The organism is Halomonas sp. SpR1 (assembly GCF_031010175.1).
Taxonomy (GTDB): domain Bacteria; phylum Pseudomonadota; class Gammaproteobacteria; order Pseudomonadales; family Halomonadaceae; genus Vreelandella.
In genome coordinates this window covers 1-57,671 of sequence record NZ_JAUAMB010000033.1, presented here as the reverse complement: position 1 = coordinate 57,671, position 57,671 = coordinate 1, and the positions used below count along the sequence as shown (strand labels likewise).

The 57,671-nt window shown below is 54.4% G+C and carries 57 protein-coding genes and 1 riboswitch (1 of these 58 running past the window's edge); of the genes, 13 read left to right on the top strand and 44 right to left on the bottom strand.

Features of this window, described 5'->3' with window-relative positions; all coding sequences use genetic code 11:
* From QT231_RS19100 to fabV, 4 genes are all read right to left on the bottom strand, one after another.
* Nucleotides 1-47 carry the 5' end (the start) of a PRC-barrel domain-containing protein gene (locus tag QT231_RS19100; protein WP_308338416.1) on the bottom strand. Its footprint begins 748 nt before the window's first position, so only the first 47 of its 795 coding nucleotides appear in the window; it begins with the start codon at nt 45-47; its stop codon lies off the left edge, out of view.
* Nucleotides 48-231: 184 nt separating this feature from the next.
* The gene (locus QT231_RS19095) at nt 232-486 is read right to left on the bottom strand and encodes a hypothetical protein (RefSeq protein ID WP_308338415.1); all 255 of its coding nucleotides are present in this window, start codon (nt 484-486) and stop codon (nt 232-234) included.
* A 194-nt stretch (nt 487-680) separates the two neighbouring features.
* Nucleotides 681-896 carry a hypothetical protein gene (locus tag QT231_RS19090; protein ID WP_308338414.1) on the bottom strand — a complete coding sequence of 72 codons (216 nt, stop codon included), beginning with the start codon at nt 894-896 and terminating at the stop codon, nt 681-683.
* 55 nt (nt 897-951) lie between these two features.
* A complete protein-coding gene (gene fabV, locus QT231_RS19085; RefSeq protein WP_308338413.1) occupies nt 952-2,163 on the bottom strand; it encodes an enoyl-ACP reductase FabV in 1,212 nt (403 codons plus the stop codon).
* Nucleotides 2,164-2,455: 292 nt separating this feature from the next.
* Between fabV and QT231_RS19080 the strand changes: the two genes are divergently transcribed.
* Nucleotides 2,456-2,842 (top strand): hypothetical protein, encoded by a 387-nt coding sequence (locus QT231_RS19080; protein ID WP_308338412.1) that lies wholly within the window; start codon nt 2,456-2,458, stop codon nt 2,840-2,842.
* An 18-nt stretch (nt 2,843-2,860) separates the two neighbouring features.
* Here QT231_RS19080 and QT231_RS19075 read toward each other — a convergent pair whose 3' ends face one another.
* Nucleotides 2,861-3,352, bottom strand: a complete 492-nt coding sequence (locus QT231_RS19075) for a glutathione peroxidase (protein ID WP_308338411.1) — start codon at nt 3,350-3,352, stop codon at nt 2,861-2,863.
* Nucleotides 3,353-3,410: 58 nt separating this feature from the next.
* On the bottom strand, nt 3,411-4,028 hold the full coding sequence (locus QT231_RS19070) for a LysE family translocator (protein WP_308338410.1): 618 nt from the start codon (nt 4,026-4,028) through the stop codon (nt 3,411-3,413).
* 210 nt (nt 4,029-4,238) lie between these two features.
* Between QT231_RS19070 and QT231_RS19065 the strand changes: the two genes are divergently transcribed.
* On the top strand, nt 4,239-4,973 hold the full coding sequence (locus tag QT231_RS19065; RefSeq protein WP_308338409.1) for a YebC/PmpR family DNA-binding transcriptional regulator: 735 nt from the start codon (nt 4,239-4,241) through the stop codon (nt 4,971-4,973).
* 6 nt (nt 4,974-4,979) lie between these two features.
* On the opposite strand, the gene QT231_RS19060 is transcribed toward QT231_RS19065, so the two are convergent.
* A complete protein-coding gene (locus QT231_RS19060; protein WP_308338408.1) occupies nt 4,980-5,816 on the bottom strand; it encodes a mechanosensitive ion channel domain-containing protein in 837 nt (278 codons plus the stop codon).
* A gap of 41 nt (nt 5,817-5,857) precedes the next feature.
* The gene (locus QT231_RS19055) at nt 5,858-7,021 is read right to left on the bottom strand and encodes a hypothetical protein (RefSeq protein ID WP_308338407.1); all 1,164 of its coding nucleotides are present in this window, start codon (nt 7,019-7,021) and stop codon (nt 5,858-5,860) included.
* A gap of 172 nt (nt 7,022-7,193) precedes the next feature.
* Here QT231_RS19055 and QT231_RS19050 point away from each other — a divergent pair, with 172 nt between their 5' ends.
* Entirely contained in the window at nt 7,194-7,460 is a 267-nt protein-coding gene (locus QT231_RS19050; RefSeq protein ID WP_022522484.1) for a hypothetical protein, read from the top strand.
* Between the two features lie 52 nt (nt 7,461-7,512).
* Here QT231_RS19050 and QT231_RS19045 read toward each other — a convergent pair whose 3' ends face one another.
* From QT231_RS19045 to QT231_RS19030, 4 genes are all read right to left on the bottom strand, one after another.
* Nucleotides 7,513-8,064 carry an NUDIX domain-containing protein gene (locus tag QT231_RS19045; protein WP_308338406.1) on the bottom strand — a complete coding sequence of 184 codons (552 nt, stop codon included), beginning with the start codon at nt 8,062-8,064 and terminating at the stop codon, nt 7,513-7,515.
* A 95-nt stretch (nt 8,065-8,159) separates the two neighbouring features.
* Nucleotides 8,160-9,167, bottom strand: coding sequence for an NAD(P)-dependent alcohol dehydrogenase (locus QT231_RS19040; RefSeq protein WP_308338405.1), 1,008 nt, complete (start codon nt 9,165-9,167; stop codon nt 8,160-8,162).
* Nucleotides 9,168-9,211: 44 nt separating this feature from the next.
* Entirely contained in the window at nt 9,212-11,107 is a 1,896-nt protein-coding gene (locus tag QT231_RS19035; protein ID WP_308338404.1) for an ABC transporter ATP-binding protein, read from the bottom strand.
* Nucleotides 11,108-11,193: 86 nt separating this feature from the next.
* Complete coding sequence (locus QT231_RS19030) at nt 11,194-12,237, bottom strand: AbrB family transcriptional regulator (RefSeq protein WP_308338403.1); 1,044 nt, start codon at nt 12,235-12,237, stop codon at nt 11,194-11,196.
* A 231-nt stretch (nt 12,238-12,468) separates the two neighbouring features.
* Nucleotides 12,469-12,638, top strand: a riboswitch (FMN riboswitch).
* 97 nt (nt 12,639-12,735) lie between these two features.
* Here QT231_RS19030 and QT231_RS19025 point away from each other — a divergent pair.
* Nucleotides 12,736-13,212 carry a 6,7-dimethyl-8-ribityllumazine synthase gene (locus QT231_RS19025; protein WP_308338402.1) on the top strand — a complete coding sequence of 159 codons (477 nt, stop codon included), beginning with the start codon at nt 12,736-12,738 and terminating at the stop codon, nt 13,210-13,212.
* 114 nt (nt 13,213-13,326) lie between these two features.
* Here the strand turns inward: QT231_RS19025 and QT231_RS19020 are convergent, their stop codons facing one another.
* From QT231_RS19020 to QT231_RS18975, 10 genes are all read right to left on the bottom strand, one after another.
* Nucleotides 13,327-14,046, bottom strand: a complete 720-nt coding sequence (locus QT231_RS19020; RefSeq protein WP_308338401.1) for an FCD domain-containing protein — start codon at nt 14,044-14,046, stop codon at nt 13,327-13,329.
* Between the two features lie 59 nt (nt 14,047-14,105).
* The gene (locus tag QT231_RS19015; protein WP_308338400.1) at nt 14,106-14,858 is read right to left on the bottom strand and encodes a glucose 1-dehydrogenase; all 753 of its coding nucleotides are present in this window, start codon (nt 14,856-14,858) and stop codon (nt 14,106-14,108) included.
* Nucleotides 14,859-14,870: 12 nt separating this feature from the next.
* Nucleotides 14,871-15,722, bottom strand: a complete 852-nt coding sequence (locus QT231_RS19010) for a TIM barrel protein (protein ID WP_308338399.1) — start codon at nt 15,720-15,722, stop codon at nt 14,871-14,873.
* 9 nt (nt 15,723-15,731) lie between these two features.
* Nucleotides 15,732-16,613 carry an NAD(P)-dependent oxidoreductase gene (locus tag QT231_RS19005; RefSeq protein WP_308338398.1) on the bottom strand — a complete coding sequence of 294 codons (882 nt, stop codon included), beginning with the start codon at nt 16,611-16,613 and terminating at the stop codon, nt 15,732-15,734.
* 7 nt (nt 16,614-16,620) lie between these two features.
* Complete coding sequence (locus tag QT231_RS19000) at nt 16,621-17,880, bottom strand: TRAP transporter large permease (protein WP_215091739.1); 1,260 nt, start codon at nt 17,878-17,880, stop codon at nt 16,621-16,623.
* Nucleotides 17,877-18,446 (bottom strand): TRAP transporter small permease, encoded by a 570-nt coding sequence (locus tag QT231_RS18995; protein WP_308338397.1) that lies wholly within the window; start codon nt 18,444-18,446, stop codon nt 17,877-17,879. Before QT231_RS18995 ends, QT231_RS19000 begins: the two co-directional genes overlap by 4 nt.
* Nucleotides 18,447-18,461: 15 nt before the next feature.
* Nucleotides 18,462-19,442, bottom strand: a complete 981-nt coding sequence (locus tag QT231_RS18990; protein WP_308338396.1) for a TRAP transporter substrate-binding protein — start codon at nt 19,440-19,442, stop codon at nt 18,462-18,464.
* 89 nt (nt 19,443-19,531) lie between these two features.
* The gene (locus QT231_RS18985; protein ID WP_308338395.1) at nt 19,532-20,527 is read right to left on the bottom strand and encodes a transketolase family protein; all 996 of its coding nucleotides are present in this window, start codon (nt 20,525-20,527) and stop codon (nt 19,532-19,534) included.
* A 12-nt stretch (nt 20,528-20,539) separates the two neighbouring features.
* Entirely contained in the window at nt 20,540-21,400 is an 861-nt protein-coding gene (locus QT231_RS18980) for a transketolase (protein ID WP_308338394.1), read from the bottom strand.
* A gap of 559 nt (nt 21,401-21,959) precedes the next feature.
* The gene (locus QT231_RS18975; protein WP_308338393.1) at nt 21,960-22,982 is read right to left on the bottom strand and encodes a LacI family DNA-binding transcriptional regulator; all 1,023 of its coding nucleotides are present in this window, start codon (nt 22,980-22,982) and stop codon (nt 21,960-21,962) included.
* 265 nt (nt 22,983-23,247) lie between these two features.
* Here QT231_RS18975 and QT231_RS18970 point away from each other — a divergent pair, with 265 nt between their 5' ends.
* The 4 genes from QT231_RS18970 to QT231_RS18955 are packed head-to-tail and all read left to right on the top strand — an operon-like array spanning nt 23,248 to nt 27,072.
* Entirely contained in the window at nt 23,248-24,246 is a 999-nt protein-coding gene (locus QT231_RS18970; RefSeq protein ID WP_308338392.1) for a tripartite tricarboxylate transporter substrate binding protein, read from the top strand.
* Between the two features lie 30 nt (nt 24,247-24,276).
* Entirely contained in the window at nt 24,277-24,750 is a 474-nt protein-coding gene (locus QT231_RS18965; RefSeq protein WP_308338391.1) for a tripartite tricarboxylate transporter TctB family protein, read from the top strand.
* A 4-nt stretch (nt 24,751-24,754) separates the two neighbouring features.
* A complete protein-coding gene (locus QT231_RS18960) occupies nt 24,755-26,287 on the top strand; it encodes a tripartite tricarboxylate transporter permease (RefSeq protein WP_308338390.1) in 1,533 nt (510 codons plus the stop codon).
* Entirely contained in the window at nt 26,284-27,072 is a 789-nt protein-coding gene (locus QT231_RS18955) for an aldolase/citrate lyase family protein (RefSeq protein ID WP_308338389.1), read from the top strand. Before QT231_RS18960 ends, QT231_RS18955 begins: the two co-directional genes overlap by 4 nt.
* Before the next feature lie 102 nt (nt 27,073-27,174).
* Here the strand turns inward: QT231_RS18955 and QT231_RS18950 are convergent, their stop codons facing one another.
* The 9 genes from QT231_RS18950 to QT231_RS18910 all read right to left on the bottom strand — a co-directional run bounded on the left by QT231_RS18950 (nt 27,175) and on the right by QT231_RS18910 (nt 37,475).
* The gene (locus QT231_RS18950; RefSeq protein ID WP_308338388.1) at nt 27,175-28,080 is read right to left on the bottom strand and encodes a ribokinase; all 906 of its coding nucleotides are present in this window, start codon (nt 28,078-28,080) and stop codon (nt 27,175-27,177) included.
* A gap of 140 nt (nt 28,081-28,220) precedes the next feature.
* A complete protein-coding gene (locus QT231_RS18945; protein WP_308338387.1) occupies nt 28,221-29,177 on the bottom strand; it encodes a D-ribose ABC transporter substrate-binding protein in 957 nt (318 codons plus the stop codon).
* A 78-nt stretch (nt 29,178-29,255) separates the two neighbouring features.
* Nucleotides 29,256-30,371, bottom strand: coding sequence for an ABC transporter permease (locus tag QT231_RS18940; RefSeq protein ID WP_308338386.1), 1,116 nt, complete (start codon nt 30,369-30,371; stop codon nt 29,256-29,258).
* Between the two features lie 25 nt (nt 30,372-30,396).
* Entirely contained in the window at nt 30,397-31,938 is a 1,542-nt protein-coding gene (locus QT231_RS18935; RefSeq protein WP_308338385.1) for a sugar ABC transporter ATP-binding protein, read from the bottom strand.
* 9 nt (nt 31,939-31,947) lie between these two features.
* Nucleotides 31,948-32,592: a DUF2291 family protein gene (locus tag QT231_RS18930; protein WP_308338384.1), complete on the bottom strand. Its 645-nt coding sequence runs from the start codon at nt 32,590-32,592 to the stop codon at nt 31,948-31,950.
* Between the two features lie 50 nt (nt 32,593-32,642).
* Nucleotides 32,643-33,746, bottom strand: coding sequence for an alcohol dehydrogenase catalytic domain-containing protein (locus QT231_RS18925; RefSeq protein ID WP_308338383.1), 1,104 nt, complete (start codon nt 33,744-33,746; stop codon nt 32,643-32,645).
* Nucleotides 33,747-34,158: 412 nt separating this feature from the next.
* A complete protein-coding gene (locus QT231_RS18920) occupies nt 34,159-35,139 on the bottom strand; it encodes a sugar-binding transcriptional regulator (protein ID WP_240488127.1) in 981 nt (326 codons plus the stop codon).
* 38 nt (nt 35,140-35,177) lie between these two features.
* Nucleotides 35,178-36,908 (bottom strand): dihydroxyacetone kinase family protein, encoded by a 1,731-nt coding sequence (locus QT231_RS18915; protein WP_308338382.1) that lies wholly within the window; start codon nt 36,906-36,908, stop codon nt 35,178-35,180.
* Nucleotides 36,909-37,001: 93 nt separating this feature from the next.
* Entirely contained in the window at nt 37,002-37,475 is a 474-nt protein-coding gene (locus QT231_RS18910; protein WP_308338381.1) for an RpiB/LacA/LacB family sugar-phosphate isomerase, read from the bottom strand.
* A 356-nt stretch (nt 37,476-37,831) separates the two neighbouring features.
* Between QT231_RS18910 and tal the strand changes: the two genes are divergently transcribed.
* Complete coding sequence (gene tal / locus QT231_RS18905) at nt 37,832-38,779, top strand: transaldolase (RefSeq protein ID WP_308338380.1); 948 nt, start codon at nt 37,832-37,834, stop codon at nt 38,777-38,779.
* Between the two features lie 39 nt (nt 38,780-38,818).
* The gene (gene tkt / locus QT231_RS18900; protein ID WP_308338379.1) at nt 38,819-40,810 is read left to right on the top strand and encodes a transketolase; all 1,992 of its coding nucleotides are present in this window, start codon (nt 38,819-38,821) and stop codon (nt 40,808-40,810) included.
* Here tkt and QT231_RS18895 read toward each other — a convergent pair.
* The 3 genes from QT231_RS18895 to ybaK form a co-directional block, all read right to left on the bottom strand.
* Nucleotides 40,807-41,682, bottom strand: a complete 876-nt coding sequence (locus tag QT231_RS18895; RefSeq protein WP_308338378.1) for a PA4780 family RIO1-like protein kinase — start codon at nt 41,680-41,682, stop codon at nt 40,807-40,809. The genes tkt and QT231_RS18895 overlap by 4 nt on opposite strands.
* A gap of 33 nt (nt 41,683-41,715) precedes the next feature.
* Nucleotides 41,716-43,113, bottom strand: coding sequence for an ATP-dependent RNA helicase DbpA (dbpA, locus tag QT231_RS18890; RefSeq protein ID WP_308338377.1), 1,398 nt, complete (start codon nt 43,111-43,113; stop codon nt 41,716-41,718).
* Between the two features lie 95 nt (nt 43,114-43,208).
* Nucleotides 43,209-43,676: a Cys-tRNA(Pro) deacylase gene (gene ybaK, locus QT231_RS18885; RefSeq protein ID WP_064232476.1), complete on the bottom strand. Its 468-nt coding sequence runs from the start codon at nt 43,674-43,676 to the stop codon at nt 43,209-43,211.
* A gap of 235 nt (nt 43,677-43,911) precedes the next feature.
* On the opposite strand from ybaK, the gene QT231_RS18880 reads away from it, so the two are divergent.
* A complete protein-coding gene (locus QT231_RS18880; RefSeq protein WP_308338376.1) occupies nt 43,912-44,097 on the top strand; it encodes a DUF3008 family protein in 186 nt (61 codons plus the stop codon).
* Between the two features lie 92 nt (nt 44,098-44,189).
* Here the strand turns inward: QT231_RS18880 and QT231_RS18875 are convergent, their stop codons facing one another.
* Together QT231_RS18875 and QT231_RS18870 are read right to left on the bottom strand one after the other, a co-directional pair.
* Complete coding sequence (locus tag QT231_RS18875) at nt 44,190-44,462, bottom strand: hypothetical protein (RefSeq protein ID WP_064232474.1); 273 nt, start codon at nt 44,460-44,462, stop codon at nt 44,190-44,192.
* A gap of 102 nt (nt 44,463-44,564) precedes the next feature.
* Nucleotides 44,565-45,431 carry a cation diffusion facilitator family transporter gene (locus tag QT231_RS18870; RefSeq protein WP_308338375.1) on the bottom strand — a complete coding sequence of 289 codons (867 nt, stop codon included), beginning with the start codon at nt 45,429-45,431 and terminating at the stop codon, nt 44,565-44,567.
* 109 nt (nt 45,432-45,540) lie between these two features.
* Here QT231_RS18870 and QT231_RS18865 point away from each other — a divergent pair, with 109 nt between their 5' ends.
* Together QT231_RS18865 and QT231_RS18860 are read left to right on the top strand one after the other, a co-directional pair.
* Nucleotides 45,541-46,410: a LysR family transcriptional regulator gene (locus QT231_RS18865; RefSeq protein ID WP_308338417.1), complete on the top strand. Its 870-nt coding sequence runs from the start codon at nt 45,541-45,543 to the stop codon at nt 46,408-46,410.
* Between the two features lie 195 nt (nt 46,411-46,605).
* Nucleotides 46,606-48,015, top strand: a complete 1,410-nt coding sequence (locus QT231_RS18860; RefSeq protein WP_308338374.1) for a PhoH family protein — start codon at nt 46,606-46,608, stop codon at nt 48,013-48,015.
* A gap of 38 nt (nt 48,016-48,053) precedes the next feature.
* Here QT231_RS18860 and QT231_RS18855 read toward each other — a convergent pair whose 3' ends face one another.
* The 8 genes from QT231_RS18855 to QT231_RS18820 all read right to left on the bottom strand — a co-directional run.
* Nucleotides 48,054-49,040, bottom strand: a complete 987-nt coding sequence (locus QT231_RS18855; protein WP_308338373.1) for a YihY/virulence factor BrkB family protein — start codon at nt 49,038-49,040, stop codon at nt 48,054-48,056.
* 36 nt (nt 49,041-49,076) lie between these two features.
* Nucleotides 49,077-50,849 carry a complex I subunit 5 family protein gene (locus tag QT231_RS18850; RefSeq protein ID WP_308338372.1) on the bottom strand — a complete coding sequence of 591 codons (1,773 nt, stop codon included), beginning with the start codon at nt 50,847-50,849 and terminating at the stop codon, nt 49,077-49,079.
* Complete coding sequence (locus tag QT231_RS18845; RefSeq protein WP_308338371.1) at nt 50,846-52,351, bottom strand: proton-conducting transporter membrane subunit; 1,506 nt, start codon at nt 52,349-52,351, stop codon at nt 50,846-50,848. Before QT231_RS18845 ends, QT231_RS18850 begins: the two co-directional genes overlap by 4 nt.
* Nucleotides 52,348-53,838: a proton-conducting transporter membrane subunit gene (locus tag QT231_RS18840; RefSeq protein ID WP_308338370.1), complete on the bottom strand. Its 1,491-nt coding sequence runs from the start codon at nt 53,836-53,838 to the stop codon at nt 52,348-52,350. The genes QT231_RS18845 and QT231_RS18840 overlap by 4 nt, the downstream gene beginning before the upstream one ends.
* Nucleotides 53,835-54,533 (bottom strand): hydrogenase subunit MbhD domain-containing protein, encoded by a 699-nt coding sequence (locus QT231_RS18835; protein WP_308338368.1) that lies wholly within the window; start codon nt 54,531-54,533, stop codon nt 53,835-53,837. The genes QT231_RS18840 and QT231_RS18835 overlap by 4 nt, the downstream gene beginning before the upstream one ends.
* Before the next feature lie 46 nt (nt 54,534-54,579).
* On the bottom strand, nt 54,580-55,245 hold the full coding sequence (locus QT231_RS18830; RefSeq protein ID WP_308338367.1) for an alpha/beta fold hydrolase: 666 nt from the start codon (nt 55,243-55,245) through the stop codon (nt 54,580-54,582).
* 91 nt (nt 55,246-55,336) lie between these two features.
* Entirely contained in the window at nt 55,337-57,106 is a 1,770-nt protein-coding gene (locus QT231_RS18825; protein WP_308338366.1) for an SLC13 family permease, read from the bottom strand.
* Nucleotides 57,107-57,367: 261 nt separating this feature from the next.
* Nucleotides 57,368-57,671 (bottom strand): group II intron maturase-specific domain-containing protein (locus QT231_RS18820; RefSeq protein WP_308338365.1); only part of this gene is annotated, 304 nt, incomplete at its 5' end.

Sequence of the window (57,671 nt, the reverse complement as noted above, 5' to 3'; positions counted from 1 at the left end):
CCTGCGCTGACCATACCAATGGCAACCGCTAATGCTGTCCGTTTCATACAATCTCTCCTTGTGTTGGTTTACACATAAAAAGCTAGCACACCGAAACGCGCCCTATCAAAGTTAAAACAAACATCACCCAAAACATTAATAAATATTAATCATTTAATTAAAAACCACTTATTTAAGGAAAGACTCTATTAACTTATTTCAATAACTACCACTGCCAAAATAGCCATTACATCAATTTGGAAAGCGTTTCCCAGCCTGCTCATCCGACGCATCATAATCCTGAGTGGAATCAGGATCAGAATTAAGCTCTTGGGCTGTTTTGGCTTCAAAGCGACGTGCGGCTTCAATGGCTTGAGGCTCACTGTCATGTTGGGAGATTTCCTCAGGCGCACCAATATCAGTGACATCCACCACTTTCCATCCTGAAGCAATAAGCTTATTCCCTTGCTTTTTAAGCATTGGCTCCACGCGCGCTACTCTTGTCATACCCCCTCCTGCCTGATAGACGTGAATTTTTATAATGCCTTACTTTCTTAGCAGAACTTTCACCCTTTAACGATCTTATACGTAAACTTTAACAATGGTTGATATTAACAAGACCTCTTTCTGCTTCTATGCATAGACGCCAAAACAAAATTGCCGGGCGCAAGGCCCGGCAAAAAAGGGAGCATGGTTAAGCACTAGTTACCCCGATTAATAATGCCTAACACGACAATACTGACCACAATCACGCCGAGAATAATTACCACCAGCGGGAGCAGCTTGTATAACCCTTCTGGTCGCTTCTTGGCTTCCGGCTGTAGATGCGGTTTTGAGGTTTCATAATCCTCTGGTATCCGCTCATTGATAATATGCTGCTTCTCTTCTTCCGGAGTTTTGCTTTCCCTAGTATCCATAAACACCTCCAGCGTTCCGGTCGAATTGGGCGGCGAAGCCGCCCCAGTGAATGGCTTACAGATTTACGACATCAAACGTAACCTCTGGATTGACGTCGGCATCGTAATCAACATCGTCACGTTCGAAACCAAACAGTTTCAAGAATTCGTGCTTATAACCAGCATAGTCGGTAATTTCGAATAAGTTTTCAGTGGTCACTTCCGGCCAAAGATCCTGACACGCTTTCTGAACGTCATCGCGCAACTCCCAGTCATCCAAGCGCAGGCGTCCAACTTCATCGGTGGTGAACTCGCCGCGTAGCCCCTCGGCCGAGTAGAGCTGCTCACCGAATAGACGGTTCAACTGATCGATCGTGCCTTCGTGCAGGCCCTGCTCTTTCATGATGCGGTAAACCATAGCGATATATAGCGGCATCACCGGTATAGCGGCACTCGCCTGGGTGACCACCGACTTGAGCACTGCCACATTGGCACCGCCACCGCTTTGTTTCAATTTGGCATCGATAGCCGCTGCGGCGCGGTCAAGGTCTTCCTTGGCTTTACCCAGCGCACCGTGCCAGTAAATCGGCCAGGTGATTTCGGTACCGATATAGCTGAACGCCACGCTGCGCGCACCTTTGGCCAGCACACCGGCCTGGTCAAGCGCGTCCATCCATAGTTCCCAATCTTCGCCGCCCATCACGGTGATGGTGTCGTCGATTTCCTGCTGGGTAGCCGGCTCCACTTCCGCTTCGATGATTGCGTCTTTATTGGTATCAATGGCGGTGGCGCGGTAGGTTTCGCCAATTGGCTTTAGGCTAGAGCGCTTCAGTTCACCGCTATCCGGCAGCTTGCGCACAGGAGACGCCAGGGAGTAGACCACTAGATCAATCTCGCCCATATCTTGCTTAATCAGCTCTATGGCTTTTTCCCGCGCTTCATGGGAGAAGGCATCGCCATTGATCGACTTGCTATATAGCCCTTCCTGCTTAGCAAACTTGTCAAAGGCGGCGCTGTTGTACCAACCCGCGGTGCCCGGCTTCTTATCGGTGGCGGGCTTTTCAAAGAACACACCCAGGGTGTCGGCTCCGTAGCCAAACGCCGCAGTAATCCGGGCGGCCAAGCCGTAGCCACTTGAAGCCCCAATGACGAGCACTTTTTTTGGGCCAGCCTGCTTATCCAAACCGCGAGCACGGGTCGCTTCAATCTGTTCGCGAACGTTCTGCTCGCAGCCAATAGGATGAGTAGTGGTACAAATAAAGCCGCGCACTTTGGGTTTAATAATCACATCGAACCTCGTTATCGGATTGATTTCGCTTTTGACATCATAACCAGCGACATCGTTTTGCCATAGTCTGTGCCAAAGTTTTTGACATGGCAGTGCCATGACTCATGTGGGGGTATTCTAGCGGTCTAGCTGCGCCCTGTCCGCTATTGAGCTATTGTCTGCTGAGCTATTAATCTCCCTTGAGCTAATGACGCTTTCGCGTCACGATAGCCGCCTAGATACGTATGTAGACACTTAATTGTAGATACTGATGTCGGTGCTTATGTCAGCAACGACTTACCAAGAGGCGATCATGAATGCACAGCAGCTGGTAGATGAACGCGGCGATCTTTGGTTAGCGCTAGCCCCGCTGTGGTTGGATCGTGAGCCCAGCGAGCGCGATTACGCTCGGATGGTCGAGGTCATAGAGCGCTATGATATGACCCTTAACGAGCTAGAGTGGATGTTTCGCCTTGAAATGGCGCCGGTGATGTCCCGCTATCAGCTCTCAATTGCCAGCGAGTGGCGCCAGTTCAGCGACCGTAAACTGATGCAGCAGTTGGTTAACCACAACATGCGTTTGAAAGGATGGCGACGCAAAAGCTGGGCACTGTTTTCCGGCTTAACAACCATGATGGTGCGTCATCGCTGGAATGCACTTATGAGCCGAGTGGCCGTTACCCGGGGCGAAAAAGTCTAGAGGAGAAAAGCCTCAACGCTATGGATAGCTTTGATCCAGGGCCTCTTCCAATGCCAGGCGTAGCGGGCGCCCGTGGTCGCGCGGCCCAAAGCGGGCAACCACCTTGCCATCACGGCCCACCAGAAATTTGGTAAAATTCCACTTGATCAGTTGTGTACCCAGCACGCCAGGCGCCTCACGCTTGAGGTGGACAAACAGTGGATGGGCGTCACTGCCATTGACCTTAACTTTCTCCAGTAACGGGAAGCTGACCCCAAACTGCTTTTCGCCAAATTGACAAAACGCTTGGGCGCTTTCCGGCGACTGACGGCCAAACTGGTTACACGGGAAACCAAGCACGGTGAAGCCCCGATCTCGGTAGCGCTGAAAAAGGGTTTCGAGTTCTCTTAACTGCGGGGTAAAACCACACTGGCTGGCAACGTTAACCACCAGCAGCACTTGGCCACGCAGCGCACGTAAGTTAAACGGCAGCCCTTGGTGGGTATAGCAGTCATTGTCATAAATTTGCATCACTCAGCCCCACATAACCCCAAACGGCATAGGTATCACCATGCCACGGCTAGCCTTTTTACACCAGCGGTCCGGCGACCACACGTAGTGCCAGCGCGATTAATAGTACCCCGGTAATGCGGTTAATCCAGTGGGCACGCTGTTGCAGCCAAGGCAGAATCCGTGAGTGGGAAAGCACCATCGCGACCAGCACGTACCAGCCCCCATCAATTATCATCGCCGTTAATACAATGATCGCTTTGGCCACCCCGCTCATATCCGGGGTCACAAATTGGCTCAGCAGCGCGACAAAAAACAGGATCAACTTCGGGTTGCCTAATGCCACCAGTACGCCCTCTTTGGCGGCCTGGCTCCGATTAGTGACAACAGCACTGGGCTCTAAAGCACCAGCTCTGCCGGCGCGCAGCGCCTTAATCCCTAACCATGCCAGGTAAGCCGCGCCAAACCAGGTAATCAATTGAAACAGCAGTGGAAAACCAGCAATCAAGGCGCCTAGGCCCCAAACAGTGAGTAGCGCATAAAAGCCCACACCAAAAGCGTGGAAGATCGCGGCCGTCACCCCGGTAAAGCGACCGCCGCCTAACGTATGGCGCAACACCAGTGCCAAACTTGGGCCCGGCGACATAGCGCCCATGGCACAAATCGCAGCGAGTGATAGCCAGAGTGTCAATGGCATGCCTGTTTCTCCTTGAAGAGTTGATATCACCGTGTGGGGACTGGCGGCCAGTATACGCTAAGCCAAGCAGCGCTTCGGAGAGCGTCTTAAATAACGCTGTTAGCATGGTACGCTGTTGGGTAAAATTTACTCTTTTCACTCTTTGACTCTTTTGAAAACACCCGCCCTGGCGCTCACTGCTGGGGCGTATAGCAAACATAGGACGGCAACATGGGTAGGGCTTTTCAGAACCGTAAGGAATCCATGGCCAAAACGGCCGATGCAAAGACTAAGGTCTACAGCAAATATGGACGTGAGATTTACGTTTGCGCTAAAGCGGGCGGCACCGACCCCAATGGTAACCTGGCGCTGCGCGGTTTAATGGAGCGAGCCAAGAAAGATCAGGTACCTTCTCACGTTATTGATAAAGCGCTCGATAAGGCCAGCGGCGCCGGTGGCGAAGATTTCTCCCCCGCGCGTTACGAAGGCTTCGGGCCCAGTAATGTGATGGTGATTGTCGACTGCCTTACCGACAACCCCAACCGCACCTTTGGCGATGTGCGCGGCTGCTTCACCAAAACCAAGAGCAAAATCGGCACCCCCGGTAGCGTCAGCCACATGTTTGACCACTGCGCCATCTTCTCCTTCACCGGAAGCGATGAAGACGCTGTGCTTGAGGCATTAATGGAAGCCGATGTGGATGTCACCGACATTGAGCAGGAAGGTGAGCGGATCACCGTTTTTGCCCCGCATACCGACTACGCCAAAGCCAAACAGGCGCTGCTGGATGCATTCGGTGAGATTGACTTTGAAGCTGACGAAATCCAGTTTCTACCGCAAACCACCACCCCGGTTGAAGGCGACGACGTGGCGATGTTCGAAAAATTCCTAGCCATGCTCAACGAGCTGGACGACGTACAAAACGTCTACCACAGCGGTGAGCTACCTGAGTCGACTGACGCTTAAGATCCGTTAGTAAGAAGCGTCTGCTGCGTTGCGCGCATCCAGGGCGGCATCCGGTGGCAACATCGCTGATTGTACGCCTGCGGCATTCAGCACTGTTTTACCGCGTACGGTTAGGTCGGTAATAAACAGAAACTGCTGGCGCGGATCCACCGGATAAGCGCGTATGCGGTAGTGGGTGCCCCAGGGTTTCTCTTCGGCCACCACAATGATCGGCTTATCGAACTTCAGATAGGCGCTGGTCAGCGCCACATCGCGCAGCGCTTTACGTACCCAGCCTGCTTCGTGCTCGGGGTGAAGATAAAAACTCGCCACGCACTGCAGGCTGGTGCCGCCGTTATTGGCGTTATAAATGGCGTGATCCCACAACTTTAAGTGCGGTACGGCGACCAAATCATCATCGGGTGTCTGAATGTCTACCGTGCGCAAACCGACGTGCTTAACCTCGCCGTAGGTGCCTTCAATATTGACCCAGTCCCCAGGGCGATAGGGCAACTCAATCGCCGAAACAACGCCTGCAATCAGGCTGCTTACATAGTCCTTCATGGCAAAACCGATGGCTAAGCCCAGCGCTCCCAGCAGCGTGACCATATTGCGTAGCGATGGCTCGATAATTATCGGTACGATGATGGCAAGCGCGGTAATCAAAATCAGTAACCGCGTCAACGGCACCAGGGCAAAAATGCGAAAACGTACTTGCCCATGCAGTCGATTGCCGAGCCAGCTCAGCCCACGCTGGCTGACAATAATCAGCACGACGGTTGATAGCAGCACAACCCCTAAGGTAATCAGCGCTTGGCTATCGATATCGTTAAACAGTCGTGCGTACTTCTGTTGCTCTTCCATGGGTGCCCTCCGCGGGCCTGTCGCTTTTTTAGCAGGGAGTCTTAGAGGGGATCGACCAAATAATTACGCGACTCCAATAACTGGCGAACGCTCGCGTAGCTTAACGGTGCTATCTGCCAACGCCCTTCGCAGCTTGTAACAATCCCTTTGCGCTGCAAAGCTAACCGTGCATTAAGCGCTTCATGGTGGGAGAAAGGCAACAACTGCCCGAGTGAGTGGTCATCCAGCCCGCCATGAATCAAAAGTGCATGCAGTACCAGCGTGGCGACATCCCCCGTGTCGGGGGGGAGCTCCGCCTCGGCGAGAGCATCTGCCAGCCATAATGCCTTCTCATCGTCTGACAATGGTTCGCGTAGACGCTCCCGCCAGTAGTGCCAAGCAATGCCTATATGACCACGGCAGTGAGCGGCTAAACGCTGAAGTTCTTTATTTTCGCCTTTAGGTGGGGCTTTCTTATTTGCTGCACTGCCTTCCGTTTTCGCGAGCACCTGATTGCCGGTTCGTGTGCTGTAGACTTGCGGAGGCGCTCCTGTGTGGGTCGCAATGTCTGCAAAATAGCGGGACAGCTGCTCGCCCTCCATCGATTGAAGGGTAAACACCGGCGCCCCATCGATACCGATCACCTCTTGTAGGTAGGCATACGCCCAGCTGTCGCAGCCAATCACACCCTGCCCCAAGCGACCACTTAACGCGCGTTCAAGAAACTCACGAACACCCTGAATACCCTGGGTGTGGCGTAAAAAGTAACGCTCTAATGCGGGAACGGCCCATTCTCGTTGACTTGCACATCGCTCGATCCACTGGGTGTCCCCTTCGGCGAGTTCGCTAAGCGTGGGTGATGGCAGACAGGCAAAGCGGTGCGCTTCCGCCCACTGGCTAACCACAGCGACATGGCCGCTGTGCGGCGGGGTAATAAAAAACGCAACCGGCGCTTTCTGGTCGTTTAGCTGCTGCGCCAAAGCCTTTGCTGCGGGCGCCCAATCGATGGGCGGCACTAAATGCGCGAGTTTAACCTCGGGAAGCGCACGCAGTTCATTTTCTTCCTTTACCTGTTGTTCAGCGCTGTTTTTGCCCATCAGCCACGTCGAAGCCGAACGCAACGAGCGTCGCCACTGGCTCGCCTGAGTCTGCTCAGGGGTAGTAAATTGCTCAAGCTCAACGACCGCCCATAATGGCGTATCGGCCGATGATGGTTGCTCCCCCATGACTCTGTCCCTATGGCTAACGTTAAGCACTCACTTTAGCACGGCGCACCCAGCTGCTAACCTCAAAGACGAACTTATGGTCTAAGATAAAGTCTTTACAGACAGTAGTTAGCGCACTTAACGGACTATTTTTTATTGCGAAAGCAATAGCAGAAGCTAAAAGGAGAAAGCGATGAGTGTTGTCCACGTTAGCGAAGCAGAGCTACACGCCAAGCTTGAGAAGTGTATTGCCGGTGAACGGCTGCTGATTGAGCATGAAGGCAATCGCTTTAGCGCCAGAATCCAGCACGTTGGGCTGATGGGCGTGAAGGTGATACCTGAAACCGAGATTAAGAACAGCCATCGCACACCGGGTGACGTTGAAGGCGTCATGGTGCCCTACGATGAGATACTGGAGCTTGAAGTGAAAGGCGTGGTCTACAGCCGCTTGCCAGATTAGTCGACACGACTGACCTTCCAACCCTTTTTCTGTACTTCAACTGACTTCTCACCTACGCAGGCACTTGCGGGCTTTTCAGCAGTGCCTTCGCCACATGCTCAAGCACCAGGGTTTCCCGATGAATAGAGATTCCCATTTTGCTAGGGCGACGGCGAATCACGCCACGGTTGTGCGCCAGCGCCTCTTCAAGACTGACCCAACCGGCAGACATGCCGTTGGCGACTTCGTAATCCTCAAAGCGCGTATCACCTAGTGTCTGGCCGATCTGGCAACGAAACCAATGGGACGTTTGATACATCACATCCCAGTCTTTTTTGAAGGTGGGCGCATATTCGGTCACATAGCCGAAGTGGGAAACAATTTCGATTTGATTAGCGCCCGTCTCTTCATGCAGTTCACGATGCAGCCCCGCCTCAGGACTTTCGCCCGGATCAATACCGCCACCAGGAAAGCTAAAATCATCGTAGCGCTCGGTGTAGAGCAGCAAGATTTTATCGTCACGGGTGACGATAGCTCTGGCCGCCTCACGCTTTAAGACCCTCATCTGCTCGACTTCCAGCGGCTGGGCTAATGATTCATGCACTAAGTGGGCTAAACGCTGCATAGGGTACCTTGCGTTAATTAATGGCTAGACGGAAAAGCGGCCATTCTACGCGAATGGCCGCTTAGCGTCAGGCTACTTACTGCATGAATAGCTTACTACATGGTCAGGCAGATCTTGCCGAAGTGCTGGCCGGATTCCTGATGGCGGAAAGCGTCAGCAATTTCTGCGAGCGGGAATTCGCGATCAATAATCGGATGCATGTCGAAGGTTTCCAGCGCGCGGATCATCTCGATCTGCTGGCGACGACTACCCACAATCAAGCCCTTCAAGTTCGCCTGTTTGGCCATTAGCTTGGCCGTCGGCAATTCGCCTTCGCGGCCCGTGAGGATACCAATCAAGGCGATATGGCCACCGATTTTTATTGCATCAAAGGATTGTGGCAACGTACCAGGGCCACCCACTTCGACGATATGATCAACGCCTTCGCCGTTGGTCAGCTCTTTTACCCGCTTACCCCAATCAGGCGTCTCTTTGTAGTTGATGGTGTGCTCAGCGCCCATCTCGCGCAGCCGCGCCAGTTTTTCATTCGACGATGAGGTAGCGATTACCCGCGCGCCCATCAGGCGGGCAAACTGCAGGGCAAAAATCGATACCCCACCGGTGCCCAACACCAGCACGCTATCCCCTGCTTTGATACCGCCATCGACGACGAGTGCGCGCCAAGCGGTTAAACCAGCGGTGGTTAACGTAGCGGACTCTGCGTGGCTATAACCCTTAGGCTGATGAGTAAACCACTCGACTGGGCGCACAACCTGCTCACGAGCGTAGCCATCCACGCCGTCGCCCGGCGTAGTGCGAAAATCGCCCACGCGGGCCGGGCCTTCCAGCCAGTGCGGGAAGAAGGTTGAGACCACATGGTCGCCAACGGCGAACTCGCTAACACCTTCCCCGACCGCTTCAACCACCCCCGCGCCGTCAGACATGGGAATGCGGTTTTGCTCTGTCGGAATCATTCCGGCAACCACGGCGTAGTCGTGGAAATTCAAAGAACTGGCATGCAGGCGTACTTTAATTTCGCCAGGGCCGGGCTCGCCTGGGGCCGCTAGCTCTACGACCTCTAGCTTGTCTAAACCGCCGGGCTCTCGCAGCTGAATGGCTTGCATCACTACCTCCTATTAAACGTGTGTCGTTAAAAACGACTGGTCTATTATGAGATGAGGGCGTTATCTTCGAGATCAAGGTCGTGACCTAAAAATCCTCCCGACTGTCGCTGCCATAGGCTGGCATAAATGCCGTTATGTGCAAGCAGCTCCTGATGCGTGCCGCTTTCCACCATGCGCCCCTCATCCACTACTATCAGCCGGTCGAGCATAGCAATGGTCGAAAGACGATGGGCAATGGCGATGACCGTTTTGCCTTCCATCAGTGTATCCAGCTGCTCTTGAATAGCCGCTTCGACCTCAGAGTCAAGCGCCGAGGTCGCCTCATCCAAAACCAGAATCGGCGCATTTTTGAGCAGCACACGAGCAATGGCGATCCGCTGGCGCTGGCCGCCTGACAGCTTAACGCCACGCTCGCCTACATGAGCATCCAACCCACGACGCCCCTTCGGGTCGACCAAATCATTGATAAAGGTATCCGCATGGGCGCGGCACACTGCGTTCCAAACGTCCTCGTCACTGGCGTGGGGGCTACCGTAACGGATATTGTCGCGTAGCGAGCGGTGCAGCAGCGAAGTGTCCTGGGTGACCATCCCTATTTGATGGCGCAAGGACGTTTGAGTCACTTCGGCAATATTCTGCCCATCAATCAAAATCCGCCCGCCCTGCAAGTCATAAAAACGCAGCAGCAGATTGGCGAGGGTGGATTTACCCGCGCCTGAACGGCCGATCAAACCGATCTTTTCGCCGGGCTTAATGGTCAGACTTAGCCCATCAAAAACGTTTTTACTCTCGCCTTTCGCCTGTTCGTATTGAAAGCGCAGCGCGTCAAACACAATTTCGCCCTTGGGTACCTGAAGCGCTTTAGCATTGGGGGCATCGTTGATGGTTGGCTTCTGGGCGATGGTATTCATGCCATCCTGGACGGTGCCGATATTCTCAAACAGCCCGGCGACTTCCCATAAGATCCAGTCAGACATAAAGCGAATACGCATTACCAGCGCGATGGCGATCGCCAGCACGCCCAAGGAGATCGCTTCGGTGTACCAGGCGCTGATCGCCATGGCTGCAGTACCCACCAATAGCGCCGTGTTCAGCAGCGTTAACCCCACACTCATGATCGTCACCAAGCGCATCTGGCGGTGAACGGTGACCATAAAGCCTTCCATAGCGTCTTTAGCGTAGCGCTGTTCCCGCTCGGTATCGGCAAACAGCTTGATGGTTTGGATATTGCTATAGCTGTCCACCACCCGGCCGGTCATCTGGGCGCGGGCATCCGCCTGGGCCATGGAGACATCGCGCAGGCGCGGTACGAAGTAGCGCATAATCGCCAGATAACCCACTAACCACAGCCCTAGCGGGATCAGCAGCAACAGATCCGCCCGGCCCAGCAGGTAGGCCGCGCCGGTGAAGTAGACGATGGCGTAAACCAGCAGATCCATCACCTTGGTAACGGTCTCGCGGATCGCCAGCGCTGTTTGCATCACCTTTTGCGACACCCGCCCGGCAAATTCGTCCTGATAGAATGCCAGGCTCTGGCTAAGCATATGACGGTGGGATAGCCAGCGGCCAATCATCGGGTAGTTACCGAAAATGCTTTGGTGGGTGACCAGGGACTGCAACAGCACCAAGAGCGGCAAGCCGATTAGCAGGAGTAGCCCAAGACCTGCTAGCCATAGGCCGTTTTCAGCCCAAAAACTTGCCCGCTCAACGTTGCCTAGCCAATCGACCAGCTGGCCCATGTAGCTAAAAAACACCACCTCAGCCGCCGACACCAGCGCTGTGAACAGCGTCATAAGCAGCAACAGCGGCAGCATTGGTCGGGAAAAGTGGACGATAAACGGCATCAAGCCCTTGGGCGGCGTTTTAACATCGCCTTCCGGGTAGGGGTTAACCCGCGTTTCGAAGTAACGAAATAACGGCTGTAAAACACGCGATAGCATGAGAGTTCCTTACGTTACTGGCGTTGGTATTGACGGTCTTTGCTTTGTTATACGTGAGTGTGGAGAGTGTAGATGTCGCTAAAATGTCATGAAGAATGCGAGTGACGCAGCAGCCAACGCGCCCAGAACGGTGCAATAATCATCAGAGTCACCATACGCAGTAGGTGATGAAAAGCGACAAATACCGGGTCGATGTTTAACGCCACAGCCAAAATTGCCATCTCGCCAATGCCGCCCGGTGCCAGCGCCAGCAGTGCTACATCGCGCCCTACCCCTAGCAGTTGGTGAATCAGCTCAGCAAATAGCGCCAGTACCAGCAACGCTAATAGTGTCGCCACGCCCGACTGCCATAAATAGCGCCCAAAAAGCTGTCGCGTCATGCCCTGAAAGCGCGAACCGATAGCACTGCCCAGCACCCATAACATCAAATTCATGCCCCACTCCGGCAGAGCGAGACTGGCAATATCAACACCGGATAATAGAGCAGCGACTAGCAGCGGTGCCAGCAGGGCGGGGCTGGGAATACGCAGCCAGCGACCGAGCGGCAATAGCAGCGGGATCAACAGCAGCATCCAGCCATGCTCCAAGCCACTGTGCACAGGGCCAATGCCTTCGCCACCCCCCTCATAGGCCCAGAATAGCGGCGGTAAAAAAAGAATCACTAAAATGATGCGTAGCGACTGCGCCACCGCAATGCGCTGCGGGTCGCCGCCACACTTTTCTCCCAGCAGGATCATCGCCGTCATCGCGCCAGGCGAGGCGCCGAACCAGGCGCTAACCGGGTCAAACCCGCAGCGCCGATACCAGGCAGCAGCTACGGTGGTGGAAGCGGCCACTCCTAGTAGCAACAGCGCCGCCGATATCGGCCAATCCAGTACCCGGTGCGCCAACTGCGGCGTCACTTGGCTACCCAGCACCAGGCCCATGACCGCTAAGAAGGTATTGCGAAGCGGCTCGGGTACCGAGACCTTAACGCCTTGTGAAGAGACTAGCAGGTTAGCTATTAAGGGGCCCAGCATCCAAGCGAGAGGTAGTCCAGTCAGCTGAAACAGTGTACCGCCCACGGCGCCAACGATTAGCGACACTGTCAGCGCTTTAGCGCTCCCTGCACTCAATATGATGCCCTTCACACCGACTCCCTATATCTCACCACTCAGCCCCATTGAGATAATAATTAACCTGCTAAGAGCATCGTAGTCTACCACTGAACCAACGCCTTGGGCTTAATGGTGGCTGAAGCGGGTCGCTTCTATTGTTGGGATCGGCTTTCAGCCGTTATCCTGAAACTTAGCTTTTCCTGTTACGCTAACGGTATCCGTCAGTCCATCAGCCAGCGTATAATAGCCACCGCCATTAATGGCGAACTTTCTCAGGGCGGGGTGCAAGTCCCCACCGGTGGTGATGCCATATCTTTATGGATACGGACAAGCCCACGAGCGCTCAGCCAAAGGGTGTAACCTAACGGTTGAGGACAGCAGATTCGGTGAGATTCCGAAGCCGACGGTAATAGTCCGGATAAAAGAGAAGGTTTCCTAGTGATATTACCCGTAGTGTTCTAACGCATACGGGTACTGTGCTATTGGATGCCTCATGCCCTGGTTCTGGTAAACAATCCCCATAGGATGACCATGAATCAGACCCAACACTCTTCATCAGTGCGCGTTGCCTTTATCGAAGCATCTTGGCATCACGATATTGTCACCCAAGCCAGAGAAGCATTTATTGCTCAACTTACCAGCGAGCATGGCTTTTCTGCTGATCAAGTAGAGATATTCCAAGTCGCAGGGGCTTACGAAATCCCGCTTCAGGCTAAACTACTCGCCAAAACGGGCCGTTACAGCGCCATTGTGGGAGCAGGCTTCGTCATTGATGGCGGCATCTATCGGCACGAATTCGTTGCCCAAGCGGTCATTGAAGGCATGATGCAGGCGCAACTGGACACTGAAATCCCCATTCTTTCGGTTGTGCTGACGCCTCATCATTTTCATGAACACAGCACGCACCATGCGTTTTTCCATGACCATTTCCGCGCCAAAGGCAAGGAAGCCGCCGAAGCCCTGGTCATGACCCTGGAAAACCATAAAAGGATTCAAGGGCTAAGGTAGGTCACTGCCCCCTCCTCTGGATGCGCTTAGGTAGCGGTCAGTCTAAATATCTGCTCGCTACCCTAGTCAATCAAGAGGTTTTGCGGCCTAGGATTCTTTGCCATACAGCAGCATCTACTCGGCAAACATGCCTAAACTCTCTGCTTTCGGGAAGCTACGCATCGTCTGCTGATTCCACGTCTCAAAGTGATCGTGCATTGCCTGACGCGCAAGCTCCCGGTCACGGGTTTTAACGGCAGCGACAATTGCTATATGCGTCTCGTTAGTTTTCTTTTGTGCTTCTTTAGATTGCCGTGCCAAAATCCTGCGCTGGTGAAGCACTTTTTTCAGTACCGATGATAACCCTTGGAAAATAATCAGTACTGCAGGGTTTTTGGCCATAATGGCCAACAATTCATGGAATTCATAATCCGCCTGAATGCCTTCAAGAACATCGGATGACGTTACGATTTTTTCGCAGAGTAACTCTAGCCTTTTGAGCTCATGAGCCTGATGATTAACCGCTGCCGCCTGCACGATCTCCTTTTCAAACATCTCTCTCGCCGTCTCAAGATGATCGACGGAGACGTAGTTGAGCTTAAGCGCCAGCTCAAAATAGAGCTGGATAAAAACAGGTTCGGGCATTTTAAGAAAGGTACCACTACCCTGCTTGCGTTCGATGAAGCCAAGACTTTGCAATAAAGAAAGGACGTTCCTAACCGACGAACGATGCATATCAAAATGCTCACACAACGCTCTTTCTGCCGGCAGCTTTAACCGGCCATCCTTAGTCAGTTCGGAGACCGACACAAACTCCTTAAGCCTATCCAAAAGATTCGGATCGATCTGACTCATAACATCATCCAAGCGCCACCCCTATAACGTATCGTAAGCATAGGGGCAGCTTAGCATAATCAATGAATGTGCATACCGCCGTTAACATCCAAGGTGGCCCCTGTAATGTAGCTGGAAAGGTCACTCGCCAAGAACAGGAAGGCCTTGGCTACATCTTCCGGAGTGCCCATTCGTGCCATCGGGATGCCTTCTAAAATCTTGGCTTTCATCTGGTCGTCCAACTTGCCAGCGGTAATATCGGTAGCAATCAATCCCGGCGTTACGGAGTTAATGCGAATACCATAAGCACCAAGCTCGCGCGCCATGGCTTTGCCGAGCCCCAACATTCCAGCCTTGGCAGCACTGTAGTGCGGCCCACCGAAGATACCACCGCCCCGCTGTGCAGAAACCGAAGAGGTGTTAATAATTGAGCCCGACTTCGCCGCTTTCATATGTGGCACGACAGCTTGCGACATATAGAGCATACCGCGGAGGTTAACGTCCAAAATGCGGTCATAGTCTTCGGGTAAGATCTCTTCGAACTTTACCGGTTGGGTAATGCCTGCGTTATTAATGAGAGCATCAATGCGGCCAAATTTATCCATGACTGACTTCGCTAAATTGAAGCAATCATCACGATTCGCTACGTTTCCAACCACTACTAGCGAGCGCTCTGGGTCAAACTCGCTGCGCACCTTATCGCAAGCCTGCTCATTAATATCAGAGATAACGACCGAAGCCCCATGCTCGTAGAAGAGCTTAGCGGTTCTCAAGCCAATACCTTTCTCACCTGCAGCGCCTGTAACGATACATATCTTGTCTTTAAGTAGCATAACGTTTTCCTTTTATTGATTTGTAGTCGATTGTTTTTGAAGTAACTCCAGCTCCATAAGCGAGCGGGAAATGTGCGACTCGATTACATCGAGTGGCAATGGTTGTTCATCGCGCCAAGGTTGAGCACTGGCATCACGATGGAGGCGGAATGGGAGCTCGAGCGAAAACGGCTTATTTTGGCGAAGAAGCTCCGACGCCAGCGCAGTGTCATTCACATCCCCTGCCCCCAATGGAACGAAATCAATGCCGCCTTCACGGCGCACACAGGGTTTAAGGTGGAAATGGTCGGCAAGATTCATTGCCGCACGAGCATCTTCAAGCGGATCTCGAGCTGGACAGTGGGCTAACAGGTTGCCGATATCGTAATTAATACCAAAGGCCTGGGCGTCCAGCTGTTTAAGCAAGCCCGATGCGTCACCGGCGTGGTCGAGTAAGTTAGGAACGCCATTGCCGGGATTCTCAAGCAGAATGCGCACACCGTAGTGGTGAGCAATCGCAGCCAGGGCATCAGCCTGTGCAAAGAAAGTACCTGCGCGATCACGCGTAGCGGCGTTAGTAATCACACAGGTGGCCCCTAAAGACGCAGCAAAACGACAGCGTGCTTCAAGCCTGGCAGCTGCGTTTTCAATGCCCAAATCAATATGGCCGGAAAAATAGCGGCACTGCTGGCCATGGCGCTGCATTTCACTTTTCAGCTCTCCGGCGAAAGCTTCAGTAAAGTCGCTATCGGTAAAGGCTTCTACATAGCCATCGATAAAGGCAAACTCCACATTCCTTACGCCGCACTTCGCCATCGATGGCAGAATCACATCAAACCCGTAGCCGTCGTAAGCCGCAGTACTGACAGATATAAAACTGGGCATTATGTCTCCTTAGGCTGTTCCGTTAAGCAGTCGGTAAGTGCGAATCAGTTGGCTATCATCTAACTTGCCCTCTCCTCGCTCAGCGCTGGATATAAATAGCTGACGCGCGGTTTCTGCCAGTGGCGTAAACGCCTTGGAGGCCTTGGCTGAATCACAGACGATGCCCATATCTTTGCAGAAAATATCGATCACACTGGTAATCTCGTTTGGCTCAGCAATCATCCTGGGGCCACGATCTTTCAGCATCCAGCTTGACGCTGCCGAACCCTGTAACAGCGACAGCATTGTTGAGGCATCAATACCGCTCTTCTCTGCAAGCGCTAGCGCTTCAGCAGCGGCGGCAATGTGCACGCCGCATAGCAGTTGATTAACCGCTTTCATCGCCGCGCCCTGCCCCGGCTGTTCCCCGGCTTCAAAGACAACTTTGCTCAATATTTCAAACGCTTGACGGCATTTCGACAAAGCATCTTGGGTGCCGGCTGCCATAATCGTGAGTTCACCCGCCTCGGCACCCACCACTCCGCCTGACACCGGGGCATCTATGAAGTGCAGGTCAGGCCTAATCACCGCAACGTCTTTTGCGATAGCCGCCGTATCGTCTGGGGCGATGGTCGACATCTGGACAACACAAGCGCCATGACTAAGCGACTCGATACCGTTGGTACCAAACAGCACAGAACGCACCTGATCAGCATTCACCACCATGATAAAAAGTGCTTCGCAACCGGTCAGCCCGCGCTGTTTTTGCTCTGATGACATCACCTGGTCGTTGAAAGCCGTTTCCGTTGACTCAACAGCATCTATACCCAGCACCTGGAAACCACCTTCTTTCAGCCGGGTTGCCATAGGCCACCCCATGGCGCCCAGCCCTGCAAATGCGATAGTTTGCATAACCACCTCAGTAAATAATCAGAGCTGGCACGTAGGACACCAGCAGCAACACGACAATGGCCACCAAATAGAAAGGCCCCAACTCCTTTACCACGGCGCCAATACGTTCACGGGCAATGGCAGAAGAGACAAACAGAGTGGTGCCGATGGGGGGCGTGAACAGGCCAATGCTGAGGTTCACGCACATGATGATGCCAAGTTGCACCAGATCTAGCCCAATCGCGTTGGCGATGGAAACCAGCGTTGGCCCCAACAGCAAGATTGCAGCGGGCAAATCGAGGAACATACCGATAAATAGCATCAGCAAGTTGATCGCCAAAATGATCAAGATAGGGTGTTTTAGATACTCCACCGCCCATTGGGCGACGGCCTGCGGCACACCACCCGACGTCAGAATGTAAGCAATGATGTTGGCCGCCGCGATAATCAGCATCACAATGCCCGTGGTGATCACTGTGTTTACTAGTGCACTCATGACACGATCAGCCGTCAGGTCACGGTAGATAACACTACTGACTACCAGGGCATAGGCAACGGCGATGACACTTACCTCTGTGGGTGTGGCAATCCCCGCGCGCAGCAGCACGACGATAAATACCGGCATAAGCAACGCGGGTAGCGCGGTGAACAGCGTGTTTCTTATTTCGGCGCCCGTATACTTGAGCGTAAGACGAGGGAAACCACGACGTCTTCCAATGATATTGCAAGCCAGCATCATGCCACCCGCGAGCATCAATGCCGGTATCACTGCGGCAATGAACAGTGAGGCTATGGAAGTGTTCGAGACAGTAGCAAACAGGATAAGTGGGATAGAGGGCGGCATCAGGCCAGCAATCACAGAGGAGGCTGAGGTAACAGCAGCGCCGAAAGCGCCAGGATAACCCTCCCTCTTTTGCCAAGGGATAAGCATGGAACCGAGTGCGGACGCCTCTGCTACCGAAGACCCTGAGACCCCACCGAAGACCGTTGAGCCCACCACGGTGACCTGACCTAGCCCGCCGTGATATTTACCCACCAACATGGAGGCTAAAGCCACTAACTTCTGTCCTAGCTTGCCGGACATCATCAGCCCACCGGAAAGAATGAAGAAGGGTATCGCCAGCAAAGGAAAACTTTGTGTCGGCTGAAAGATCTTCATAACCGCCATACTGGATGGCATAGGGCCAAAAACGGATAGCGCCGCCCAACCGCTTATAACCAGCGAGTAACCAACCGGCATCGCCATTAATAGCAACAAGACAAAGCCAATGAGCATCTGGGCCGTCATATCCCTTCCTCCCCGTGCGAGACTTGAGGTTCAGAGGATTGATTCAGATCTCCTCCGCTGAGCACCATTGCGATGTTGATGAACGAAATAACGGCTAATCCCATAAAGCCAACAATGACTGACCAGTAAGCCCAGGACATACCGATACGGGTGATTGGCAATCGCTGGGAGCCTGCAATTTCGACGACATCCAACCCGTGGGCTGCCATAAAGCTAAAAGCGATCATTGCGATTAGGTTGACGGCCAACACAACTACCTTCTTGGGTAGTCTTGGCAGCTTTTCGACTACCAGCTCGACACCAATGTGCTCGTTCCTTGCCGCCGCAGCGACGATGGCACACATCGTTAACCAGGGAAAAACCAGGTTAGGCACTTCCGCTACCCAGCCCAAATTGGTAGAGAACAGGTACCGAACCACCACACCCAGTAATAGCGACACAAAGATAGCCACAACGGCGACGATGGATACCCATTTGAAGGTGTGATAAATCAAACGTTTTGAGCTCGCTAACAGTGAAGTGGGCCCGCCCACTTCACCGCCGCGGCTCTCTATTGAGAGCGACATGAAAAGCCCCTTCCGTTATTGCGACTCGCGCTGAGCCGCATTGACGACCATTTCGACCAGTTCGGGGTACTCTTCTGCCCATTGGTCATAAACGGATGAAGTGGCTTTAATGAAAGGCTCAGGATTCACTTCGTTAAAAGCGACACCTGCCTCTTCCATTTTGCTTCTCAGCTCATCGTCGGCTTCAAGTGATGCTTGGCGATTAAACTCGCCCGCCTCAATGGCCGCTTGCTGAATTACTTCTTGATATTCGGGAGAGAGCGTATCCCAGACCATCTTGCTCATAAGCAGAGGGGTTGACTCATACTTGTGGCCTGTCAACGAGATATAGTCTTGCACCTCGTGAAGCTTGGATGAGTAGATATTCATCAACGGATTTTCCTGACCGTCAACGACTCCCTGCTCAAGGGCGATATAAAGCTCAGAGAAGTTCATTGGGGTCGGGTTTGCGCCTAACGCCTCAAAAATATCAACCGTCATCTCATCGGGTGGGGTTCGAATTTTAAGACCTTCCAGGTCGGCAGGGGTCTCGATAGGGCGAACATTGTTGCTAACGTGACGAATGCCGTTATCCCACAGCGCCAAAAGAACAAGGCCCTTTTCTTCCGAAAGCCTTTTCAGCTCATCACCGACTTCGCCGTCCATGACCTTCCATGCACTGGGGAGAGAGTTAAACAGAAACGGTAGCCCCAGAACCGAGAACTGCGGCACAACGCTGGATGTCGAGCCCTGGCTATTGGTACTAAAAGCCAAGGTTCCCATTCTCATCTGGGTGATGGCTTCCATATCGTCGCCATACTGCGCATTACCACCAACATCTACTATTAATTCCCCATTGGTTCCTTCTTCGACGAGCTCTGCGAAGAGCTCGGAAGCATCCCACTTGGGGTTACCTTCCGCCGCATTGTGGGCGAGTTGCAGGGTTTGCTGAGCAGCGGCATTACCACTAATGAAAAAGGCGCTGGCGATGACAGAAGCAAGGACTGTTTTTTTCATGACGTTTCTCTCTATTAAAATATTTGTTGTTAGAAATAGCAGCTACTTTACGTGGCTGGAGTCTTAGCGTGATGATCTACTTAGTACTTTCAGGCAACGTGCTGCTTTAGCGTTTTGATCACCTCCTTGGTTGAAATACCGTAACGGTCATGCAGGGTAGGTAAAGCACCGGCATCCAGAAATTCATCGGGAAGACCGATCTGATTAAATTTGACGTGCACACCCTCTTTCATCAGCAGCGATGCGATGCTTTCGCCCAGGCCGCCAATAACTGAGTGGTTTTCGGCCACGAAGACTGGACGTTCGGGGTAGCGACGGACTTCTTCCAGAATGGCGCCGGTATCTAGCGGCTTGATCGTGGCACAGTGTAAAACGCCGACATTCGTGCCTTTTTCTTTCAGTTCGTCGGCAGCCTCAATCGCGCGCATGGTCATAAGTCCAGAGGAGATGATCAGAGCATCCTCTCCATCCAGCAAACGCTTGGCTTTGCCGATCTCGAACTTATAACCTTCGAAACGATCCAGAACGCGAGGCACCTTGCCACGCAGTAGGCGTAAGTAGACCGGACCATCAAAATCGATCATCGCCTGAACTGACTGCTCAATATCAACCGCATCACAAGGGTCAATGATGGTCAGGTTCGGCATGCCACGGAAGATGGCGATATCTTCAGTAGCCTGATGGCTGGGGCCATAGCCCGTGGTCAGCCCGGGAAGTGCGCTAACAATCTTGACGTTGAGCTTCTCTTCGGCAATAGCTAGGCAAATAAAGTCGTAAGCTCGGCGTGAAGCGAAAACGCTATAGGTCGTCACGAAAGGGATAAAGCCTTCTCGCGCCATACCCGCACCTGCCATCATTAGTAGTTGCTCAGCCATGCCCATCTGGTAATAGCGATCCGGGCAGGCCTGGGCGAAGATATGCAGATCGGTATATTTGCCCAGGTCGGCCGTCATACCGACAATCTTGGGGTTTTTCGCAGCAGCCTCTACCAACGCATGGCCGAAAGGCGCGGCGGTTGTGGGCTGGTCTTCGCCCGCGATGGACGCAATCATTGCCGAGGTCTTTAGCTTCTTCTTGGCGCTCATTTCATTTCCTCCTTACTGGACACCGTAAACTTCATCGAGCTGTTTGAGCGCCACACTCCACTCATTCTCGTCGACACGAATAAAGTGGTTTTTGTCACGTTCTTCGAGGAAGGGCACGCCGCGTCCCATCAAGGTGTCGCAGATAATCACCCGGGGCTTGTTTGAGTCACTGGCTAGCGCACTGTCGAAGGCCTCTACCAATGCTTCAAGATCATTGCCATCAACACGGTAGGTTTCCCACCCAAACGCAATCCACTTATCAGCGATCGGCTCGTAGTTGAGTACGGTGGAGGATTTATCGTCGGCCTGCTGATCGTTGACATCGACAATGGCAATCAGGTTATCCAGCTTCCAATGGGCTGCTGACGCGACAGCTTCCCAGGTCGAGCCTTCATTTAGCTCGCCATCTGAAAGCAGGTTAAAAATACGTGAAGCACTCTCTTTGCGCTTTAGGCCCAGCGCCATACCTACGCCGATACCCAAACCATGGCCTAGCGAGCCGCCGGTGATTTCCATGCCCGGCGTGTAATTGGCCATACCCGACATGGGCAGGATACTGTCGTCGCTGCCGTAGTCTTCGATCTCTTCCTCGCTAATAACGCCAGCCTCGATCAGCGCGGCATACAGCGCGATAGCGTAATGCCCGATAGAAAGTAGAAAACGATCACGCCCTTCCCAGTCAGGGTTCTTGGGATCCAGCTTTAGCGCATGAAAGTAAGACACTGCCAAAACATCGGCAATCCCAAGCGCTTGACCAACGTACCCCTGCCCTTGCACCTCACCCATCCGCAGGGCGTGGCGGCGAATTTTGTAAGCCCGCTGGCGAAGCGCCTCGATAACACCAGCCCTCGACACGGTAGCTGTTTGACTCATTCCAGTCACCTCCAAATGGTTGACCATTTGAAGATAGAGACAATTGCGATAGCTTGAAACGAAACTTTAGTCTAAGAGGCGGCTGGAGAGTGAATGTAAAAACTATTAGAACCACTCAAAAGCTACGCTTTCAAATTGCAAACATAGACAAAAAAACCATTAAAACAAGTAATTAATTAAAAGCAAGACAAGCTATGGCTGCCCAGAAAAAGGAAGGCCAATCGATGACATTGGACAATGAAGGGAAACCAAAAATTTCCTAAAACCAAAAATGGTTGACCAATTAAAAGGATTTTGAAAATAGTTGGATGGAGTTTTTATAACGTCCCAGCACTGTGTGGTTGCTGTTACCAGATGCAATACCGAGTAAACCGAACAGTGATGCCCAAATGCCAATAGCACCTATGTTCTTGCTCAACCAAAGTGACACCCAACATTGGCATCATGGATGTAGGTAGGGTGGGTAGCTCAGGATCGGGACAAGAGGCGCCCATTTAAGGGCGGCCAGTTCTCATCACCACAATGCTCACCGTAATGGTGGTCAGATAAGTGCCATAGCTCATGCTGCCGGCCCGGTACTCGCCCGCACCACCAGCTCGGGCGGTACCACCTTCCGAACCGGCGGATATCGCTCCCCCGCCATACGAGAAAGCAACAACTCGCTGGCACATTGACCAATTAAATCAGTGCGAACCCGCACACTGGTCAATGCGGGTGCAGAGTAGGCAGCCGCAGCCATATCATCGAAACCAGTGACAGAAATATCTACACCTGGGCGCACCCCATGCCGATAGCACGCCGCCAACACGCCAAAGGCGATGATGTCCGAAAAGCAGATAATAGCGGTCGGTGGCTCCGGCATCGCAAGCAGTTGCTTTAGCATGGAATCCCCGAAGTCCAGCGTCGTCGGCCCATGGTGGATCGAATCACTGGTGACCGGCAAACCCACAGCATCCATCTGCTGGCGAAAGGAGCTCTCTCGATCTCGGGCAGTGGACGTATCCCCCCCACCACCCAACCAAGCGAAGCGACGATGCCCTGCTTCATACAAATGTTCGAATAACAGACGAATGCCTAGCACATCGTCGTTGATGACCCGATCAAATCCTGTATCAGCGACATCCCGGGAAATCAGCACCAGCGGGAAATCCTGCAGATGCTTTACCTGAGGCCCATCAAGATCTTCTCGGGTGGTACCGGCGACAGGCACCAGAATCAGCCCAGCGGCCCCATGCTCGGCCATCTGACGAATAAAGCGCGCCTGAATCGATGGTGTTTCATGAGCATGGCAGAACAGCATCATGCGATCCGCCTCACGGAAGCGCGCTTCCATGTGCCCGAGGAATTCGGTGAAAAAGGGGTTGCTCAAATCATTGAGACATACCGCCACTGTGCCACTATCACCTCGCCGCAGACCCGCTGCATGCCGGTTATAGACATAACCCAGTACCTGCGCTGCCTGCTGGATACGCTCCCGGGTCGCTTGGGAAATTCGCGGATCATCACGCAGGGCTAATGATACGGCAGAAACAGTGACGCCTACCTGATCGGCGATTGTTTTAAGTGTCGGACGGCTTGCCATATAAAAAATCTCTACTCCCATGATTTACAGGCGACAGAACGCACTCTAGTACGCCAGTCTTCTTTTAGCATTGTTTGCAACATACTCTCATAGCGCCTTTTTTAGTGATATCGCTATCCCCATAAGAGCGGAGTAGCAATTTCGATACGCGACCAAAGTTGCATTTATTCAATCGATTGAACTATGTAAAAACTAATCATGAAAGCATCCCAAAAACTACTCCAAACAGCCTCATGATCCCTCGCCATTGCTAGGAGCACACAGCATGATGAGCACAAACTCGACAACAATAATGACCGCCTCACTGGCCCTATGGGCCTCGTTAGCAGCGACCCACGCCTCAGCCGACAACCCTGAAACCTGCAGTTGGCAGCCCGAGCGAGCCGTCACCTTTATCGTTCCCTGGGGTACTGGTGGCGGCACCGACGCCAATGCACGTCGGCTGGCCAGCCTACTCGAGGAAGAAATGGGCGTGCCCTTCAACGTCATCAACCGCACCGGTGGAAACGGCGTTGTAGGCCATACCTCAATCGCCCGTGGCAATCCTGACGGCTATACCATTGGCGCCGCCACGGTCGAGATCGACACCATGCACTGGCTCGGCCTAACGCCGCTGACTTATCAGGACATAACGCCCATCGCATTGATCAACCGCAGTTCGCCTGGGGTAGTGGTACAAAAGAGTTCGCCCTACGACACGCTTGAGGCTCTGCTCGACGAGGCACGCCAAAACCCAGGGAAATTGACCGCTTCGGGAACCGCCCAGGGCGGCATCTGGCATCTCGCCCTGGCCGGCATGCTCAAGGCCGAAGGGTTGGCTCCTGATGCCATTCGCTGGATCCCTAGCCAAGGCGCAGGGCCTGCACTCAAGGAGCTGATGGCAGGGGGCATTGATGTCGCCACACCTTCGCTCGCCGAAGCCCGCAATCTGATCGAGCAGGGGGAGCTCAAGGCGTTGGGCTACATGAGCGATACGCCGATGGAACAGATGCCAGAAGTCCCATTGACTGCAGACACACTGGAAAGTGGTTGGACACTGAGTGCCTTTGTCACAGTCAGTGGCCCAGATGGATTGCCGGACGAAATCGCCTGCGCTTACGAGCAGGCGATCGAGACAGCTATCAACAGTGAAGCCTGGGCCGAGTTCAAACGCAGCAGTGGCACCCAGGTAGTGTTCGAGAATCGTCACGAGACCGCTCAACTCCTTGCCGAAGCCGACCGTCAGCTGGGCGAAGTGGTTGAGGCAATAGGCCTCGCCAGGTGATCGAGATCTATCGCTAAGCAGGAGGTGTTCATGTACTGCAATGATCGCTTGTCGGGGAGCCTACTGGTTCTCTTCGGCGCACTGGTGCTCTGGCGCGCCTCAACCTTCCCGACCCTAGCCGGGCTGGAGTACGGCCCCGGTCTGTTTCCCTCTATCGCGGCAATCGGTCTGATAATTTGCGGCGCACTGATCGGCTTAGGATCGCAGGGGCGGCGAAAAGCGCAGAACACCTCGACAATGCCGCCTCGACAATCAGGCTGGCGGATGGCGGCACGCCCCCTGGCCCTACTGATCGTGATACTCGGCTATGGCCTATTGCTCGACCTCTTGGGATTTCATATTGCTTCCTTCATGGCAGTCTCCGCTACAGCCCTGATCTTCGGGATGCGGGCAGGAAACGTAGTACTGCTAGCACTCCCCTTGGTGATCGGCGTGCATCTGCTGTTCTATTCACTGCTGCGCGTCCCGCTCCCCTGGGGCCTGCTGACACCACTGGCATGGTAACGCTATGAGCGCCTCGACCCTCACTGCCCTATTCAGTCCAGCATCCTTAGCAGTCATTGTCGCCTGCACACTCTATGGCACCTTCATCGGCGCCATGCCAGGCCTAACCGCTACAATGGCGGTGGCCCTGCTGGTGCCTTTTACCTATTTCATGGATCCGCTAATCGCGATCAGCGCCATCGTCGCCACGACTACCACAGCGATTTTCGCTGGCGACGTACCCGGCACCTTGATGCGCATCCCCGGCACGCCCGCCTCTGCGGCCTACGTCGAAGACGCTTACCGCCTGTCCTGCGCCGGGCGTTCCCGCTCGACGCTGATGGTATCGTTGTTCGCCGCCTGCATCGGCGGCCTGGTGGGCGTCGCCATGCTGGCGCTCATCGCCCCACAGTTAGCGCGTGTGGCGGTGCAGTTTTCCAGCTTCGAAACCTTCTGGCTGGCAAGCCTGGGACTGAGCTGCGCGGTGCTGACCAGTAACGGTAGCGTCGCCAAGAGCTTCGCTAGCCTGTTCATTGGCTTATTCATCGCCACGATAGGCATCGATGTCGCCGTCGGTCATCCTCGCTTCACCTTCGGTCATTACGAACTGTTCGATGGCATCAGCTTCATACCTGCCATCATCGGCCTGTTTGCCCTCAGCGAGATTCTGCGCAGTGTCCAGGCAAAACGCGGCGAGCAACCCAAAAACGCTACCCAAGAACCATTTGCCCAGGCGTTACAGGAGGCAGGCCGCACGCTGCGTCGCTTCAAGCGTAACATCGCCCGTTCCAGCGTGCTGGGCACCTTAATTGGCGCGTTGCCCGGCGCAGGGGCAGATATCGCCGCGTGGATTTGTTATGCGATTTCACGGCGCTTCTCACGCCATCCCAAACGTTACGGCACGGGATATATCGAGGGAGTGGCCGATGGCGGTTCCGCCAACAACGCTGCCATCGGCGGGGCATGGACGCCAGCCTTGGTGTTCGGCATACCGGGCGACAGTGTCACCGCCATCGCGATTGGCATCCTGCTACTCAACGGAATGTCACCTGGGCCGCAGATATTTACCGAATCGCCGGAACTGGTACATACCCTTTACGGCGCCTTCGCACTAAGCAATCTCGCTATGGTTCCGGCCGGCCTGCTGGTGATCATGATTTCCAGCCAGGTGGTGCGAATACCGCGGCGGGTACTGATGCCCATCGTGTTGTTGTTCTCATTGGTGGGAGCTTACGCCATCACCAACTCGGTCATTGCCATCTGGACCGTGCTGGCGCTGGGTGCCCTAGGTTACGCCATGGAGGCCAACGGCTTTCCGCTGGCACCCGCTATCCTCGGCATCGTCCTCGGCAAAATCGTAGAGGAAAACTTCATGACCTCAATGATGAAAGCTCAGGGCGACTTACTAGCCTTCTTTGATCGGCCCTGGGCGGCGGCGCTGGGCATCCTAACCCTGTTGCTCTGGGCGCTGCTGCTGGCCCGGGGCATTTACGAGAACGTGCAGCGCCATTACTACCCTAGTTCCTCTACCCGCTCGGAAACGGAGACCTCTTTATGAACCCACGCAATCGCACCAAACTCGCCCTGCAGCAGGGCCGAACTGTTAGCGCTCTGTGGCTGGAAAGCGCCAGCCCTGAACTGGCTGAAGTCGCCGTCTGGGCAGGTTGGAAGACCATTCTTATCGACAATGAACACGGCGTCTCCAGCCTCGAACACACTGCGCACCTAGTTCGCGCCATCGAAGCCGCAGGTGGTGAAGCGGTTTTACGCATCCCCGCCAACGACCCGACCTACCTGAAAAAGGTGCTCGATATGGGGATACGCTCAATCATGGTACCAATGGTCAATAGCGCCGAGCAGGCTCAAGCTATCGTCGACGCCTGTCGCTATCCTCCCCAGGGGCAGCGCGGTTATGCGGCGCCGATCGTGCGCGCTTCAGGCTACGGCGCTTTCAGTGACTATGCCCGCCAGGCCAACGACGACCTGCTGTTGATCACCCAGATCGAGCATGTCGAAGCGGCAGATAACGTTGAGGCGATCGCAGAGGTCGACGGCATCGACATGCTGTTCATCGGCCCCAACGACCTTGCCGGCTCCATGGGCCAGCTCGAACGGCTAGAAGCGCCTGAAGTACGCGATTTGATCGGGGGTCTGGAGCGTCGCATCGCCGGTAGCGGGCGCTGGATGGGCACTATTACTGGCCCAGGACGCGACGTCGCCAATCTGGCCCAAAGTGGCTATCGCTTCGTCGCAGGCCCCAACGACATCGCGCTATTCGCCAACAATCTGCGTAAGGAAGCAGCCCTATGGCGTGAACAATCGGCTGATTTTGACGCTTGCTAGTCTCTAGCTATCAGAGAACCGATCCAGCCGGGGGCCACCGCCACCGGCTATTGCTGCCACGCAAAATTAAGTTAATTTAATAATATTGATCGCTTCCGCACTTTATAGCCCTTCTTGTTGATGCATTACCTTATCAACCTCTTCTGCCATCGGGATACTACTGGCAGCACCGTACCGTTGAACCGCAAGAGCCGCCGCCGCTGTTGCCCGTTGTAGACACTGAAGTGGCTCGAGGCCCGCCTGCCGAGCCGCTAGGAAGTAGCCGACAAAGGTATCACCAGCTGCCGTTGTATCGATGGCTGTTACCTTTAAGGCCGCTTGAAAAAAAGTCTCACTGTTATGCTGATACCAAGCTCCCTCACTGCCAAGCGTAAGAACCACCTCAACATCTCTCAGTGTTTCATTAAAACGCCTTAACAAATCGGAAGCACTCGACTCTATCGGCATACCCAATAAGAGCGCTGCCTCTGTACGATTAAAGAAGAGTAATTGACACTGATCCAAAGGAAGCGATGAGACCTCATCATCCATGGGAGCAGCATTAAATATCACCTTGCAACCCCGACTGACCGCTAGGGGAATAAGCTTATCAAGACCATTGCATTCGTTTTGTATAAGTATTGAGTCGTCAGGGCTGGCTTTTGCCAGCAAAGCAACGATCCGCTCCTCGGTAAACCCATGGTTAGCGCCAGAGAATAATAAAATAGCGTTTTCACCACGTTCATCAATTTGGATAATCGCATGCCCGCTTGGCTCGTTAGTGAGTTCGATATCACTCACGTCAACACCGGTGCGCTGCATCTCCTCGGTCACCCAGGCATCCGTCAAGGAGACTCTCCCCCAATGACTCACCGCTCCCTTGGCACGTGCTATCGCCAACGATTGGTTGACCCCTTTCCCACCCAATCCACTATTATATTTATCGCTTTTCAGCGTTTCGCCGGGGCGAACAAAATATGGGACATGATAAGTATGATCGATATTGATTGAACCAAAGTTAAAAATCATTGGCACCTTCCCTTGCTTTAATAATCAACCATTATTATAACTTTTATTTACACAATGAACACGCTCAATAAAAAAGCCAGCCGGCATTAAAACCGACTGACCTACTTGCCACCTCTCCTTTCCTACTGAACCTTTACTACTTACTCTTCTAGCACAAATGGAGACGTGTAATTATCAACATTATCCGGCGTGATAAGGATACAGTCATAAAGCTGCTTTTCACTATCCAGCCCGGTTTCACCTGTGTTGATGTAATGATCAGCAATTTTTACGGCATCTTCAGCAAACACGGCCACCGGCTGTAGAACCGTATAGGCCAACTCGCCCGAGCGCACCGCATCAACAGCATCTGGCGAGCCGTCAAAACCACCGACCAGCACATCGTCTAACCGCCCCTCCTGCTTTAGAGCAACAATAGCGCCTAGGGCCATTTCATCGTTACCGCTGATCACGCCTTTAATGTCAGGATGAGAACGGAGCATGCTCTGCATCTTATTGCGCCCTTCAGTCCGGCTCCAATTGGCGATATCTGATGCCACTAGATTAAGGTCGGGATACTGGCTCAGTACTGTCTCGTAGCCATTGGATCTTGTCGCGGCATTGTTATCAGAAGGCGGCCCCTCTAATTCTATATAAGAACCTTCTCCACCCAGCTGCGTCGCCCACTCCTGGGCCCCTAACGCGGCACCTTGCGCATTATTGGAAACCAGCTGCACCTTAGCCAACCCTTGCTGGTTAATTTCAGCGTTAATAATGAATACAGGAATGTCTGCCTCTACGGCACGTCTCACGGCACCAATGGAGCCGTCCACATTAGCAGGATCCAGAATGATCGCTTTAGCCCCATTGGTAATCGCCGTATCGACCTGATTGCTTTCAGTGTTGGTATCACCCACATGGGAACTGACATTTGCTTCATAGCCCAACTCTTTTGCTGTGCGTTCAGCAATTTTTCCTTCCGTTTGCCAATAGGGATTTGACATATCATTGACAATAATTGAGATCAGCCCCTTATCCTGAGCAACTATAGAGCCGCTAAAGAGCATCGAGACACTGGCGAGTGCTGTAAAAAGCATTTTTTTACTTTTTGGAAGCATGGTTATTACCTCATAGTTATGATTGTTAGTCTTTGCATAGGCAGACCTGAGCAGGTCACACTTCTAAGCAGTGCTATGTTAAGTAGCACTTACTCTAGAATCGTCGCGATTAACTTCTGTAGTCTTTTTATCGGCTTTTTGGGAGGTCTTGTTTTTAGCACTGTATTGGACATTATTTAACATGACAGCAAAGACGATGACACTGCCCGTGAATACCATCTGCCAGTATGCAGACACACCGATAATGACAAGACCATCGGCTAGAAAACCAATTACAAAAGCACCCAATAAAGTGTTTCGGATCGTGCCACGCCCCCCCATAAGCGAGGCTCCACCAATCACAACCGCAGCAATCGCTGTCAGTTCATACGTAGTGCCTGCCGTAGGCCCCGCAGATGTCAACTGTGAGGCAAGCACAATTCCCGCCATGGCAGCACATACGCCAGAAATGATATAAACAGAGAGCTTAACTCTATTGACCGGCACCCCGGAAAGCTCTGCTGCGCGCGCATTGCCACCCGTAGAGTAAATCCACCGGCCAAAAGGCGTGCGGCCAAGAGCCAGCATGCAAACAATCGCGACACAAAAGAGTATTAAAACCCCTACCGGAATACCCAATAATTTATTAAACCCAAGCCATTCAAACCCTGTGTTACCTAGCGCAGGATCGCCACTTAAGCTATTAAAAGTTAAACCATCTGTGAGTAGCAAAGCGGCTCCGCGGGCGACATACAGCATGCCAAGAGTGGCCACAAAAGCAGGCACTTTGAAGTAGGCAACTAATACACCATTGATAGCTCCCACTAGCCCGCCTAGTAAGCAGGTAAGTACCACAACGACCCACACTGAAGGGAAGAAGGCTAAATCAAGTGCCTCAATTTCTATCCCTTCTAGCAGCATACCCGCGAACACCCCGCAAAGTGCCAGCGTAGAGCCAACCGACAGGTCTATGCCGCCGGTCAGAATAACAAACAGCATACCGATGCCTAGCAAGCCAAAAACAGCCACATGCGAAGACATGGTTAAAAAATTACCCGTGGAGAAATAAACAGGCGAGAGTATGGAAAAGACAATAATGATCCCGATTAAGGCGAAAAAAGCCCGACCTTCCAGCAAAACCTTGACGATATCGATACTGCCTTTATCAACCTGTAACGCGTTATTGTTATGATGAGACATTTTTTGATAAGACATGGTCATTACCTATCCGATTGAATAATCACGCAGCAACTGATTCGCCCGAAGCAGCCATAATTTCATCTTTCGTAACACCCGGTTTGAATTCAGCAGAAATCCGCCCCTTGCTCATCACCACCACTCTGTGCGGAATACTTAAGCACTCGCTTACTTCAGACGTGGTAAAGACAACCGCTAACCCCCGCCGGGCCCCTTGGCTTAATAACTTGAACACTTCGGCCTTGGCACCCACATCAATGCCACGGCTCGGCTCATCGAGCATGATGACGTCGGGATTAGTCGCCAACATCTTACCGATCACCACCTTCTGCTGGTTACCGCCAGACAGTGAACCAATGCTAGCCTCGCCACCGTCTGTTTTGATATGCACATTGCCAATAGCTGAATTAATCATTTCTGCCTCCAGGCGTGATGAAGTAAGCCCCTTGCGGGTAAACGCCTGGATACTGGCCAGCGACAGATTTCTACCGACTGACAGGGTGGGCACCAATCCATCGCGCTGACGATCCTCAGGGACTAACACCAACCCCCTCTCGATTCGCTGGGCAATGTTGTAATGCGATACATCAGTTGAATTGAGCAGGATATCTCCCTTGGATTGCCGGGTTCGCCCTGCCACACACTCCAATAACTCAGTTCTGCCAGCGCCCATCAGCCCATAAATGCAGACAATCTCACCTGCGCGCACATCCAGCGAAAGATCCTCAACCACATAACGACCTGCCACTTTATCGTCGCTTACGCATAGGTTCTGAATAGAGAGCGCGGTGGCACCCTGCTCATAACCTGTCGGCGGTGAGCCAAGATCGAAGCTCTCTCCCACCATATGCCTGACAATCCACTGCAGGTCGATGTCGCAACGCGGGGCATAAGCCGTCATGACGCCATCACGGAGAACAACGGCATGATCGGTAATCTGTAGTGCCTCCTCCAAATGGTGAGAAATATAAACGATCGACACACCCTTGTTTTTGAGATCCTCGACGACGCTGAATAGCGTCTCGACCTCCGTTGCACTCAATGCGGAGGTCGGTTCATCCATAATCAAAATGCGTGAGTTCTTGGACAACGCTCTTGCGATTTCAACGATTTGCTGCTGCCCCACACGTAGATCTTCGACTAGGGTGAGAGGATGGATCGGTTCGCCAAGCTCCTCCATTAATAATTCCGCCTGACGCGCTTCCTCTTTATAATCGACGCTGCCCCTCCCTTTAGTCAGTTCACGGCCCATAAAAATGTTGTCGCGCACGTTCAGGTTAGGGGCCAAGCTCAACTCCTGATGAATAATGGTAATCCCCAACGCTTCGGCATCCGACGGCGAAGAAAAACTAACACTCTCCCCTTCCAACACAATCTCGCCAGCCGTCTGGGTAATGACGCCAGACAGGATTTTCATCAGCGTGGATTTACCCGCTCCATTTTCACCAAAGAGTGTTGTCACTTGACCTCGATATATATCGAAGTTCACCTCTTTAAGGGCTTGCACGGCGCCGAAACGTTTTTCGATATTGCGTGCAGAAAGAATCACCGGCGCCACTTCCACTGTTGATCTATCGATACTCATAGCCGCCCCTCACTCAATGATCGCCATACTCACGGGAGTAATTAGCCAGTTTTTGGGATTTATCATGGTAAAGGAGCCGACGACTTCTAGCGTTTTTTCGGCTAAATCCTGTCCGGAAATATCGGCAAGCACTTGACGCTTCATTTCGTCATTAAGCGCTGCGCCAACGTCTTGGTATTCGATCTGATTGGTGAAGTCACCAAATTGGATACTGCCGGTTGTATCTCTTAGCGTAGTGCCATTAATGGCTGGGCCCGTTTGCAGGCGAATAACGATATCTGAAGGCACATCGGCAACATCTAGGGTGTAAACACCCCCTCGCCCTTCTACAACAACACCTGAGAAAGAGACTGGCACGATATGACCAATGCCAGCAGCGACACCGTATTTCTCACCTGCCGCGCCGGCATCTTTAAGCACTTCTGGCGCTAATACCGCTGCATCTACGGCGTTATTCTCGACATATGCCTGGATCTCGGGAAATGTTTCCCGAGCAAATTGCTGGGGTGAGAATCCCACCTCGCTCTCAAGTTCAGTAAGACTAATGACTTTGGTATCAAACGCCATGAGTGCAACCAGCACTAAAGCACAAGCCGCTGCTATATAGACTTTTATACGCTTTTCACTGGGCACCGAATTTAATGTCGCCGACATAATCACTCCGGTTATCATTGTAGTTATAAATAAAAAGCTTCGGCTATTCACTACGAACCAGGTATTAACACAACCTTTAGCGCGTCAGGGTCATTACGCATTAAATCTAGCCCTTGATGGAATTCAGCCAATGGCAGCTTGTGAGTCACTACATTGTCCGTTGGAAAATCACCATTACCGATGCCTTCGATCACAATTGGGTAGCAATAAGGGCCTAGATGCGCACCCAGGATATCGAGCTCTTTACGATCGCTAATAATGCTCCAATCAACCGTAACAGGCTCTTTGAATACGCTGAACTCGACAAAACGGCCCAGTTTACGAATCATATAAAGGCCTTGCTCTACCGACTTAACGGCGCCAGTGGCCTCAATATAGATATCGCAGCCATAGCCTTCCGTTATACTTTTCACGTAGTCAACAACATCGACTTCAGCAGGATTCAGGACAATGTCGGCACCAAACTGTTTGGCAAGTTCTAACCGCTTATTATTGAGATCCAGCACGGCCAGCTTGGCAGGTCCGGACTTTTTGATCGCGCCTATCATCCCTAGCCCTAAGGTTCCCGCACCGGAGAGTACAACCACATCCCCCAGTTCAATCTGTGCACGTTTAACGGCATGTAATGAACAGGCATAGGGTTCAATAAGAACCGCTTTTTCCATCGGAATCTCATCGGGCAACTTGTGATTAATGGCTTCTTTGGGAAAGACCATATATTCGGCCATACCGCCATTCACGTTATGCTGAAACCCGTAGACATCGTGCTTTTCGCACATCCAGTACTGCCCACGTTTACAGAAGCGACACTCCCAACAAGGCACAATTTGCTCAGAAATAACGCGGTCACCGATCTCCAGATTTTTAACGCCTTCCCCTAAAGCCATCACGTGACCAATAAACTCATGACCTGGAATCATCGGTGCTTTGATATAAGCGGGCTGGGTCTCGTCTCCCCAGAAGCTAGGGGCGCCTTCATAGGCTTTGAGATCGCCTGCGCAGATTCCGCATGCTTCGACCTTAATCAGAACTTCACCCTCGCCCGCCTTAGGCATGTCCACCTCTTCAAGGCGATAATCACCAGGCGCGTAGGCTACGACGGCTTGCATGGTCAATGGCAGTTCGGCTTGATTGTTGTTATCGGCGTTATGCATTATTCACTCCTAATGTGTCTTGTAGTGCCTAGCTAGCGATGCTTGCATTACAAAAGATCTTATTGTGTACATATGAATTAACTGCCTTAAGCGTAGCTCAGTCAATCCATAATGGAATTTTCTGATCTTATACTTTAGACCAATAATTCAATTCATTGATTTTTATATTTAAATTTAAAAAATGGAAACTATTTGTTATTTCAGCCATGTAGAAATGACTCTTTAAGCCATGCTATATGTTCTTACATCGTTCAAATGTACATTTTCCAGACAGTCGTTACTGGCATCGTAGCAATAGGAGGGGGCAAGCCAGGCGTGCCAAAAGGCGCGCACACCTCAAGGAGCGTGGCTGGGAGCGATTGGGCGCAATGCGCCCAAGGGTCTTTAAAAGGCAGCGAAGCTTGAATACAAATTAAGCACGCGCCTCTCCTTGAGTCGCCTCATCAAGACGCAGAATGGTGTGGGCATTTGTGACGCTAGTGGCCAGCGTATCGATGACCCCGGTACGCAGCGCACCCAGTATACCGACCGCTTTAGTATTCTCACTGGCGATAGCGATAACGTCTGGAATACGGGTGAGATCCTGGATATTGAGCCCGACCACCCGCCCCTGCATCTGCGACGCAGAAGGCTGCCCATGTATATCGATAAAGTCATAGCCCATCATATCGCCCACGGTTCCAGAGAGCCGCGCTTCAGCAATTTCCTGAGCGGAAAACCATCCCATACGCACCATATTACTGTCTTCACTCACGTCACCGACGCCAATCAAAGCAGTATCCGCGCGTCGAGCACGATCCAGCGTCTGGCGAACGGTGGAGTTTTCATACAGCGCATCCCTAAGCTCGCCGTTCTGTACCAGCGCAGGGGCATAAAGCGTCTCGCTGTCGCCGCCAAACCGACTCGCCAGGCGCCGACAAATATGGTCGGGATTCATATGCTCGCCTGCGCGCAGCGAGCCGCCGATTGCGCACACAAATGAAACCTTTAACGACTCGGAGAGAAAAACATTATCCGCCACCGCGGCGACGTTACGCCCCATGCCAACGGCCACGATCTGGCCATCGGTCAAACTACGCGACAGATGGTCGGCCACTAGACTCGCGACAGACGAGCGCTGCACATCGGGGTCGGCATTATCCAGCGCAATCAATGCTCGCTTCAGGCCAAAGCGCCGTTTGAGCTCCTGCTCAATCTCGATACTAACGGCGGGATGCAGGCGCACGCGAACATCCACTATCCCTTCTGCCTGTGCTCGCTTGAGCAGCCGCCCTATGCGCACACGCGAATGCCCGAGCCTATTAGCAATCGCTTCCTGCGTCTCCCCCTGCACATAGTAGAGCGTTGAAATCTCTGTCATTAAGTCTATATCTGCAGCGTCTTGACCATTCATCCTCGGCATCCAGGAGTTGTTGAAGGGCATGTATCATGTCAGCTTGCTTGACACTTTTTCAATACAGGAATCAGCGCCTGAATAATCAGCGCCAATGAAACCGAGCCAGCATCAGGTGTCCCCACGCTTTTCTCAGCCAATGGGCGTGCGCGGCCCACTCGGGGAATTAATTGCCTGGTAGCCTCAGCCGCCTCACTCGCTATGGGTGCGGCCGACTCCCAGCAAGCTACAGCTCCCTGGCCTTTCTCAGCCTGCAAAGATAGGGCATCAGCAAAAGGCACCAGCACATCGACAAGCGTTTTATCACCCAATTCAGCCTTCCCGAATGCCATCACTTGCTGGCGGGCATTGACTACACCAGCAGCAAGTCGCTGCCCTGAGAGCGGCTTCTGATTGCCAAGTGCTTCCCCCATCGCTTTTAAGATAACCCGCCAGATAGCGCCAGAGGTGCCGCCCGCTTTATCAGACCAGCGCTGCCCAGCCCACTGCAGCACTGTCTCTGCGCCCGCCCCTCTATCGCAAGCTTCTTTGGCCGCTGCAAGCGCGGCCTTGCTGCCCCGCTGCATACCAATGCCGTGATCACCATCGCCAGCCACTGCATCAATCTGGCCCAGCATCTCGCAGTTTTCATTAACTGTATTGGCGAGCACTTCGAGCGCCTCGACGACGCTGCAGGCTAATTGCCGCGAGGCATCGCTAGCCTCGGGGATCTCATCTTGAGTTACCACCTCGACTTCGGCCGGATCCAGCGCCTGTGCTGGCGTCACACTGCCTTTTCGATAACCCGGCGCATCCGCCGCAGCGATCCACAACGGCTCCATGTGTTTATCAAGCCAGAATAGCGTCAGTGAAACCCCGGCCATATCAAGACTGGTCACCAGCTCGCCCACATCCGGCTCTATAATGGTGACCCCAGCCTCCTGCAGCAATTCGTCAACCTTGCGATAAATAACGAACAGCTCTTCATACTTAACGGTACCCAAACCATTGAGTATCGGCGCCACGCGAGCCCCTTTGATACTGATACCTTCAGGTACTTCTTCCAATAATCGGTCGACGAGAATCTTGGCCAAGCCGTCTGCGGAAGGGATATCCGTCTCGCTAATGCCCGGTTCACCGTGGATCCCCAACCCGATGGCCATCCTGCCTTCGGGCACATGAAAGAGTGAATCGGCTGCGCCCGGCAACGTGCATCCCTCGAACGCCACCCCAAAAGAGCGCGTGCAGCGATTGGCTTCTTTCGCCACTTGAACTACTTCTTCCAGTGACAATCCATTCTCTGCGGCAGCGGCAGCAGCTTTGAAAACGGTTAAATCGCCGGCGATGCCCCGGCGCTTATCAATCTCCGCCAAGGGCGCACTGGCGACATCATCAGTGACCAACACGATTTCACAAGCAATACCGTCCGCGATCAAACGCTCGCGCGCCTCGCCAAAATGCAGAACATCCCCGGCATAATTGCCAAAAGAGAGCAGCACACCACCGCCGTTGTTAGCGGCTTTGGCGACGGAGTAGACTTGTTGCGCAGAGGGCGAACAAAACAGATTCCCCATGACCGCCCCATGGGCTAAGCCCTGCCCAACCAGTCCCGCAAAGGTGGGGTAATGGCCGCTACCGCCGCCAACCACGACCGCAACAGTGCCTGGCTGGCTGCGAGTACTGCGCACAACACCTCCTGGCACAGCCATCAACTTATCGCGATGCGCGGCTACTAAGCCTAAACGGGCTTCTTCTGGAAAATCACTGGGGTCATTAAATAGGCGTGTCATTATTATATCCTCTGGAGTGAGGCCTAACTGCGTGATCACAGTTTGCATGCTGTTGTTATTAATCAGCGTCGACGAATATAAGCGATCCCACGATTACTGAGTATTCTGCCGGGACTCATATTCGTCAATTTTTGCTATTTTTAATTCGGAATTACCACCCGCAAAGTTACTACCCAAAAAGGTGGCCACTATTGATTTCGCCAACTCTGGCCCAATCACTCGGGCCCCCAGCGCGATAATCTGGGCATTATTACTGGTGCGCGCCTTTGCCGCTGAGTATGTATCGTGGGCCTGCGCAGCGCGGATTCCAGGCACTTTATTGGCAGAAATAGCCACTCCGATTCCCGTACCACAAACCAGTACAGCACGATCGAAGCGCCCCTCCTTAATAGCCGTAGCCACCTCAAAGGCAATATCGGGGTACAGCACGGGCTGCGCATTGAAAGTGCCAAAATCTTCGACTATGTAGCCCAACTCCCGGATATAACCAATGAGAATCTCTTTCAAGTCGTAAGCGGCTTCATCACCACCAATAGCGACTCTGAGAGGAGGCGTCGCATTAGACATTCATGCTCTCCCTTTCCAAAAAATAGACACATGGACGACTGACAACGAGGAATACCGCTACACAGTTGCCAGTCGGCTACTGACCCTATTCAATCTATCACCAACCGAGCATATGTAAAGATAACGATCATAAGATCACACTATTTTTTGGTAGGAGAAAAAGAAGACAAAAGCAGCGAAATTCACCAATATATTGATATTAATATGAATATACGAAAACAAACCAATGACCACAGCGCCTTATATTTTTGCTTCAAGGCCTTAAAACCTATCCAATCAGTTCCCTTATTTGACTAAACTGATGAAAATGATCAATCATCTGATCACTTAATGTACATTATTCACGAGGATGAGCGATGTCACTTCTAACGGGATTACGCGAACACTCACTGGTCGTGGCCGACACGGGCGACTTGGATGCCATAAAGCGCTATCAACCCCAGGATGCCACCACGAACCCTTCTTTGATTCTCAAGGCCTTCGAGCTACCGCGCTATCAAGAGATGATCGATAAGGTGATTGCTGAATCACGCCCCAAGGAGAGCGGGCCGAGCCGGATAGTTGACCAACTGTCGGTTGCGATTGGCGAGAAAATTGCCAATGTGATTCCTGGACGTATATCGACAGAAGTGTCCGCACACCTCTCTTTTGATACTCAAGCCAGCATCCGCAAGGCCTACGAACTGATTGAGCACTACGAAAAACTGGGCATTAACCGCAACCGCGTTTTGATTAAGCTCGCGTCAACCTGGGAAGGGATCCGTGCGGCTGAGCGACTAGAGCGTGAAGGGATCAACTGCAATTTAACGCTCTTGTTCAGCGATGCTCAGGCGCAGGCCTGCTTTGATGCGGGGGTGTATCTGATCTCACCCTTCGTTGGCCGCGTTAGCGATTGGTACCAAAAGACAACAGGCAAGCAGTTCACACCAGCAGAGGATCCTGGCGTGCTATTTGTAAAAGGGATTTGCGAGAAGGCTGCCGCTGGTCGTTACGACACTGTGGTTATGGGGGCGAGTTTTCGTACCACCGATCAGGTCTTGGCGCTGTCGGGCTGCCATCGCCTGACCATCTCTCCCGCCCTGCTAGAGCAGCTTGATAGCCTGGAGGGAGAGGTCACCCCCAGCATCCAACCACAATCCGTCACTCATAAAGCATCCACACCGCTATCAGAAGCGGCGTTTCGTTGGCAGCACAACCAAGATGCCATGGCCAACGAGATGTTAGCTGACGGGATCCGCCGCTTCGCCAGCGACCAACAAACATTAGAGTCGCTGATCACTCAACGCCTGGCTGCTCGTGCCTAACGACACGCTACTCAATATAACAACCAAGGTGCCACTGATATGAATAACCGTTTTGAGCTGGCCAATGCCATTCGCGCCCTCTCCATGGATGCCGTTCAGAAGGCCAAGTCCGGCCACCCTGGCGCCCCCATGGGAATGGCTGATATCGCCGAGGTGCTATGGAATGACTACCTCAAGCACAACCCCGAAGACCCCAAGTGGGCCGATCGTGATCGTTTTGTGCTCTCCAATGGCCACGGCTCCATGCTGCTTTACTCGTTGCTGCACCTCAGCGGCTACGAGCTAAGCCTGGAGCAGCTACAAAATTTCCGCCAGTTGCATTCGCCCACCGCCGGCCACCCGGAATTTGGCTATGCACCGGGTATCGAGACCACCACCGGCCCACTCGGCCAGGGCTTTGCTAACGCAGTGGGCTTTGCCATTGCCGAAAAAACCCTGGCGGCGCAGTTCAATCGCCCCGGTCACACCATCGTCGATCACCACACTTGGTGTTTCCTGGGTGACGGCTGCTTGATGGAAGGCATTTCCCACGAAGCCGCCTCGCTAGCCGGTACCCAGCAGTTGGGTAAGTTGATTGCCCTGTATGACGATAACGGCATCTCTATCGATGGCGAAGTGGAAGGCTGGTTTACCGACGATACCGCCAAGCGTTTTGAAGCTTACGGCTGGCACGTGGTGCCCAATGTGGATGGCCACAAGCCTGAAGAGGTGAAAGCCGCTATCGAGCTGGCCAAGAGCCACGGCGATAAGCCGAGCCTGATCATCTGCAAGACCATCATTGGCTTTGGTGCGCCCAACAAGCAGGGCAAAGAGGACGCCCACGGCGCACCCTTGGGTGATGACGAAGTGGCCCTGGCACGTACCCAGCTCGACTGGCCCCACGCCCCTTTCCATATCCCTGAGCCGATCTACTCGGCCTGGGATGCTCGCGATGCGGGCAAAGCGGCGCAGCAGGCGTGGGAAGAGCGTTTTGCCCGCTACAAAGAGGCCTTCCCCACGGAAGCGCGGGAATTCACTCGCCGCATGAAGCGCCAGCTACCGACGGAACTGCCTACTGAAGCCTTGATTGAGCAGGCCCAAGAGCGCGGCGAGACCATCGCTTCACGCAAAGCCTCCTTTGAAGTGTTGAACGCCATTGGCCCGAAAATGCCGGAATTGCTGGGCGGTAGTGCTGACCTCGCGCCGTCTAACCTGACCTTCTGGAAAGGCGCCAAAGCGATTACCCCGGAAGACGCCAGCGGCAACTACCTGCACTACGGGGTACGTGAGTTCGGCATGGGGGCGGTCATGAACGGCATTGCCCTGCACGGCGGTCTGGTGCCTTACGGCGCGACCTTCCTGATCTTTATGGAGTACATGCGCAACTCGATTCGCATGGCGTCGTTGATGGGCCAGCAGGTGATCTACGTGTTTACCCACGACTCCATCGGTCTGGGCGAAGATGGCCCGACCCACCAGCCCATCGAGCAGCTTACCAGCCTGCGCACCACGCCGAATCTCAATACCTGGCGCCCCTGCGATGCGGTGGAAACCGCAGCGGCCTGGGATGCGGCGATCAAGCGCCACTCTGGCCCAACCGCGCTGGTACTGTCACGCCAGAACCTGCCCCATCAGCAGCGCACCAAAGCGCAGCTGGCATCGATTCAGAACGGGGCGTATGTCCTAAAAGATAGCGCAGGGACGCCCGAGCTGATTCTGATCGCCACCGGTTCAGAAGTCGCCCTGGCCATGGACGCCGCCGCCGAGCTGGAGCAGCAGGGTAAGGCCGTACGTGTGGTCTCGATGCCCTCGGCCTACCGCTTTAACGGCCAGGACGCGGAGTACCGCGAAAGCGTGCTGCCCAAAAAGGTCACCAAGCGTATTGCTATCGAAGCTGCCCACGCCGACTACTGGTACAAGTATGTGGGCCTGGAAGGCCGCGTGATCGGCATGACCACCTACGGCGAATCCGCACCGGCGGGGGATCTGTTCAAGCACTTCGGCTTTACCGTCGAGAACATCGTCAACCAGGCCAATGCGCTACTGGATTAGTAAGGCTGCGGAATCTCGCCATCGTCGTCATCATCGCGCATGCGCGCCTGACGCTCGGCTTCTTCCTCTTTGGCGTCGTCGATAACTTCCATCAGTTCATCGACATTGGCAATGTGGGTGTCAGCATCGAAGTGGCCGGTGAGCTTGCTATCTGGATGCAGTTCGCCGGTTTCATACAGCGCCCACATCTCTCTGCCATACTCGGTATTCAGAATCTCCGGCGCGAACTGGCCGAAGTAATTGCGCATGTTATCCACATCGCGATACAGCATCGCGGCCGCGCTGTTATTACCGGCGGCGTCTACAGCCTGGGGCAGATCGATAATAACCGGGCCGGAGGCATCGACCAGCACGTTGAATTCCGACAAATCACCGTGAATCAGACCCGCGCAGAGCATTTTAACCACGTCCTGAATGACTTTGGCGTAATAGGTCTCGGCCTGCTCTGGGGTAAGCGTCACTTCGTCCAGACGCGGCGCCACGTTGCCCTCGGCGTCGCTGATCATCTCCATCAACAGTACACCGTCGACAAACCCATGGGGCTCGGGCACCCGCACACCCGCCGAGGCAAGGCGATAGAGCGCGTCGACTTCGGCATTCAACCACGCCTGCTCCTGCTCTTTCTGGCCGTAACGGGTTTTTTTGGCCATCGCCCTTGAACGGCGGCTATTGCGCTCTTTACGCCCTTCTTGGTACTGAACGGCCTGTTTGAAGCTGCGCTGCTTAGCCTCTTTGAACACCTTGGCGCAGCGTACTTCTTCACCGCAGCGCACCACGTAGACCTGCGCCTCTTTACCACTCATTAACTGCACCAACACCTCGTCGATCATGCCATCATCGACAAGGGGCTGTAATCGTTTAGGAATTTTCATGGTTAGCTGCGTCGGCTCCTCTTTGGTACGCGTTCAATAACGGATACGGCGAACACGGAAAGCACGCCCTTTTAATTTATCACGCTCAAGTTTGGCCTGAGCTTGCTGGATCACATTGCGCTCAACGGCCACATAGGCACTGCGGGCGAGTACTTTGATTTTACCCACTTGATCGCCGCGTAGCCCACCTTCACTGGTCAGCGCTCCCAGAATATCACCCGGGCGCAGCTTATCTTTCTTGCCACCGGCTAATTGCAGTGTCGCCATCGGCGGCTCAAACGGCACCGAGTGCTGGGGTTTAGGCATAGGTTCCGTTTTAATCGCCTGCTCCAGCAACCCTTCCAGCCGCTCCAACCGGTAGCTCTCTTTAGGGGTGACGAGCGTACAGGCAATGCCGCTGGCCCCAGCACGCCCGGTGCGCCCTACCCGGTGCACGTGAACATCAAGCTCGCGGGCAATTTGGTAGTTAAACACGGCATCTAGCTCGGCGATATCCAAGCCTCGGGCGGCCACATCGGTGGCCACCAAAATAGATACACTCTGATTGGCGAACAGAATCAGTATGCGGTCGCGGTCTTTCTGCTCAAGATCGCCATTCAGCGCCACGGCGCTAAACCCGGCGTCTGTCAGCTGCTCGGCGACTGCTTGGGTTTCGCGTTTGGTATTGCAGAACACCACGCTGGTGGCAGGTCGATAGGTCAGCAGCAGCTGGCGCAGCGCATCGAATCGCGCTTCTTCATTGGCGACGCTATAAAAGTGCTGACGAATGGTGCTGGCATCGTGCACTTCAGCGATTTTGACCTTCACCGGATTACGCACTACCCCGCGGGTCATCTCGGTTAGGCCGCCTGACGACTGCTCATCCGGAAACGTTGCGCTAAACAGCAGCGTTTGGCGGTCAGCTGGGGTGTCGGCAATGATGTCATCAATGGTTGCCTGGAAACCCATATCCAACATGCGATCCGCTTCATCCAGCACCAGCATGGTGAGAGAACCCAGAGCGAGCGAGCCTTTGCGCAAATGCTCGTCGATACGCCCTGGGGTGCCGACCACAATATGTGCCCCGTGCTCTAAAGAGCCGAGCTGCGGGCCAAAGGGCGCACCGCCGCAGAGGGTGAGTATTTTCACATTGGCCATACCGCGGGCCAAACGGCGCAGCTCTTCGGCGACTTGATCAGCAAGCTCCCGGGTGGGGCACAGCACCAGGCCCTGCACCGCGAAGCTCTCCACTTTCAGCTTAGCTAGCAACGCTAAACCAAACGCCGCGGTTTTGCCTGAGCCGGTTTTCGCCTGGGCCAGCACGTCGCGCCCGGCCAGCATGGGCGGCAGGCTTTCCGCCTGCACCGGCGACATTTCGTGGTAGCCAAGGGTGTCTAGATTCGTAAGTAGCGCCGTTGGAAGCGCCAGAGATGCAAAAGAAGTGTCGGACACAGAAAATTCCTGAAGGGGCCGTATTGCCCCGCAAACCTATAATGTGAAGCACCATACCAGAAAGTGCCTCGGGCTGCGCCGCCATCACATCGACATCACGCTGCCAGCGGTACAAATGTAGCCTGAATCAACGTAGCTAAGTCCTTTGGGGAAAGCTCAATCTCAAGCCCGCGGCGCCCTGCACTGACATAAATGCTGGCAAAATGTTCGGCGGAGTGGTCAATAAAGGTGGCTAAGCGTTTTTTCTGCCCCAGCGGGCTAACGCCCCCCAGTACGTAGCCCGTCGTGCGCTCAACTTCCGACGGCTCTGCCATGGCCGCTTTTTTGGCCCCAGCGGCTTTGGCAATCTGCTTTAGGTTTAGCTGCCCTGTGACGGGCACAATGCCCACTGCCAGCTGCTTACCATCCAGCTTTACCACCAGTGTTTTAAATACTTGCTTAACCGCGACGCCTAGTTTTTCAGCCGCCTCCAACCCATAGGAGTGCGCGGTGGTATCGTGATGGTACTCATGGATTTGAAAGGCAATGCCTGCGTGTTTCGCGCTATTGATAGCCGGTGTCATGTCGTTCTCTTCGTTAACAGCGTTGATACGATGACGTTACTGAGTGGCACACTGCGCCGGATAAGTTAATAACGTGACAGGCAAATGGAAGTCAACTGATTGGAACATCTAGACGCTTTGATGGATGCTTCTGGAAAGCTGTGCTCCAGCTACTATGTTTAAAAGTGCAATGCTCAACAGTGCAGTGCTTAATAGTGCAGAAGGTAAAAGGAAGCTAACCGAAAGGAGACCAGCAATGCCAGCAACCTCTAAAGCGCAACAAAAAGCGGCAGGAGCAGCGCTTTCCGCTAAGCGCGGTGAAACCAAGCCCAGTGAGCTTTATGGTTCGTCTAAAGAGATGTATGACTCCATGAGCGAGGAGGAGCTAGAAGATTTCGCGAGTACAAAGCGCAAAGGCAAGCCGGAAAAGAAAGAGGATTGATCACCCTATTGCCCCTACCTGCTAAAAGAGTCATATAAGACAACAGCGCCAGCTTCGATAAGCTGGCGCTGTTGGTATTGACTAACTCATCGTTACTGCTTGCAAGGCACCACTTTACGCAGGGTGTCTTTTGCCCATAACGTTTGACCATCAGGCGTGCGACCATGCTCATTCCAGCGTTCAGCGGTTTCCAGGCAGAAAGAGCCGGCGCTTTCAACGCTCGCATCGCGATTGGCTGGGCGCTCGCCGCCAATCCGCATAACATCCGGATTGTTGGTGGTATAACTTGGCGCAATGGTAGAACTTGCACAGCCAGCGACCAGTGCGGTCAGCAGCAGTACGGGTAAACAGCGGCGCAATGGCATGTTTTTACAACCCTCAACGTAGCACTATTAAGCCGACACCCATTGTCGGTAGCGCTTGATAGCACTGCCTCTGACAGCGCGTCAATATTTTTTCACCTGCCTCTAGCCAGCAACCAGGGTAAGGCTGGTGATCGGGCGTAGATTTAGCCGCTTACAGCGCTGCTCGACGCTGTCCACAATCTCCTGGGCGTCGTCGAACTGCTGCTTGTCTAGCTGGATATCCACCATCAGGAAGCTGCCCACCTGGGCTAGGCGCACATCGTCAGCTGCCACATCAAAATCGGCAATATCTTTCACTACATCACGACGCATACTGCTGCACGATACGCCGAACATCAGCTCGCGTAGCGCCCCCCTCACCATGCGAATCGGCATCGGGAGAAAGTAGCCTGCAATGATGAGCACCATGACCGGGTCAGCGAAGCGTGCGTAGCTGGCCCAGGGCGACTTTGTTAGCGCCCAGGTAAGCGCAAAACCGAGCATGACGGCGGCACTCAGCCAGGTATCCATCTGCCACTGGCGCAATTCAGCAGCCAGTAGCGAGGAACGCGCCACCCGGGCGTAGCGCGCCAGCCACCACCAGGTTAATAGGCAGCCCGTCACATTGACCACGCCAAACATCAGCGCCAAATCCAGCGTGACCAGACGCCCACCGTCAAGCAGGCTCCACAACGCCGATACCAGCGAGACAATACAGACCATCGCGATCACTACGCCTTTGAGCAGCACGGCAAGCGGCTCTACCGTCAGCCGCCCAAAGGGGTAGTGATCATCTGCAGGTTTACGCGCTTGCTGAAGCGCAAATAGCGATAACGACGCCAATACCAGGCTTAACAGCGAGTAGCCACTGTCAAAAAGAATCGTTATGGAACCGCTGGTCAGCCCTAGCGCCAGCCCGGTAAACGCAAACAGGCTGGCTGAAATAGCTGAAAATCTTAGCGCACGGCGCTCGGCAACAAAGGGGGTCACGCGGATAACTCCATCGGCGAATTGTGGGCCATAATAGTCAGGAGTTATAACAATCACGAATCGCTCAGCGCCAAGTTTACTGGCGCTCAAAGGACTAACCGAGGTAATGATGCGCGCTGAACAGGTACAGGCTTTTATTGATGTCACCGAGCATGGCTCCTTTGCTGCCGCGGCACGGCATACAGGCCTCAAGCGCAGCACCCTGAGCGCTGCGGTTAATGCGCTGGAAGACAGCCTGGGCGTGGCACTATTTGAGCGTTCGGGCAACAGCTTAACGCTAACCGCCGTAGGCGATAGCGTACTTCCCGACTGCTACCGCCTGCTAACCAGCGCCAGTCGGATCAAAAAACACTGCCATCAGCACTTGCAGGGGGTGGAAAGCCAACTCGGCATTGCCCGCGATGACGCCTTGCCCGAGGCGTTTTGGCGCCAGTTGATGCACGATTTAAAGCAGCAGTTTCCGCTAACCGCGATTTCGGTGTACCTGGTACCCCCACAGGAGCATACCCAGTTTGTGCAGCGTCAAACGGTGGATATTGCCTTTGGCCTGTATACCGCCGAAGGCATCGACGCCAAGGCGGCCAATCTTGCTCCCGTCAGTATGCGGTTGGTAGCAGCGCCCCATCACCCGCTAAGCCGCCTCCCCAGCGTTAACCGCGACGACCTGGCCCAGTACACCCAAGTGTGTTTGACCCACGTGCAGGATGACAAGCTGATCAGCGAGGCGCTATTTTCAGGCAATTACCTTGGGTTGACCATGTTTGAGGTAATTCGCGACGCCGTCATCAACGCGACCGGCTGGGCGCTGCTGCCCTACCCGCTGATTAAAGGCGCCCTGGAGGCAGGCACGCTTTGCACGCTTAACCACGATCTGGCGTTGGAGAGCCATTACTACCGCTATGTTGAAAGCGATAACTGTGGCGTGGTCGCCACCGCGCTATTGAATAAAGTGACGCATTTTTTAGCCACCCTGAATTAAGCCAATGCAGACTTATTGACATATCGTTGAAATCTTTTTTGTGGCAAAAAACGCCAAAGCCTTCCACGCTATTAAAAACAGCTAAATAAGGAGACGCCAGGACACGCCACGTGAGCAACACTGGTAAGTGTCATCTAGACGTAATACGCACCTGCCAGTGTCGAAGTTGCCGTCAACCAAGGAGTGATTCCAACGATGGTACGACTCGATAAGAAAGCCACTCGGCTGTACGTGTTGGACACCAATGTCCTCATCCATGACCCCACCGCGCTCTACCACTTCGATGAGCACGATGTCGTTATCCCCATGACCGTCCTGGAGGAACTTGATAAGCACAAAAATGGCGTACGTGAAATTGCCCGCACGGCTCGCCAAATCAGCCGTACGCTCTCTGACCTTACCAGCCAAGTCACCTTTGATGAGATCCAACGTGGTATTCCGATTCCCCGGCTCAGCGGCGACACAGGACGCCTGCACTTTTTATGCTACAACGATTTAAAGCTCTTTGACGCCCTCGACGATAGCCCCGATAACCGCATACTGGCGGAAACCTGCCGCCTACGCGAAGAACGCCCCGACGCCTCGGTCATCCTGATCACCAAAGACATTAACCTGCGCGTTAAAGCCGCCGCGCTAAAAGTGCCTGTTGAGGATTATCTCAACGACCGTGCCTTCTCCGACAGCGATGCCATGATTGAGGGCGCACAGGTCTACGCCTCCGCAGGCCAGAATGGTGCATCATTATGGGAAACGTTGAATGTTGACGTTACCGTGGAACGACTTGATCACCATACTTTCTACCAACTTACCGGCAATATGCCCCGCCACTGGCACGTGGGCATGCTGGTCTCGGATAGCGAAAACGGTGCAGAGTTTGAAGCGATCATCCGCGAGCTGGGCCCCTCTTCGGCGCGCCTTCAGCTACTGACTAACTACCGCCATCACGCGGGCGTGTGGGGGGTTCACGCCCACGACAGCCGGCAAAATTTCACGCTCAACCTACTCATGGATCCCGATATTGACTTGGTCACCATTGCCGGTAATGCCGGTACCGGCAAGACCTTTATGACCCTGGCCGCGGCCTTCCAGCAAACCCTGGATGCCAAGCTGTTCGAGCGCATTGTGTTTACCCGCGCGCCGATTCCCATGGGCGAAGACATTGGCTTTTTACCCGGCACCGAGGAGGAGAAGATGTCACCGTGGATGGGTGCCTTCCACGACAATATGGATAACCTGCTGCGCAACGAGGAGGGAGAATCCAGCTGGGATAACGGCGCCACCCGGCAGTTGATTGGCTCGCGGGTACAGATCCGCTCGCCAAGCTTTATGCGCGGACGCACCCTAAACGACACCTTTTTGATTATTGATGAGGCGCAAAACTTCACCCCCAAACAGCTTAAATCGCTGGTAACACGGGCGGGGCGCAATACTAAAATTGTTTGCCTGGGCAACGTTGGACAGATTGATACCCCCTATCTCACTGCCAACACCTGCGGTATGGCCGCGGTGGTTGAGCGTTTCCGTGATTGGCCCCACGCCGGGCATATCACTTTGAAAAGCGTTGAGCGCTCGCGCTTGGCCCTGGCGGCGGAAGAGCTGCTTTAAAAACCAACTGCCTCCCACCGCTAACAAAGGGTGGGGGGTTACTCTGTCTCGCTGTTCCCGGTTGAGTTCTTCAATGACCGGGGGGCACCAATGGTATCCGCAGCAAACGCCTCCCGCTCACCTAGCGGACGTGCCTCACCAATGGTGGTGTCGTTGAAGGTTTGGCGCTCCATCTCACAGTTAACTTCGGCACCAAACAGCACCACAAAGGCAGATAGCCAGAACCAGAGCATCAGCGCTACCACCGCCCCCAGTGAACCGTATAGCTCGCTAAAAGTAGAGAAGTAACGCACATAGAGCGAAAGGCCGCCGGAACCTAACAACCACATCACCGTTGCCAGCAGCGTGCCATAGCTTAACCAACGCCACTGGGCTGAACGCCGATAAGGCGCGTAGCGGTAGAGCAGCGCAATTAGCATACTCATAATGAACAACAATGCTGGCCAGCGCAGCCACTGCAGTATCTGATTCAGCGGTTGGTCAATCGCCAGAGCGTTGACGGCCACTGGCACGATGGCAATAAATGCCAGCGAGACCAGGGTCATAAAAATCAGACCAAATGTCAGCGCGACCAGTACCACTGCGCGGTGTAACAGGCTGCGTTCTTCGGCTTCGCCATACACCACGTTAAGGCCAATCACTAATACCGCTACGCTTTTGGAAGCGATAAACATGGCAATCAATAGCCCGGCGAGAGCGCCGAGAAAGCTACCCGACTTCGCACTCTCAACGACCTGCTGGGCCTGCTTATCAATTAACTCGGCAGCATCCGGTGGCATAAAACGGCTGATTTCATATAGCTGCTGACCTGCTTCATAAGGATCAAACAGTAACCCCCAGAGGGAAATGACCGCCGCGATGGTGGGAAATAGCGCCAGCAAGGCGTAGAACGCCACCCCAGCCGCCAGCATGGTAAGACGGTTACGGCGCGCGGCGCGCACTACCCGCCAGACAATATCCTGCCAGCCACGTTGCGGGATATCACCAGGCACCTGCGCGCAGCGACCGCGCGAGAGCTTACCCATAGCAGGCTCCTGACAAGCACATTGCAAACAGTCGTCTCATCGTTGGCCTTCCCACATTAGTAACGCCGCGAGCAATACGGCAAGCACCATCATCAAGCCACTGGCATGGTGACGCAACCAGGACTCGGCCGACAACAGCCGCGTTAAATACCCCATCAACGTTGCTTCGGTTTTTTGCGCGCTGGCTACACTCGCCGCTTTCACCTGGGCGCAGTAGTGCCCAAAACAACGTACCGGCACCATCACAGCGCCGACTATAGCGGCGTAGAACCACCATAGATCACCTGCGGGAAGCGATTTACCCTTCAGCGGTCGCGTTAATAGCCAGCCCACCGTCGCGAACAGAACGCCCACCGGCAAGGGCCACATAATCCCCAGCCACTCTTTAAGTGGCGGTATCTCGATGCTGCCTGCTGGAAGGGGAAGCCAAAGCGGCGTTAACAGCGCTGCGGCAATGGCGACTAACCAGGCGCCCCACTGCTCTCGGTTACTGCCCCCTTGATGGCGCTGCTGCCACTGGCGCCAAAGGGCAACACTCACCAGTGCCGCGGTACCGACAGCGGCCCAACTAAGCAATTTGATCAGCGATTCATGGTGCATTTCATAAAGCGGACTCTTCACGCCCCACTTGCTGATCAGGCCCGCGCCAATGGCGCCCGCCAACGAGATACCCGGCAGTGCCAGCAACGCCCAAACCAACGGCAACGGCCAGCGAGGGAGATGCTCGCTGATACTGGTGCCCATAAATAGCGCGCCTTTGGCCAGCGCGTGATGTGCAGCAAACAGTACCAAGCCTGGCCATAGCAGTGGCCATACGTCTGGCGCCACTAAGCCCATGGCCACCAGCGCCGTCATCATACCCATCTGACTGATACTGGAGTAGGCCAACACGGCTTTGGGATGACGCTGAAAAACCCCATACAGCGCGGCGCCAAACGCCGCCGCAAGCCCCGCCATCAGCATCAGGTTGCCAAAGTGGGCGAGCGATTGAGACACCTGTTCATCACCCAGCGGCAGCACACTGATCCAGCTCAATAGCCCTGCCTTAATCATCGCCCCGCTAAGCACCGCGCTAGCGGGCGCCGGTGCCACCGGGTGGGCCAACGGCAGCCATACGTGCAGGCCGATAACACCCGCTTTCACGCCAAAGCCCAGACACAGCAAGGTGGCCATCCATGCGCCGTGCTCAGCGTCTAAAATACCTTCGCGTACCCCTTGGAGCGTAAGCGTATCGGCTTCACCGGCCGCCCATAGAAAGCCGCCAAGAATGAGCCCTTCCCCCACCACGGCTAATATCAAATAGGCCTTGGCCCCCAACCGTGCCTCCTGTGAGCCGCTATGCACCACCAGCGCGTAGGCGGCGAAGGTCATCAGCGCAAAACCTAGATAAAAGCTGGCGATATCCTGGGCAATAATCAGCAGCACGTTGCCCAGCAGCGTCAGCGGCCAAAGCAGCGCCAGACGCAACAGGCGCCGCTCGGCGTCTTGATCACCGTCCCGGGCCTTCGCCTGCTCCGCCGCCAAATAGCCTCTGGCATGAAACGCCGCCAGGCTCCAGAGCAGCGCGGTAAACGCAAGCCACGGGCGGCTTAACGAGTTGAGCGCCCATTCGCCGCCCAGCATCCAGGCATCCAACGTCCACTGCGCCTCACCGCCGTAGGCTAACAGCAGCGCTGGCCAACCGGCGCTTAGCCATAGCGCTGAAAAATAATCGCGCCGCACAGAGGGAGTGCGATAGGCGTTGCATAGCGTCCAGCCGACGACGACCAGTGGCCAAAGTAGCGCCAGGGCAAGCAGCAGCGTCATCATGGCAGATACTCCCCGGACGCCACGCGAGCGGCCCAATCCAAGGGACTAAAGGGCAGCCCGGCAAACAGCCCAGCACCCAGGCTGGCCAGGGCGGTAAACGCCATGGGCCAAAGTAACCAGCCATGAGTTTCTAACCGACCTAGACGCTGCTCTTGGGGCCAACGCCCTTTGCCATGGGCAGGCCCTGAACGGAACCACAAACGGTGCACAATGGGTAAAAAGTACATGGCGTTGAGTGTGCTGCTCGCCACTAGCACGGCGACGACCCAGTACATCTCGGCTTGAATCGCGCCAACCCCGAGATACCACTTGGTAATAAAGCCCGCCACAGGAGGAAGGCCAATCATGCCAAACGCGCCGATAGTAAACGCAATGCTGGTCAATGGCATACGCTTACCAGCACCGTCCATTTCATCAATGCGATGAATCCCCAGCTCTTCGGCGTAGTTGCCCGCGCAGAAGAACAACGTGATCTTCATTAACCCCTGATGCAGCAAGTGCGCCAAGGCCCCGACGGTACCAAACGGGCCGAATAAGCCTATACCGAGTATGACGTAGGAGACTTGGCTGACCGTAGAAAACGCTAGGCGTGGTTTGAGCTCCTCTTGGGCAATCGCCCTTAACGAGCCATATATAATGGTAATAGAGGCCGCCACCGCTAACGCGGTGATAACGCCCAGCTCTACACTTAGTTCAATGCCAAACAGATCGTAAACCACCCGCATAATGCCGAAGGCCCCCGCCTTCACCACCGCAACCGCGTGCAGCAGCGCGCTCACCGGCGCGGGCGCCACCATCGCTCTGGGTAGCCATCCGTGCAGCGGTACCATGGCGGCTTTCACAGCAAGCCCTCCCACCAGGAGGGCAAATATTAGCGTTAGCAGACCACGGTGATCGTTCACGTAGTCGCCCAAACCCTCTTCTGAGGAGAACGATTGATCCCCGGTCAGGCTATACAGCAGCACAGCCCCCAGTAGCAGCACCACACCGGCGCTTAGCGTATAGCGTAAATAGACACGCCCCGCATTGAGGGCTTGCTGCGTCCCCTTGTGAACCACCAGTGGGTAAGTGGAGAGCGTCAACATTTCGTAAAAAATCAGGAAGGTAAACAGGTTATCGGCGAGGGCAATGCCGATGGTGCTCGCCACGCACAGGCTGAAAAAGCCAAAAAAACGCTTCCGGTTGGCAGAACCTTCTAAATAGCCGATAGCATAAACCGTGGTGCATAGCCACAGCAGCGACGATAACCCGGCGAACATCACCCCTAGCGCATCGCTGCGCAGAACGAAATCAACGCCCCCCACTACCTGAAAGCTAAAAATGTCCTCATGTCCTGCGGCTACCCGCCTGACCATCAGCATAACCAGAATAATCTTAACCACTGCCGCCGCGAGGTTGATCGTCGTACGCAGTCGCCTCGCGTCTTCCGGCAGCGCAAAAATAATCACCACCACCAGGAGCGAGGTCGCCAAAGCGGTCAGCGGTAACCAGGCGGCGTTCATGGGCTACCTCCATGCATCAATTCCAGCGGGAAATGCGCCAATAGCCCCAGGGCGAACGCAATCAGTGCCAGCGTTAGTGCGATCAGATCCATACCGGGCGCCAGAGGTTGGTAACGATGGCGGGGGGCCGTTTCGTCAAACGAGTAACGAAACAGGCGGAATATATAGGCCGCGGTTAATAGCGTGCCGGTTAATAACGCCGCCACCGCCCACCACTGCTGGGTGATGATCATCGCCTGCAGCAGCATCCATTTCGCCGTAAAGCCAGCACTGGGCGGAAGGCCCATTAAAGTGATAGAGGCGACGCCAAACACTAGCAGTGACAGCGGCAAACGGCGGCTGGTACCCGCCAAGCCTTTAAGCGTGCTCTCGCCGGTGGCCAGTATTAGGTTGCCTGCGGCCATAAACATGGCGGCTTTGGCAAAGGCGTGGCCCATTAGCTGCAGCCAGAACCCTTCCCAAGCTAACGCACGGGGCAGCGGTTCGATATTGGGCCCAAGCAGCAGTGGAAAAGCCACCATCAGGTAGCCCAACTGGGCCACGGTGGACGAAGCAACCAGGGTTTTAAGCGAATCAGTACGCCATGCCAGCAATCCGCCCCATACAATCGCCAGCAGGCCTAACCAGGCGATAACACGCGGGGCATAGAACGTTTCAGGGAGTAGAATGCTCCACAGCTGCAGCAGTATAAACAGCGACGCTTTGATCACCAGCGCGGCATGCAACGCGCTCACGGGTGTCCAGGCACTCTCATGCACCGGGGTCAGCCAGGCATGCAGCGGAAACAGTGCGGCTTTTAAGGCTAGGCCAGTGCCGATCAAGGCGGCGGCGAACCATGCCACCGGGCCAGGCTCTATCACATCAGCCAAGCCCTGCAGATCCAATCGACCCCAGTGGCCTAAAATCAGCGCGACCCCGAGTAGATAGGTGAGCGAGCCTACCAGCGCCAACAGCAAATAGCGCATTCCCGCCACTAGCGCGGGCACCTTTCCCGATAACAGCAGCATACCCACCGCCGCCAAGCCCATCAGTTCCAGTGCTAGGTAAAGGGTCAACAGGTCGGTGGCCAACCAAATTAATGAGAGTGCACTCAGCACAACGCCCATCAGCGGCCAGAGCCAGCGTGCCAAAGGCCCGGTTTCGCTTAAGCGCAGGTACCCTGGTGTATAAAGCGCCGCAGCAACGCCGATCACCTGGGTCATTAACAGCAGTAGTACGCTCAGCCCATTTAAGCGGAGTGACAAGAGAATACCGGCTATTTCCCACTGCCAGCGGAGCAGACCCGCCTGGTCATAAGCAGATAGCAGCATCCACCCGGACACCAATATCGGCAGGCTCGCCAGCGCAACGGGAAAGGCGCGTTTAGGGGGAAAGAGTGCCGCCAGCATACCCAGTAGAAGCGGCAAGCCAAGCGCAGCTAACAGCGCCCAATGAGTGCTGGCAAGAGGTTCAAAGGTGCTATCGAAAAGGCCAAAGCGCCAAGTCATGTGGCGCTCTCCTTGGGCTTACCGTCAGGCCCTAAGGCTTCGACCCCTTCCAGATGTAAAAGCTGCCGAATCAGCAGCGCACCCAGCATGCTCCCCAGCCAGGCGACTAACAGCCCGACGCTAATTAACGCCTGGGCAGACGCCGAGGTGCCCGCCACACCGGCCAGCAGCATAAATACCCCCGAGCCGAGAATATTGAACGCCAGCAATCGGCGCAGCAAATGGCGATGCAATGCAAACGCCCCCAGAGCGCTGGCGGCAATCACCACGCCCGCAAGCAGCAGCGGATGCTGTGAAGGTGAATACGCCATGTCAGCGATGACATAGCGGATTGCGGCACCCACCATAACAAACCAGGCCAGCGCCAATACCACGCGCATCGCCACCCGCGACCAGGGCTCGCTAAATCTATCCCGCTCTAGAGGGGATGAAACGCCGGGTGAAACGTGGCCCAGGGCATAGAAAAAGCAGGCCCCGGTTAGCACAACGCCCAGTACCAACTCGACAGCAGCGAGCCAGGGAGCCTCTAGCCACCACCAAGCTAGTGTCATTGAAGCCGCAAAGGCGACAAAAAAGCAGCAGGCACGCAGCAAGTGGCGATCAAACAGGCACACCAACGCCGATGCCGTTAGGCACAGCGCCAGCAGCATTTCGACTGTCTCAAGAGGTTCTATCGCATCAAAGGGAGCTATCATTCGTTTTCGCTACGTCCTTGCATCGGTCACGAATAGGAATAGGCGCTTAGTTTAGGCGAGCACCCAGCCATTTGCCGATATCATTGACCTGCTGGGGGCAGAGCGCATGGGCCATGGGGTATTGGCGGTAGTTAACCGCATAGCCCATCTCTTTTAGGCGGTCGGCGCCGCTACGACCCAGGCTTTCAGGCACAATGGGGTCGAAATTACCGTGTTGCACTTCCACCGGGATCTGACGATTAGCTTCTGCAAGGTCGATATTGTCGGCGGTCGCGAAATAGGTCGACATGGCTAACAGGCCACCCAGCGGCGCGGGGAAAGTCAGCGCGGCATGATAAGCAACCGCACCACCCTGCGAAAAGCCCGCCACAATAATGCGCCGGCTATCGATACCCTGGTCAATCTGCTCTTGAATCAGCGCCTGGATTCGCTCAGCGGATTTCTTGAGCTGAACCTCATCGACCCGACGCCCCAAATCCATGGCGAGAATATCGTACCAGGCAGGCATCACCATGCCGCCATTAATCGTCACCGGCAGGCGGGGTGCATGGGGCATGATAAAGCGCACATGCGAATCTTTAGGCAGCGCCAGTGCAGGCACCAGCGGCTCAAAATCGTGCCCATCCGCGCCTAAGCCGTGAATAATGAACACACAGGCATCGGCGGGTTGACCATCTTTCGGCTCAATAACCAGTTCGCCAGGAGCAGTCATAGCGTCGTCTTCCTTATGCAAAAAGCGTCACCCTAGCGCAAACCCGCGTTAACAGCGAGCAGGAGAGCGCCTAAAAATAGTCACAGCCCACTTAAAAAGGCCATACCAAGGGAATTAACACCAGCGCTATGGCCCCCGTCAGTATATTTAAACCGCTGCCCAGGCGTAGAAAATCGCTGACCCGGTACCCCCCTGGGCCATAGACCATCAAATTGGTTTGATAGCCAATGGGGGTTAAAAAGCTTGCCGAGGCGGCAAACATGACGGCCACCACATAGGGCATCGGGCTAACGCCCAAGCTTTCCGCAGCGCTCATCACCACCGGGAAAATAATCACCGCCGCTGCGTTATTGGTGACAAGTTCGGTAAGCAGCGCCACCACGCAGTAAGTGCCTATTAACAGCAGCAGTGGATTACCCGCCACCAGGGTCAACACTCCGCCGCCGATCACTCCGGCAGCACCGGAGCTCTGCAACGCCGCCCCCACCCCAAAGGAGGCGGCAATGGTGAGCAGCACCTGGGTATCCAGACCACGCTTGGCAGCACCTACCGAACAGCAGCCTGTCAGCAGCGCCAAAGCGGCACCCAGCATGGCAGCGTTAAGCATGCTCAGCACACCGAAAGCGGCGAGTAGCACGGCACCTAATAGCAGGCCCCAGGCGAGCGGCGCTTTTTCATGAATCGGCCGCGCCGCGCCATTGAGTTCACTAATCAGCAAAAAATCCCGTGACTGGCGATGCCGCTCAATAAACGGGGGGCGCGCCTCAAGCAGCAGCACATCGGCTGGCTGCAGCCGCACCTGGCCCAGATTGCCCTTGACCCGTTCGCCACCACGGCAGATCGCCAGCACCGCTGCCCCATACAGGGTTCTAAAGTGACCATCACGAATACGCTGGCCAATAAACTGGCACTGATTAGACACCACCGCCTCGACCAGGCGACGCTCTTTAAACTCCTTCTCCAAACTGGAAGTGCCATCCCGGGAGGGGATCAAACCGCGGATTTGCTGCAACTCCACCGCCGCATCAGAGGTGCCTGCAAACACCAGTCGGTCACCGCCTTTGAGCTGCTCGCCAGGCCCCACCACACTGACCACGTTGCCCCCGCGCTCAATTTCGACCAGAAACAGCTCCTGCAGGTGGCGTAGCCCTGCCTCTTCGACAGTGCGATCCACCAGCACACCCGCCGGGTCGACTTCCATTTCAATGGTGAACTCTCGCGGATTGGCGAACGCATTGGCCAGCCCCTCCCGAGCGGGCAACAGGCGTGGCCCTAACAAAATGAGATAGGCAAGTCCGGCCACCGCGACGGGAACGCCTACCCAGGCTAAATCCAAAAGGCCCATACCAAGCTCCGGGTAGCGCTCCAGCAATAGCCCATGCACCACCAGGTTTGTGCTGGTACCAAATAGCGTGATAGTGCCACCCAGGATAGAAGCGAAACTAAGCGGCATCAGCAGCCGCTGGGGAGACAAGCGCAGCCGACGGCTCCAGCTCATGACCGCGGGAATATAGGTAGCGACGACGGGGGTATTATTGACAAAGCCACTAAGCGAGGCCACCGGCAGCAGCAGGCGAACCAGCGCACCCCTCTCGCTTTTGGGCCGTTTGAGCACATAGCGAATGATCAGGTCGATGCCGCCGGTTTCGCGAATACTGGCTACCAGCACATACATAAACGCCACGGTAAACAGGCCGCTATTGGAGAAGCCCCCCAGCGCCTGCTGGGGGTCAATAACCCCCAACGTCATTAGCACAATAACCGCGCCCAACAAAATAATATCCGGCCCCAGGCGTGAAAAGGCCATCAACGGGAAGATGGTGAGCACCACCCCTACCGCTATCCAAGCATCCAGCGACATAACCACGACATCCTTAACAAATAAGCATTGGTCGTATTGTGAAGCCAATCTTATATTCTAAAAAGTTATTTTTAGAAACATTTAAAGATCAAAATGGAATAATGGTGTGAGGTGTGAGGTGTGAGGTGTGAGGTGTGAGGTGTGAGGTGTGAGGTGTGAATTAAGTATAAATTGAAAAACCTACACAGCAATCGAGTAGGAGGGGGAGTTACCTCCCCCGTCCTCTCACACCACCGTACGTACGGTTCCGTATACGGCGGTTCATGTAGAACGTTTGAGCCATCTTACCGCGTCCAGTATCGAGATCAGCCCCTGGTCGTAAAACCACTTTCTCGGCAAGGCCTGATTCATGTGCGAGGCTCCTGCATTCCACCAGGGCCCTCGCCCGTTGCCCGTCGATTTCCAAGCCCGGTATGCGTCCAGACCCAGCCCTCGCAGCTTCCGGCGCCGAGTTGCTGGGCGTTTCCATTGCCGCCAGATCAGGCCGCGTAAGCGGCGGCGTATCCATTGATCCAGCGCTTCCAGCGGGCGCTTTACATCAACGAGGTCAAAGTAGTTGGCCCAA

Coding starts and splice junctions, on each gene's coding strand:
- ybaK (WP_064232476.1), bottom strand. CDS start 43,676: ATGACACCGGCTATCAATAGCGCGAAACACGCAGGCATTGCCTTTCAA.
- QT231_RS18855 (WP_308338373.1), bottom strand. CDS start 49,040: ATGGGTAAGCTCTCGCGCGGTCGCTGCGCGCAGGTGCCTGGTGATATC.
- QT231_RS19035 (WP_308338404.1), bottom strand. CDS start 11,107: ATGCTATCGCGTGTTTTACAGCCGTTATTTCGTTACTTCGAAACGCGG.
- QT231_RS18995 (WP_308338397.1), bottom strand. CDS start 18,446: ATGTCGCTCTCAATAGAGAGCCGCGGCGGTGAAGTGGGCGGGCCCACT.
- QT231_RS18940 (WP_308338386.1), bottom strand. CDS start 30,371: ATGTCTTATCAAAAAATGTCTCATCATAACAATAACGCGTTACAGGTT.
- QT231_RS18975 (WP_308338393.1), bottom strand. CDS start 22,982: ATGGCAAGCCGTCCGACACTTAAAACAATCGCCGATCAGGTAGGCGTC.
- QT231_RS19015 (WP_308338400.1), bottom strand. CDS start 14,858: ATGCTACTTAAAGACAAGATATGTATCGTTACAGGCGCTGCAGGTGAG.
- QT231_RS18830 (WP_308338367.1), bottom strand. CDS start 55,245: ATGACTGCTCCTGGCGAACTGGTTATTGAGCCGAAAGATGGTCAACCC.
- QT231_RS19075 (WP_308338411.1), bottom strand. CDS start 3,352: ATGCAAATTTATGACAATGACTGCTATACCCACCAAGGGCTGCCGTTT.
- QT231_RS19060 (WP_308338408.1), bottom strand. CDS start 5,816: ATGGAAGAGCAACAGAAGTACGCACGACTGTTTAACGATATCGATAGC.
- QT231_RS18910 (WP_308338381.1), bottom strand. CDS start 37,475: ATGTCTAATGCGACGCCTCCTCTCAGAGTCGCTATTGGTGGTGATGAA.
- QT231_RS19095 (WP_308338415.1), bottom strand. CDS start 486: ATGACAAGAGTAGCGCGCGTGGAGCCAATGCTTAAAAAGCAAGGGAAT.
- QT231_RS19005 (WP_308338398.1), bottom strand. CDS start 16,613: ATGCAAACTATCGCATTTGCAGGGCTGGGCGCCATGGGGTGGCCTATG.
- QT231_RS18925 (WP_308338383.1), bottom strand. CDS start 33,746: ATGCATAACGCCGATAACAACAATCAAGCCGAACTGCCATTGACCATG.
- QT231_RS19065 (WP_308338409.1), top strand. CDS start 4,239: ATGGGTAGGGCTTTTCAGAACCGTAAGGAATCCATGGCCAAAACGGCC.
- QT231_RS18950 (WP_308338388.1), bottom strand. CDS start 28,080: ATGATTTTTAACTTTGGTTCAATCAATATCGATCATACTTATCATGTC.
- QT231_RS18930 (WP_308338384.1), bottom strand. CDS start 32,592: ATGTCGGCGACATTAAATTCGGTGCCCAGTGAAAAGCGTATAAAAGTC.
- QT231_RS18980 (WP_308338394.1), bottom strand. CDS start 21,400: ATGAGTCAAACAGCTACCGTGTCGAGGGCTGGTGTTATCGAGGCGCTT.
- QT231_RS18865 (WP_308338417.1), top strand. CDS start 45,541: ATGCGCGCTGAACAGGTACAGGCTTTTATTGATGTCACCGAGCATGGC.
- QT231_RS18840 (WP_308338370.1), bottom strand. CDS start 53,838: ATGACTTGGCGCTTTGGCCTTTTCGATAGCACCTTTGAACCTCTTGCC.
- QT231_RS19010 (WP_308338399.1), bottom strand. CDS start 15,722: ATGCCCAGTTTTATATCTGTCAGTACTGCGGCTTACGACGGCTACGGG.
- QT231_RS18945 (WP_308338387.1), bottom strand. CDS start 29,177: ATGCTTCCAAAAAGTAAAAAAATGCTTTTTACAGCACTCGCCAGTGTC.
- QT231_RS18825 (WP_308338366.1), bottom strand. CDS start 57,106: ATGTCGCTGGATGCTTGGATAGCGGTAGGGGTGGTGCTCACCATCTTC.
- QT231_RS19000 (WP_215091739.1), bottom strand. CDS start 17,880: ATGACGGCCCAGATGCTCATTGGCTTTGTCTTGTTGCTATTAATGGCG.
- QT231_RS18860 (WP_308338374.1), top strand. CDS start 46,606: ATGGTACGACTCGATAAGAAAGCCACTCGGCTGTACGTGTTGGACACC.
- QT231_RS19080 (WP_308338412.1), top strand. CDS start 2,456: ATGAATGCACAGCAGCTGGTAGATGAACGCGGCGATCTTTGGTTAGCG.
- QT231_RS18965 (WP_308338391.1), top strand. CDS start 24,277: ATGTACTGCAATGATCGCTTGTCGGGGAGCCTACTGGTTCTCTTCGGC.
- QT231_RS18985 (WP_308338395.1), bottom strand. CDS start 20,527: ATGAGCGCCAAGAAGAAGCTAAAGACCTCGGCAATGATTGCGTCCATC.
- QT231_RS18895 (WP_308338378.1), bottom strand. CDS start 41,682: ATGAAAATTCCTAAACGATTACAGCCCCTTGTCGATGATGGCATGATC.
- QT231_RS19045 (WP_308338406.1), bottom strand. CDS start 8,064: ATGCAGCGTTTAGCCCACTTAGTGCATGAATCATTAGCCCAGCCGCTG.
- QT231_RS18875 (WP_064232474.1), bottom strand. CDS start 44,462: ATGCCATTGCGCCGCTGTTTACCCGTACTGCTGCTGACCGCACTGGTC.
- QT231_RS18920 (WP_240488127.1), bottom strand. CDS start 35,139: ATGAATGGTCAAGACGCTGCAGATATAGACTTAATGACAGAGATTTCA.
- QT231_RS19040 (WP_308338405.1), bottom strand. CDS start 9,167: ATGCAAGCCATTCAGCTGCGAGAGCCCGGCGGTTTAGACAAGCTAGAG.
- QT231_RS18990 (WP_308338396.1), bottom strand. CDS start 19,442: ATGAAAAAAACAGTCCTTGCTTCTGTCATCGCCAGCGCCTTTTTCATT.
- QT231_RS19025 (WP_308338402.1), top strand. CDS start 12,736: ATGAATCAGACCCAACACTCTTCATCAGTGCGCGTTGCCTTTATCGAA.
- QT231_RS18845 (WP_308338371.1), bottom strand. CDS start 52,351: ATGAACGCCGCCTGGTTACCGCTGACCGCTTTGGCGACCTCGCTCCTG.
- QT231_RS18915 (WP_308338382.1), bottom strand. CDS start 36,908: ATGACACGCCTATTTAATGACCCCAGTGATTTTCCAGAAGAAGCCCGT.
- QT231_RS18880 (WP_308338376.1), top strand. CDS start 43,912: ATGCCAGCAACCTCTAAAGCGCAACAAAAAGCGGCAGGAGCAGCGCTT.
- QT231_RS18970 (WP_308338392.1), top strand. CDS start 23,248: ATGATGAGCACAAACTCGACAACAATAATGACCGCCTCACTGGCCCTA.
- tkt (WP_308338379.1), top strand. CDS start 38,819: ATGAATAACCGTTTTGAGCTGGCCAATGCCATTCGCGCCCTCTCCATG.
- QT231_RS19090 (WP_308338414.1), bottom strand. CDS start 896: ATGGATACTAGGGAAAGCAAAACTCCGGAAGAAGAGAAGCAGCATATT.
- QT231_RS19020 (WP_308338401.1), bottom strand. CDS start 14,046: ATGAGTCAGATCGATCCGAATCTTTTGGATAGGCTTAAGGAGTTTGTG.
- tal (WP_308338380.1), top strand. CDS start 37,832: ATGTCACTTCTAACGGGATTACGCGAACACTCACTGGTCGTGGCCGAC.
- QT231_RS19070 (WP_308338410.1), bottom strand. CDS start 4,028: ATGCCATTGACACTCTGGCTATCACTCGCTGCGATTTGTGCCATGGGC.
- QT231_RS18935 (WP_308338385.1), bottom strand. CDS start 31,938: ATGAGTATCGATAGATCAACAGTGGAAGTGGCGCCGGTGATTCTTTCT.
- QT231_RS18955 (WP_308338389.1), top strand. CDS start 26,284: ATGAACCCACGCAATCGCACCAAACTCGCCCTGCAGCAGGGCCGAACT.
- QT231_RS19050 (WP_022522484.1), top strand. CDS start 7,194: ATGAGTGTTGTCCACGTTAGCGAAGCAGAGCTACACGCCAAGCTTGAG.
- QT231_RS18960 (WP_308338390.1), top strand. CDS start 24,755: ATGAGCGCCTCGACCCTCACTGCCCTATTCAGTCCAGCATCCTTAGCA.
- QT231_RS19055 (WP_308338407.1), bottom strand. CDS start 7,021: ATGGGGGAGCAACCATCATCGGCCGATACGCCATTATGGGCGGTCGTT.
- QT231_RS18850 (WP_308338372.1), bottom strand. CDS start 50,849: ATGATGACGCTGCTGCTTGCCCTGGCGCTACTTTGGCCACTGGTCGTC.
- QT231_RS18835 (WP_308338368.1), bottom strand. CDS start 54,533: ATGATAGCTCCCTTTGATGCGATAGAACCTCTTGAGACAGTCGAAATG.